This is a genomic window from Acinetobacter sp., from assembly GCF_050285345.1.
Taxonomy (GTDB): Bacteria; Pseudomonadota; Gammaproteobacteria; order Pseudomonadales; family Moraxellaceae; genus Acinetobacter.
In genome coordinates this window covers 1-46,580 of the sequence record NZ_JBLZXR010000030.1, presented here as the reverse complement: position 1 = coordinate 46,580, position 46,580 = coordinate 1, and the positions used below count along the sequence as shown (strand labels likewise).

The following is a 46,580-nucleotide window of genomic DNA, read 5'->3' as shown; positions in this document are numbered from 1 at the left end:
TACAATTTCAGTCGTTTTAAATTCTCAATTAGGTAATCCTCCTTTACAGTTGGAAAACTTAATTAAAAGTTGAGATTCGCGTTATAGTTATAAATTTTGATGTTTCAAACTTAGATCAATCATTCGTTCTGATCTTTTATCCAAGCATTGTTGTCTTTTTAAATTGTATTTTATGTTGATAGATCCACATGACTTATGTGTTTTATATATAGCTGATTACTTAACTCTTCAGTACACCAAAGACCTTAAAGAATGAAATTTTACAGCTATTTTTACGTGCTAATATTTTTAGAATTTAGCTATAGTGTATATATGCCAATCTCAACTTTTTAAGTCATTGAAATAAAAAGGACATAATACAATTTAGATTTCGACCAAGAAAACTACCTCATGTTATGTCCCTTGAAGAATTTATCATCTTTGTCTATTTAATCATAGATGAGCTATATCCAATTATTGTCAATAAGCCACGCAGGACTCGTGGCTTTCCACCCGCTCTTACCGATATTGAAATTATCACAATGTAAATTGTGGTGAATTTCTTGGAATGGATACAGATAAAAGTATCTGGAGGTATTTAAAAAAATTGCTTAGGCCGGTTTCCAAAATTGGGGTCATCTCCTAATTTTTGTAAACATTGTGCAAACTTATGGCAGATTCATCAGAAAATCACAGCTCACTTAACTACATATTATGATTACAGGCTATACTTTTGCCCCAGCGAATATTGATGAGCGTGAGATTGCACCAGAAATTACACCAAACATTCATGGATTATTGGGAGCAGACAAAGGCTATTTAAGACCAAGTTTAAACGAATACTATAAATTTCAATATGTTGATTTACAGATACCATTGAGAAAGAATATGCTTGATCTCAGATCTAAAGAATCAATGAGATTATTGATGAAGGCTAGAAGAAAAATTGAGACCGTCATTGATCAGTTAGTAGATCGCTATAAATCGAACAATACATCTACCATATAAACTGACACGTTAATTTTTTATCTTTTAAATTGGTACAAAAAGTGCCACTCGGACACTTTTCACTTTAGCAAACCTGCTTAGAACATCAATTATTGTTCTGCGATATACACCAAAGCATCCAGTGGAATCAGTTGATAGAGTTCCACCACATCAGCATTACGCATACGGATACAGCCATGTGACATTGGAATGCCCATCGGCTCAGTGTCTGGCGTGCCATGTATATAAATATAACGTTTATAGGTATCACAGCCTTCACCTGCATTAAAGCCATTTTCCAAACCACTAAGCCACAAAATGCGTGAAAGAATCCAATCACGTTCAGGGCTTGAATCTGCAAGTTGTTGATCGTAAATTTCACCTGTCCATTGGCGGGCTTTAAAAACTGCATTTTGTGGTTGATTGTCACCAAACTTTTCAGCCACTTTGTGCCAGCCGCGTGGTGTTTTCCCACTGTTCTCTTGCTCACCAATGCCATTTTTACCGCTGGAAATGGTATAGAACTTATTATGCTTTGGCAGGGTTAGAGTTTGATCTTTTAAATTAATCAGCACATCAGCCTGATCTAACTCATAGTTAAACATGTTCATTCTGTTTATGTTGATCCTGATTTTTAGGTTTAACCTGCTCAACCATAGCTGGCTTTACTTCAGGTTCTGGACGTGCCCACAACCAGATTGCAACAATTAGCATGGTTAAGTCAGTAAAGACTTTGACGGCAAGCGGAGCGCTGGTGAAGAGCATAAAGACCGCGCTTATCAACATCATGATCGTTGCGAACCATTTCGCCTTACGCGGAACCGTGCCATTCTCACGCCATGCGCGAAGTGTCGGGCCATATTTGGGATGATTCAGTAGCCAATTGTCCATCTGTGGCCAACCCTTAGAAGCTGCCCAAGTGGCTAAAATTAAGAATACCGTTGTTGGCATGCCCGGCAATAATGCCCCTATAAAGCCCAATATGACAAAGATGACTACCAAACTTCGCCAAAACAACGTTCTCATACCACAACCCTAGACCTACAATTCGGGTAGTATAAAGTGTTTTTTCATTTTATCCGTTGTTATTCTGCATAATTCACTAGGTTTTGATATGAGCTTTTCAGCTGCCACTACAACATTATTTGAGCCATGGCTTCAGTATCAACACCCTTTAGTTCGCCAATTGGCATTTTGTATTGCCAGTCCTAATATTTTGCAGCAGCTTCCACATGAACTTACTGTGGTACATAACTTTCAATTGCATCCCGATCCTGTTTGGCAGCAACATTGGAAAAACTATCATCCACGCTTAGTAGCGCTTGATCAAAATCCCGAAGAACTCCAGCTGTTTTTGCAAAAATTAAAAAGCACCCGTTTGGGTTTACGCTTTGAAATGTTTATTTGGTTTTGGTTATTAGATCAGGATTATCATTCCTACCAATTGTTGGGTCATAGTATTCAAAAAATTGAAGGCCCGCGCACGCTGGGTGAACTTGATTTTGTCTTACTCAATACCGAAACTCATGAAGTTGAGCATTGGGAAGTGGCTTTAAAATACTATCTCGCAGAACGTGATTTTAGCCTGCCCTATTGGTATGGTTTAAATCGTAGTGATACCTTAAGTCGTAAGCTCAATCACTTTAGTCAGAAACAATTCCAATTTGATGAGGCGTTGGGACAACATATCCAACGTCGTTATTGTGTACTTAAAGGTCAATTATATCTTCCCCTCAACACCTCCGAGACACTTCCGACTTGGGTCAATCCGCAACGTCGAATTGGACAATGGGGACAGCAAATTGCGCCACAGGATCAAAATTTTTATCGCTTACAACGTCATGAATGGATTTGTCCACAACATGCTCAGAGCAGTGAAATTGCGCAATGGTGGACGGATGGTTTATATAAGCACATAGATCAAGAGTCCTATTATATGTATCGTTTACCTCGTCTCATTTTGCCGCAAGATGGGACTTGATCAATTCAATTTTATGGACAATTACATATAATTACGCAAGCACCATAAAAACCGTCTACTGTTTGATCCAGCTATTTTTTAATCTAAATCTCGCATCAGAATAATTTCATTCTTTTCAAATTATTCATTAAAAAATGGAGAAATGCTCAATGAAAAAAATTTTAGCTGCTTCGCTCATGGTCGCTTTTGTGCTGACAGGTTGTAATACAGTAAAAGGTATGGGTAAAGATGTATCGAAGGCTGGAGATGCTGTGACCAATACCGCTGAAAAAACCTCTGACGAAATTCGTCGTAATTAATTTTAATGTTTAGATTCAATAAAAGAACCCTATTAAAATAGGGTTTTTTTATGTCAAAAATTCACTTTTGCCGCTTTATTCACCTATTATATTGTGACATTTTTGACTCCTGTATTTCACATGACCTCAACAGCAACTCTTGACCTCAGCCTAGAACTTCTACGCCAACCTTCTGTGACACCTGTCGACCATACTTGTCAGAACATCATGGCTGATCGTTTAGCCAAGATTGGCTTTAACATTGAAAATATGCGTTTTGACGATGTAGACAACTTGTGGGCACGTAAAGGTACTGCATCGCCGGTTTTCTGCTTTGCAGGTCATACAGATGTCGTACCGACCGGCAATTTAGATTCATGGGGTTCTGATCCATTTCAACCCGAAATTCGTGATGGCAAACTTTATGGTCGTGGCAGTGCAGATATGAAAACGGCACTTGCAGCGATGGTGGTGGCTTCTGAACGTTTTGTTGCCAAACACCCAAACCATAAAGGCTCAATTGCTTTCCTCATCACGTCAGATGAAGAAGGCCCATCAATTAACGGTACGGTAAAAGTGGTTGAGACCTTAGAAGCGCGTAATGAAAAAATGACGTGGTGTTTGGTTGGCGAACCGTCAAGTACCAATACACTGGGCGATATTGTGAAAAATGGTCGTCGTGGGTCGTTAAATGCCAACTTAACAGTTAAAGGCAAACAAGGTCATGTTGCGTATCCTCACCTTGCGGTAAACCCGATTCACACGGCATCAAAAGCCTTGGCTGAACTGTGCGACACGGTTTGGGATAATGGCAATGAATATTTCCCTGCGACCTCTTTTCAAATTTCAAATATCAATGCGGGGACGGGTGCGACCAATGTTGTTCCAGGGACGATGAATGTGTTGTTCAATTTCCGTTATTCCACTGAAGTGACTGCTGATGAGTTAAAAGCACGGACTTTAGAAATTTTAGACCGTCATGGGGTTGAATATGAAGTTGAATGGACACTCTCAGGTCTGCCCTTTTTAACTCCAGTTGGTGAATTGGTGAATGCTGCACGTGATGCGATTCGTAATATCACCGGTACTGAAACTGAACTATCCACCAGTGGTGGTACCTCCGATGGTCGTTTCATTGCCCCAACAGGCGCACAAGTGCTTGAACTCGGTGTATTAAATGCAACGATTCATCAAATTAACGAACATGTAAATGTTGCGGAACTTGAGCCACTTGCTGAAATTTATGAACAAATTTTAGAAAATCTTTTGACTTAACCGCTCAATAGTTTTCACTCAACCCAATAAAAAAGGAACTCAGTCGAGTTCCTTTTTTCTACCCACTCATCAAATCTTTTAAGCAGTTTGAATACCAATGCTATTTTGAATATTGACTAAGTTTGGAATATGAAATACCTGATCCGCCATGCGCACATATTGGAAAATGTTGGGATCTGAAACTTTTTGGTCTTCATCAACCACTTCCGAAATACGCAGACGAATGGTGCTCGGCATTTCATTACACATCAGTGCGAAACGCTGCCCAACATCATCACCTTCAATCACTAAGGCAACACCAGTACTTTTCTCGGGATCATTGACGCTAAATACAGGAAGCTTCAATTCATGCCATTCCACAAAAGGCACTTTGGTTTCACTATCCAGTGCTGAAAGTACAATATTTTGCGGCAGTAACATCGGCTCTGTCGCATGGCACTCAATGATATAGGCATCGATAAAACCTGTAGAAACCGTAATAAGATGTTGCAGTTCCTGCTGATCAATTTTATCGCTGACCACCTGAGATACAGAATTCTGACTCATGGCTTACCCCTGCTTTTCTGTAATTAATGCTTCAATGTTTGCAAGCAATTCGGCTTCTTGGAAAGGTTTACCCATATAGTGCGTCACGCCTAAGCTGAATGCACGTTCACGATGTTTTTCGCCAGTACGTGAGGTAATCATAATGATTGGCAAGTCACGGTGTATATCGTGATGGCGCACAAGGTTGGTGACCTCGAAGCCATCCATACGTGGCATTTCGATATCGAGCAACATCAAGTCTGGACGTACATTTTCCAGCTGTTCAATCGCATCCACACCATCTTTCGCCGTCACCACGTCATAACCTTGACGCTCAAGCAGACGCGAGGTCACCTTACGTACAGTCACCGAGTCATCGACAATCATCACTAAGCGGCGTGTATCGCCTTGACGGCCAAGATCGCGCTGATCGGCAGCGTGTTTAATACGCTGTGTGGTTTGAATTTGACGGGCAATATTTTGACCATCCAAAATCAAACAAACTTGACCATCACCAAGAATCGTTGCACCTGCAATTGCGCCCACACTGGTAAATTGTTGTCCAATTGGTTTCACCACAATTTGAGAACGCGAACCAACCAATTGATCAACCAATAAGGCAATCGTTTGCCCACTATTACCCTTAATCAATAAAACAGGTAATGAGTGCGCCACATTATTTAAACGTGGTATAGGTTGATTGCCAACAAATTCAGATAAATAACGCAGTTTATAATTGCTGTTATCAATTTTAAAGACATCATCTTTGCCATTGAAGTAGGTTTCAAGCGCGGAAGGTGCAATTCGTACGATCCGCTCAATCTGCGCCAGTGAAATTGCATATTGCTGATCGCCCGCTTTCACCATTAAGGCATCGCTGACTGCTACAGTTGTTGGTACACGAATGGTAAAGGTTGTGCCCTTCATGAGTTCAGACTCAACCGAGACGTGACCACCCAACGCTTTAATTTCACTCTGTACCACGTCCAAGCCCACACCACGACCCGAAATCTGGGTCACAGCTTGTGCTGTTGAGAAACCTGGATGGAAAATCAGCTGCAAAATTTCTTGTTTATCCAAGAGTTGATCGGCTTTGATTAAACCCAGTTTTAATGCTTTTTCTTTAATCTTCGCTTCATCAATCCCTTTACCATCATCGCTGAATGACACCAGAACGTCTGTACCTTGACGGCTAATATTCAGCACAATGTTACCGACTTCAGGTTTTTTCGAGGCAATACGCTCTTGTGTATCTTCAATACCATGGTCAATCGCGTTACGCAGCATATGTTCAAATGGCGTCACCAAACGCTCAAGAATGGTACGGTCCAATTCACCTTCAGTATTTTGAACGATCAATTCCGCAGGACGGTTCAAGCTCGAAGAAGTTTGACGCACAATACGTTGTAAACGCGGTAACAAACGATCAAATGGAACCAAACGGGTACGCATCAGACTTTCTTGAATCTCAGACTGAATCCGCGATTGTTGCAATAACAAACCTTCCGCATCACGAATTTTTTCAGCTAAGGTGCTCTTGAAGTCGACCAAATCCGATGCCGATTCCGCTAGGGATTTGGATAATTGGTTAATCGACGAATATTGGTCCATTTCCAATGGGTCAAAATCAGCATAACGTGAATTTTCAGAACCATGTTTCGCAATAATTTGCGATTCAAGCTCACCATCCATTCGACGCAACTGATCGGCCAGACGTTTAATCGCCAATTCCATCTCATTTAGAGTGTTACCGAGCTGACCCAAGTCCATCTCAATACGTGAACGGTTAATCGAGTTCTCACCCGACAAGTCAATCATCTTCTCAACCAGATCCGCGGAGATACGAATCATCTCGTTGCTGTTGTCTGCCGTACCTGACTCAGACCATTCACCCAACATGGATGGCGGTTCAACCCCATCACCTTGAATAAATTCAAAGCCTTTAGTAACTACACCAAGATCTGACTCAGCCACGCGGTTTGGCAACTGTGCAGTAACGTCAACGTATTGAATCGACTCTAAACTAAGTTTGATACTGTCAAAATTACTATAATCATGGTTGAAAATCGCTTGTTTTAACCATGCTAAAGTGGTTTTAAGCAAGCCGTCGTAAGCATTTGAGTTAAAATGATGTACCGCAAAGTGTTCAAATGTAGTTTCAAGTTGATAAGCAATCGATGCAACAGGCTCATTTTCAACCATACGCGCACCACCTTTAATACTGTGGGCGGCACGTTGTAATTGAAGTAATAAGTTACGGTCGCTTCGTTGATCCGTCCATTGCGCTAAGAATTGAACAGCTTGTTCAAGGATTTCTTCCGACTCTTCAAGGAAGGTTTCTTCCATCACAGAACGAAGATCATCATCAATTTTTTGACCCTGCTCAGCTCCAGCATGTTGCAAGAAATCTACACTAGACTCATGACGAGATAAATGTTGGTTTTCCTTTGGAATAATTGCTTCTTGTACAAACACTTCTTCAAGCGATTCAGTGGTCTCGACCAAATTCACAATTGGATCAGCAACATCATCCAGTGCTTCAGTGAGTTGAGCCTGCTCAAGTTCAAGCGCCACATGACCTGTCGCAATAGATTGAATATTTTTCAGAATATCAATCACGTTGCTTGCAGGATAATCCACACCTTGATCACGAATGGTTTGGATACGATCGGCGATATCATCTTGAACCAAACGAATAATTTGAATCAATGCAGGATTAATTGTGATTTGCTGACGAATAATCCGCTCATAAATCGACTCTAACTCATGCGAAATTAGCCCGACATGCGAAGCCGCGATCATGTTTGCACCACCTTTTAAGGTATGCAAATAACGCATCAAATTATTCAGTGCCGAAGTATCTGTTTGATCACGAGTCCAGGTACTTAGGTCTTGGTCAATACCAACTAACAGTTCTTCTGCTTCTTCAATGAAGATATTTAATAGATCTTCATCAAAGTCTTGATTAGCATCATCCGACTGCATCTGCTGATGATCAAGCTGAATCCGCTGACTTAATTGGGCAAAGTCTACACTTGTAGGGGTTGCCACCACTGGTGCAGCTTGTTCTAGAGACAGCTGTTCTGCTGTTTCAGCAGTAGCCTCTACGATATGTTCAATATCTTGCTGAACAAAGGCAGACAGTTCTGTCAGGAAGTGCTGAATTTCTTCACTGAGTACAACACGTTGACCCGCAGCCAGCGTATCAAATAAGTGAATAAATTCCTGATGGGCTTGAGCAAATAATTCATAGGCATAGTCAGTATTTAACAGCTCAGGCTTAGTAAGCAGCGCTTGATAGCTTGAATTTAACTGTACGGTAAAATCATGAATACCAACTGATGCACGATTATTGGTGTGTTCAATAAGCTGTGAAGCTTGATTACTTAGGCTTTGAATATAATCAGGGAATTCCGTTAATGCACGTTTATCAAACTCAAACTCTGCATCCAGCAATTGATCAATATTCAGCTCAATCAGTTTAGAAACTAAACCTTGCGGATGATCTTCTGGCGCTAACTGGTCTTGACAAGCAAAATCATAATCTGCCCATGCAGCTTTAAATGTCGCATAAATTGATTGTAGATTTGAACTATTGCCTGAACGCAATACATGTAAATAATCACGTACAAATTCAGCATATTGAATCAGTAAAGTTGCTTCTTTTGAAGAGGATACAATCTCTTCTTGAAGCAAGGTTTTAAATAAATTTTCAACTTTTGAACTTGCATCAAAAATTTCGTCAATCTGTGCCATCGATGAACTGCCACGTAAAGTGTGGAGTGCACGAATCAAGCCATTATAATCTTGTGATTTCGTTGTTTCTGTTTGTAAGAATAGATCAATGGTATGCAGATGCTCTTCGGCTTCTTCAATAAAAATATTGACCGTTTCAGCCACCAAAGTATCTTCAGCTTCAGCTATAACCAGTTCATCGGATTCAGCAATTTCAACCATTTCCTCAACTGCCAAAGCTTCTACTTCTACAGGAGTACTTTCTGCCTCTACAACATCATCCAGCTCTAAGCCGGTATGGTCATTTTCAGATTTTAATTGATCTGCAAGAACTAATAATTCTTCAAGCGCTGGCTCAAGGCTTAAATTTTGTTGTAATTGTTGTCCCATTAAAACCAACGGACGTAGATCGACATTGAGCTCTGTCACATGTTTAAAACAGGGATAAAGTTTATATTGATAAACATTCGAAACGGTTTGCGCAAATTTTTGCACCACAAGTGTTAATTGCACTGAACCGGCAATGACACGATTCAACGTATCTTCAACTGCCCAAGCAGCTTCACCTGCAGATTTTGCTCCCACCATACGGCCTGAACCTTTCAGCGTATGGAAATGACGACGAATGGTCGTCAAGGTTTCTTTATCTTGTGGATTTTCAAGCCAAGTTGTAAATAGACCTTCTAACTCTGCAAAGATTTCTTCTATTTCTTCAACAAAAATTTCAAGAATTTCCGCATCTTGATCAAGATAACTATCTTCAGGAAGCGTAGTCGTTTCAACTAAATTTTTTAATATTTCTTTCATAGCTAAGGCTTCTTATGTTTTGCCACCAAGAAGGTTGCTCAAACTTAATTGTAACCATCACGCAAGACTCAACCGTGGGTCAAGTTCATCTTGTCGATGTGTTATCTGTAATCGATGTAGCGTCCTACCCTAAAGTAGGACACCACGATATTGCGCCTGACTTATTCTGGAAGTTTAAAGTCAGATACAGATTCACGTAATGATTCGGCCATATTTGCCAATTCAGATACCGAACGTGCAGTATCAAATGTTGCAGTCGTAGTTTGCGAGGTAATTTCCTGTACAACGTTCATCGTTGTTGCAATATGACCTGCAGAAGCAGACTGAAGTTTTGCAGCATCCGAAATGTTTGCAATCAGTTTTGCAAGGTTACCCGATACAGACTGAATTTCATCAAGTGCAACGCCGGCATCCTTAGATAAGTTCGCACCACGTACAACCTCAGAAGTCGTTTGCTCCATCGAAATTACAGCTTCGTTAGTATCGGTCTGAATGGTTTTTACCAAGCCTTCAATCTGTTTGGTTGCAGACGCAGAACGTTCCGCAAGACGCTGTACTTCATCCGCTACCACGGCGAAACCACGACCAGCTTCACCAGCCATCGATGCCTGAATAGCAGCATTCAATGCCAAAATGTTTGTTTGGTCGGCAATATCGTTAATCAAGGCTACGATGTTACCAATCTCTTGAGATGACTCACCAAGACGTTTAATACGTTTTGAAGTTTCTTGAATCTGCTCACGAATCGTATCCATACCTTCAATAGAACGGTTTACGACATCCGCACCATTTGCAGCGATTTGTACTGAACGTTCTGCTACCACCGCTGACTCTTCTGCGTTTGAAGATACTTGGTCAATTGACATTGCCATTTCGTTAATCGCAGCAGAGGCACCAGCAATCTCTTGCGCCTGATGCTCAGATGCTTCAGCTAACTGGTTGGTAATACCCTGAGTATTCGCCGTATATTGTGCAACCTCTTGCGATGTTTCAGTAATACGAGATACCAGGTCACGTAATTGGTCAATCGCGAAGTTAATCGAATCGGCAATCGCGCCCGTGAAGTCTTCAGATACCGTTGCGTATGAACGTAAGTCACCGTCTGCAAGATCGGCGATCTCGTCAAGTAAACGCAAAATCGCATTTTGGTTACGGTCATATTCTTCTTGTAAACGACCCACACGGTGTTTATCTGACTGACCACGTAAAGAAAGTAATTTGAATACACAGATCAAGAATGCTGTTAATGCAAGAATTAACAATACCGCTGGTAAAATCGTTTTAAGACCAGTATTTGAAGACAATTGGTTTAAGTTTTCTAATAACTTATCTGACTCAGCAAAAATTTGAGAAGACGCTTTACGTACGTTCACAATTTGTGAAGAGTTTTTCAGAATTGTTGCAGCAGCTGATTTAAGTACATCATCGTATTCAGCTTTAATGCCTTCTAAAGACTCACGAAGTTCTGGGCTTTCAATACGTTGTACACCTAATTCAGCACTACCATTTAATTGTGCTTCTAAGTAAGAACCAAATGTTTCAGTATCGGCACTAAAGTCATCTGCAGATTCACGTGAACTGTCTGAACCAGAAAGTACAGAACTGATCGAACGTAAAATACGTTCCGCAATAAACACCTGGTTTTTCGCAATAACCACCTGGTTTGACGGCATGTCTTGACGTGCCATTTGGTCAACCATCAAGTTATATTCAGCCTGAATCCCTGGAATCGTTTCACCGATTGCAATGTTCGTGTCGTATAGCTTGTTAATGATTTTTTGTTGCGACGTAATTAAATCAATACTTTTTGATACTTCAGCCCACTGAGTATCAACTGATTTCAATGCATCAGTATTGGCGTGAATATCTTTAACAGTTTCTAAGTTTTCTTTGAAGCTGTTTTGCGATTCAATCAATTTCTTCATTGAATCTTCAGTACCTGAAGCGGTTGCTTCAGTTGCCTGACGAGAAATCGTTTGCGATAGAAGACGTAATTCACCAAGACTACGTGTTAATTCGTTCCCACGAGGTACACTGTAGAAGAGATAGAATAAGATGAGTGTTGCAAACACCAATGAACCAATCGCACCATAAATAAATGGTTTAGATTTTTCACTGTCCCCAAATACGCGTGATAATTGATCTGTTTGTGACTGCAATTTTGCCAGAAAAGCATTACCGCCTTTACGACTACCCGTGCTTTCACTCGTATTTTTCTTTTTAAGTTTAAAGCCCATTCAGCTTCTCCCCGATTACGCCTTCTTTCGTAGCTGCGCGATAATTAATTTATAAATTTTATGGATGCGTTCATATATTTTGGATTTTGCAGTAAACGACTGAAGAGAAATACATTCCACTGCTGGTTATGCTGGTGGAAATATCCCTGACAATATTCCTGTAAATTACGATCCAACTCAGTATGTTTAGAAAAATAGCTTTTCTTATTAAAGTGCTGAATACCCAAAACTTGATCGACTACTAAACCGACATAATGGTCATTATGACTAATACATAAAACTTTTTGAGTAGGTGAAAAACTACTTCTATGACCTGTTATATATTGTGCTAGGTCTGATACTGAGAGTAAGCGTCCCCGAATATTTGCCAATCCCAAAACCCAAGGTTGGGTATTTGGAACTGGTGTATATTTTGGCGGGTAGATTACCTCAGATACTTCACCCAAAGGGGCAACGTAATATTGCCCCATCATCTCAAAAGCAATGCCCGACCATCGGTTTACTTCATTTTCTGTAGAAACATAGTTTTTGTTCCCACGTTTTGCGATTCGAAGTAATTCGATAAATCCATTTGCTGCCATAGAGCTTTATCCTGCATTGAGGTGCTGATTAATCACATCAATTAATTGTTTTTCATCTACAGGTTTTGTTAGATAGTCACATGCCCCTTGGCGCTTACCCCAAACACGGTCAGTGGCCTGATCTTTGGTACTGACGATTACGATCGGAATATGCTTCGTTGTCGCACCACGTGCAATTTGACGTGTTGCTTGGAATCCGTTGACGCCCGGCATCACCACATCCATTAACACTAAATCTGGTAGTTCAGCCTGTGCCATGGTTACACCATCAGCACCATTTGAAGCTTCAATCACTTCAAAGCCATGTTTACCTAAAATTTCTTTAAAACGGAATGTTTCTGTCGGTGAGTCATCAACGATAAGGATACGTGCCATGCTTTTCCCCAAAAATAAAACTAATTAAGCTGTAACGTGATTACGGATTGCATTAAGCAATTCATCTTTACTAAAAGGTTTTGTTAAGTATTCATCCGAACCAACCACACGGCCCTTCGCCTGATCAAATAAGCCATCTTTACTTGACAACATAATGACCGGAATATTTTGATAATTTTGTGAATTTTTAATTAATGCACACGTTTGATATCCATCAAGACGCGGCATCATAATATCGACAAATACGATATCTGGATTTGCATCAGCAATTTTTGATAATGCTTCAAAACCATCCACAGCAGTGACTACTTCACACCCTTCACGTTGAAGAAGTGTTTCGGCCGTACGACGAATGGTTTTTGAATCATCAATTACCATGACTTTTAGATTTTGGAATTTATCGTCCATTTCTTGACCCTACCCATTGAGGATGTACAAACAATTAAGTTAGCAGCATTATTATTTACAAGTTGTGAACATTTTTAACATATTTTTACTTGCATTTCCAACGAGCATTTTCTGCACAAAAGCACAATTATCAATATTTATATTAACCATTTCACATTTTCTGATAGTCAACGATTTTTTTTTAACTCGAAATAGTATTTAATTGTCTAGTTTCGGAATATTATATCAATTTTATTACTTTAAAATAAGTAATTTAGTCAACTTTAAACTGGGGAGTACAATGTTGAGTCAGTTCGCGAAAAAGCTTACCTTCATTGGTCTGAAACAAGTATCTAAAAAAGTTATTTTAGTCACCTGCTTACTTGCACATGCACCACTAATCATGGCGGCAACTGCAAACTCCCAACAATCGCCAAAAGCGACCTGGTATCGATACTACGACAGTAAAGGTATTGCGAATATCAGCACCAATGTCACGCCAAATCACATCCGCTATGGCTATGAAGCACTTGACCAGAATATGCAAGTGATTAAACGCAACCGCCCTTACAACACTGAGTCAGATGTTAGACAAGCACCGCAACGTGCTGCTCAAGCGCGTCAACGCGAGTCCGATCTAAAACTGAAAAAAGCCTATACCAATAGTCGTATTGCAACGATTAAAAAACGTGATGCCCTTGTCGGTATAAAAAAACAAATCGCATTTGAACAAGAACAATTAAAGCAATTACAAAGTGACCGCATATTATTTGTACGACAGGAACGTGAATACTTCCGTAAAGGTGAAACGGTGCCAGCGAAACTAAAAACCACCTTAACCAATAATCAAAAAAATATGGTTGCGAAAAAAGAATACATTCAATCGTTACAAACTCGCTATCGTAATACGGAAGCTGAATACGACAGAATTATTGCGCGTTTAAAAGCAATGGAATAAGCCCTATTTACGCCATTGCCTTTGTAGACAGCGCGATAATAAGGACCATTATGCAATCTACACAGCATTCATCTCATTTCTTTACACTCAGTCTGCTTTGCTTAAGCTTAAGCCTGAGTGCTTGTCAAAAGACGAAAACAACGGAAAAGGTGGAAACACCGAATAAGATTGAATTGATTCAACAAGACCTAGTTGCAATACAACAAGGTACAGCGGTTTCCAAAACGCGATTTACTGGCACGATTCGCGCAGTCCATCAAAGCAGCATCCAAGCGCAAGTGACAGCTACCGCAACGAATGTCAATGCTGAAGTTGGACAACGCGTGATAAAAGGTCAAGTTCTCGTTCATCTTAACAATCAAGACAATGCTGCACGTCTTGCGCAAGCGCAAGCCAATTTAGCGTCTACCCAAGCTCAAGCCAATCAAGCGCGACTGATGATGGAACGTAAAAACCGTCTACTCGATCAAGGCTTTATTTCCAAAGTAGAATATGAGCAAAGTCGTGTCGACTACCAAGCGCAAATGGAAAATGTCCGTGCTCAACAAGCCAATGTCGATATTGCACGCAAAGCCAATCAAGACGGTACAATCTATAGTCCAATTAGCGGCATCATCACTAAACGAGAAGTTGAGCCAGGCCAGACCGTTGCAGCAGGCCAAACTTTATTTGAAATTGTAAATCCCGACCAACTGGAAATTCAGGCGAAATTGCCAAGTGATTTGCAAGCGGCCTTAAAAATAGGCCAACGCATTGAATACACTATTCAAGGTAATCCGGACCAGTTGACTGCTGCTGTCAGCCGTATCTCCCCGATTGCTGATCAAAGCAGTCGTCAAATTGAGTTTTTCGCGCAGCCGAATGAAACGATTACTTCTTTAAGTATCGGTTCATTTGTCGAAGGTCATTTATTCAGTTCACAACATATTCGTGGTCAGCAAATTCCACTCGATACCATTCAAAACCCTAAAGAAAACCCTTATGTCTGGGTGATTCGCCAAAATAAAATTGCCAAAGTCCCTGTTCAAATTTTAAATCAAAGTTACAGCAACAACACGGCGATCGTTCAGGGGCTGCAAAATACCGATTTAGTCAGTCGCATAAAATTCAATGATGACGAAATACGGCAAGACGTCAGTATTAGCCCCAATTAAAAGAATAAATCAGGACTGTTGTTATGTGGTTAACCCGAATTAGTGTGAAGTACCCTGTATTCACCATTATGATGATGTTCTGTCTGATGGTACTTGGACTCGCATCTTGGCAACGTATGGGCGTCGAGGAGTTTCCCGATGTCGATTTTCCCTTTGTCGTGGTCTATACCAACTATCCCGGCGCTTCTCCTGAATCGGTAGAATCTGAAATTACCAAAAAACTTGAAGATCAGATCAATACCATTTCTGGCTTAAAACAAGTAATTTCACAATCCAGTGAAGGGCTTTCCACCGTCATTGTTGAATTTAACCTTGATGTTTCTTCTGCGGTGGCTGCACAGGATATCCGCGATAAAATTGCCCCTGTGACAGCACAATTTCGGGATGAAATCGACGATCCTATAGTCGAGCGTTATGACCCAACCTCCAGCGCGATTATGTCGATTGTATTTGAATCGAAAGATATGTCGCTGCGTGATCTCAGCTCTTACTTAACCCAACGGATTGTGCCACAACTACGAACTGTCCCCGGTGTCGGTACGGTTAACTTGCTTGGTGATGCACAACGCCAAATCCGTATTCAGGTAAATCCACAGAAATTACAAAGCTTTGGTATTGGGATTGATCAAGTCATTAATACACTCAAATCTGAAAATATCGAAGTACCGGGCGGGACGTTAAAACAACAAAATTCAGAACTTGTGGTCGAAATTAAGTCTCGCGTGATTCATCCCGATGCTTTTGGTGAGCTCGTCGTTGCCAATAAAAGTGGTGCGCCGATTTTCTTAAAACAAATTGCTCACATTGAAGATAGCCAAGCCGAAATGCAATCCAGCGCCTATCTCAATGGCAAAACTGCTGTCGCTGTCGATATTCTGCGCAGTTCAGATTCTAATGTGATTGAAGTGGTCGACCACACGCGAAAAACACTCGCGGAAATACAGCAACAATTGCCAAAAGGCACGACGGCTGAAATTGTGGTTGACTCCTCCAAGGGCATTCGAGGCAGTATTAAAGATGTAGCGCGTACCATTATTGAAGGTGCAGTGCTTGCAGTACTTATTGTCTTACTCTTTTTAGGTTCGTTTCGTTCAACGGCTATTACCGGCTTAACCTTACCCATTTCTCTGCTCGGCACCCTAACCTTCATCTGGATTTTTGGCTTTACGCTGAACATGATGACGCTGCTGGCCCTATCACTGAGTATTGGCTTACTGATCGATGATGCGATTGTGGTGCGTGAAAATATTGTCCGTCATGCCGCTATGGGCAAAGACCACGTTAGCGCAGCACTAGATGGCACTAAGGAAATCGGTCTTGCAGTCTTGGCTACTACGCTGACGATTGTGGCGGTATTTTTACCTGTGGCCTTTATGGGCGGGATTATTGGTCGCTTCTTCTATCAATTTGGGGTGACCGTTAGTACCGCTGTATTGATTTCGATGTTTGTCAGTTTTACTCTCGATCCAATGCTTTCCGCACACTGGGCTGAACGACATGATCCAAACAAAAAACCTGGACGGATTCAACGTTTCTTTGATTGGATTTCTGGAAAATTAGATCATCTCAGTCATCATTATGAAAAGCTGCTCAAGCTGGCACTACGCTTTAGATTGATCACGATTATGATTGCAGTGGCTTCTCTGTTTGGCGCACTTGCTCTTTCTAAACTGATTGGTACTGAGTTTGTGCCTGTTCCTGACAAAGGCGAGATTCGCATTAAATTTGAAACGCCTGTCGATGCCACACTGGAATATTCACAGGCCAAACTAAAACAAGTAGATCAAATTATTCGTCAACATCCCGAAGTCAAAGCAACCTATGGGTCAATTAATAGCGCAAGTGATCGCGGTAAAAATCATGTTAACCTTCGTGTGACTGTCTCACCACGTAATGAACGCACACAAACCTTAACCGATTTGAATAATGCATTCCGTCAGCGCCTACAAAGCGTTGCGGGGATTACCATCACCTCTGTGGCTTCTGCCGATGAAACCGTTTCCGGTGGACAAAAACCAGTAATGATTTCCATCAAAGGACCAGACCTGAATGAATTACAGAAAATTTCTGACCGCTTTATGGCTGAAGTTTCAAAAGTCGATGGGATCGTCGATTTAGAAAGTTCTTTAAAAGAACCGAAGCCAACGCTTGGCATACATGTAAATCGTGTCTTAGCGAGTGATTTAGGCCTTTCTGTTAATCAAATTGCCAATGTGATGCGCCCGCTTTTGGCCGGTGACAACGTCACCACGTGGAGAGATGAAAAAGGCGAAACCTATGATGTCAATTTACGTTTAACCGAAGATCAACGTCGTTTACCCACTGACATCCAAAGTATGTCTATCACATCTCAAAAGACCGATGCAGCAGGTTTACCCGTTTTAGTGCCTTTAGCCAGTATCGCAAGCTTTGAAGAAACTTTGGGGGCATCACAAATTAACCGTCGCGATCTAGCAAGGGAAGTTTTAGTCGAAGCCAATACCGCAGGCCGTCCTGCCGGTGACATTGGTGCTGAAATTAATGAAATTGAAAAGAATTTTGATTTACCATCCGGTTATAGCTTTGTCACTCAAGGCGCAAATAAAGACATGGCTGAATCAGCGGGTTATGCCTTAAGCGCAATTACTCTGTCTATTGTGTTTATTTATATTGTATTGGGCTCACAATTTAACAGTTTCATCCATCCTGCTGCGATTATGGCCTCCCTTCCCCTTTCATTGATTGGAGTCTTCTTGGCTTTATTCCTGTTTAACTCAACCATGAATTTGTTCTCGATTATTGGGATTATCATGCTGATGGGGTTAGTCACCAAGAACGCCATTTTGCTGATCGATTTTATTAAAAAGGCCATGGATCAAGGGGTTGATCGTTATGATGCAATCATTAATGCGGGGAAAACCCGACTACGCCCAATTCTAATGACAACCAGTGCGATGGTCATGGGTATGGTGCCGTTGGCACTAGGTTTAGGCGAAGGCGGTGAGCAAAGTGCGCCAATGGCACATGCCGTCATTGGTGGAGTGATTACTTCCACCCTACTTACCTTGGTAGTCGTACCTGTCATTTTTACTTATCTAGATGACTTGCGTAATTTTCTTGCACGTCAAGCCAAGAAAATCATGTCATAATTACAAAATCTAAAATGAGGTGACTTTGGAAAATGTTCGCCTCATTTTTTATTGTATACTCTCTACTTTAACGCTTAATTTTTTAGGACAGTTTCCATGCGCGCGAGTCGCTTTTTATTTGCAACGTTAAGAGAAACCCCAAACGATGCTGAAGTTATTTCACATCAGTTAATGCTTCGTGCTGGGATGATTCGTAAATTGGCTTCAGGTTTGTACACTTGGTTGCCAATGGGCGTTCGCGTATTAAATAAAGTTGAAGCGATTATCCGTGAAGAGATGGATCGCGCAGGTTCACTTCAAGTCCTTATGCCCGTGACTCAACCTGCTTCACTTTGGGAAGAATCAGGCCGTTTTGTACAATATGGTCCAGAGCTTCTTCGTTTTAAAGACCGTCATAACAATGACTTTGTACTTGGTCCAACACACGAAGAAGTCATTACTGACCTTGCCCGTAATGAATTGAAAAGTTATAAGCAATTACCTGCAAATTTCTATCAAGTTCAAACCAAATTTCGTGATGAAATTCGTCCTCGTTTTGGTGTAATGCGTTCACGTGAATTCATCATGAAAGATGCCTATTCGTTCCATGTGGATCAAGCGTCACTGCAAGAAACCTATGACAATATGTATGCAGCTTACTGTAGAATTTTCACCCGCTTGGGTTTAAATTTCCGTCCAGTACAAGCGGATACAGGTTCAATTGGTGGTTCAGGCTCGCATGAATTCCATGTATTGGCTTCTAGCGGTGAAGATGATATCGCATTCTCGACCGAATCAGACTATGCAGCTAACGTTGAAATGGCTGAAGCGGTACTGGTTGGTGAACGTGCTGCTCCTGCTAAAGCTTTGGAAATTGTCGATACGCCAAATCAAAAAACCATTGCCGATGTTTCAGAGTTTTTAAAATCAGATCCTGCCCACTCAGTGAAAGCCTTACTTGTACAAGGTGTAGCCGAAGAGGGTAAAACTGCGCCTGTTGTGGCATTATTCCTTCGTGGTGACCACGAACTGAATGAAATTAAAGCCGAAAAACATCCTTTAATTGCTGCACCTTTAACCTTTGCAACTGAAGCTCAATTGGCTGAACTTGGCTTAACCGCTGGTTTCTGTGGCCCACAAGGTTTAGTTGAAAAAGGCATTACTGTGATCGTTGATCGTGCAGCTTCTGTACTATCTGACTTTGTTGCAGGCGCAAACCAAGTGGATAAACACGCGGTTGGCGTAAACTGGGAGCGTGATGCACAGATTACTGAGGTTTATGACTTACGTAATGTGGTTGAAGGTGATCCATCTCCAGACGGTCAAGGTACGATCTTGATTAAACGTGGTATCGAAGTCGGTCATATCTTCCAACTTGGTCAAAAATACTCTGAAGCACTGGGCTGTAAAGTCTTAGGCGAAGATGGTAAACCACTTGTCGTAACAATGGGTTGCTATGGTATTGGAGTAACTCGTGTGGTTGCCTCTGCGATTGAACAAAACTTCGATGACAAAGGCATTATTTGGCCTGCGGCGATCGCACCTTTTGAAGTTGCAATAGTACCAATGAATGCACACAAATCACCACGTACACTTGAAGCTGCGGAAGCTCTTTATGCAGAACTTACCGCTGCGGGTTACGATGTGCTGCTTGATGATCGTAATGAGCGCCCAGGTGTTAAATTCTCTGACCTAGAACTTACAGGTATTCCTCACCGTATTGTGATTGGTGAAAAAGGTTTGGATGCGGGTACATTTGAATACAAAGGCCGCCGTGATGCTGAATCTGTAAATATTTCTAAAGCAGAATTACTCGCTAAAATTGCAAAATAATTTCCTTTAGTATAAAAAATCCCGCTTAGTGTGGGATTTTTTATACTATCATGTTTAACAAAATTTTAGCCCACCAAAGCAGTTCGATCTAAACTCTTGCCCGGATAACTTTAAATTGTTAAGTGGAAAGTTAATAAGTGATGGGTTTTTAATTTCTTTCACATCTAAGTCAGAACCTGCAACACAACCAAAAATCAAATCCCCACAACTACGCACATTGGTACTCAAGTCATGGTTAATACCTGCAATGGTTTGCTTTAGTACCTCATTGGTGATAGCCACTTTATCCGTTGGCGTGATGCTACCTAAATCCACTTCATCCTCCATGGCTAGCCACCAGCCCTTATCAGCTGCTACCGAAGCGCCTGGCCATAAAATTTGTTGTGCTTGTAAAGATAATGATGCTGGGTTATTTAAATATAGTGCATGAATTAATCCCAAGTTTTGCTTTACAGTGATATCTGTTTGCAAACCCGTTAGATAACCCGTCACATTCTTATTTAAATTAATATTAACTCCTGCCAATGCAATTTGCGCCTCCAGAGGCCCACTAAAGTCCAAACGATCAACTGTTCCTGTACCTTTTAATTCAACACTCGTCTTCCTATTTCCAGTGATAACCGTAGAAGGAATAGTAAAAGGTGCAGAGGTCGATTTTAGATTAAGGGAATATTTATTTGCTTTATAATGTAATGGACTATTCACTTCTGCACCAAATAAAGTCCCTTTTACTGCACCCTCAATATATTGTCCCGTAGCAGCATAATCCATCACTCGCTCCGCAGTTGTTGCTACTCCAGAGGAGGCTTTTGTCTTCATATAACCACTAAAACTTTTAAGTCCATTGGGATCGTTGCTATTTTCCGTACCCATGGTCATTAGCCCTGCGATTTTCTCAGCACTAAGTCGAAAGCCAAGAACTTCACGCTTGGCAGCTGAATTTGGATTTTTTACAGCAAACTCTACAAAAGGATTGGTAATTAATGCTGAAGTTGCTGCACGCTGATCAGAGGTATAATTTGAATCACTAGGTAACCCACTTAAAGAAATATGATCAATATCAATATCGCACCCTTTTGATCCATTTATCCCTCCACATCCTAATTGAAGTTTTTTAATATTGGCATTGAGTTCCATTTCTGCTTCTAAACCTAATTTATAAAAGCCGACACTGGACTGATCGATAGCCTGCCCACTATCATCCACCGAGTTATAACCCTGCGTATATTCCATGGATAGTAAAGCTTGGCCATCAACTTTAGATAAGCTTTCATCATCCAAAGCAATCATGGCATGCGTAAAACCACTCATCGTAATAGTTAAAAGTGTCAAACTACTGAGTACCTTTCTTCTCATAACAAAGTCCCTATTCATTATTTTATTTGTTCTTAACGTGGTCTGATGCCCATTGTGCTACGCATAGTGCCGCCAGTCAGTGCAATATCTGCCATTTTTTGCGTATTACCATTGGTCAACATTGAAACTTCTGCTCGAAAGGCTTTAGCCATATTATTTGTGGGATTAAACTTTACTTGGTTGTCAAGCAACACAGAATCTTGTTTCATCTTAATGCGTGCATCAAAACCTAACTCTCCCTGCATCTTATTTATATTGATACTTGATGCCGTAACTGAACCACTTACATCTACATCTTCATTTATCAGACTTAAGTAACTACCCATAATTTTTTGATCATTCTTTTCTGTATCGGTTAAAGCTCTGAATTCAAAACTTCCGCGAAAAGATAAATAATTATTTTCAGCAGTATCATTTAGGCCCGGAACAATAAATAACTCACCTTTACCATCCAATTTAAATGCAATATTGGTCAGCACATCATCATGTTTTGAGAAATTATCTAAAGAAACTGTCGTACCACATTTTGCGGAGACTGCTGTTTCACAGTTATATGTAGAGCCTGGTAATTGTCCAATTGCCAGTTCTGCATTTGCAGCAATTAAAAGACTATCTGCTCGAACATAAATTCCATCACCTTCATATCCAATTACACCATTTGACTGGATCAATGCATTGATATTTCTTAAACCAGCATAATAATTGACTTCTTCTCCATTAAGACCTTTTTTGCCATCAATCAGAATAAGTGATGTAGTACTTGGAGTTCCCGTTTTCTTATCAACCCCGTAGCCTTCTGTACTTACAGCAATGTTATAGCCAATCCCTGATTTTTCTGTACTACCTTTATAACTATACTTTTGTTCAGATAATGCGACATTTGCATTCAAATTATAAATCGGGATACCTATCCCCCAAGTACTGTCTGTTGTATTAGTCAATTCAGCAATGGAATTATCTGAGATAAATCGGGCTGTACGTGCAATAGACTGAAAGTCCATGCCTCGAATTGCAATGAATGCGAAGTTATCCCCTATAGATTTGGTCGATAATGTTTGTGTTAATATATTATTGTTCAGACCGAGTGTTGCTTTGAGTTTATCATTCACCAAAAACTCTAAACTTTTGGCTTGTATACTATTAATATAAATATCACCAAAATCGATATAGGAGTCTTTATCTGCAACCAATGACCTTAAATTAGAAAACTCAATAGCATAGCTTCCAATCCCTGTATGACCAATTTCAAACGTTGTCGGTGCCTGACCTGCTACAAGATTTGGATTATTTTTTCCTGTAAAGTCTGCTCGCATACCCAAATGCAAACCACCAGGACCAACTGACTCATAGCCTGTGGCCTTGTTGGTTAAACCAAAGTCATTAATCCCTTCCTGATTTGCATTTAACAAAACTTTCGCATTGGTTACTGCACCTGAAGCCCCCATACGAATTAAATTTTGCTGTTCTGCACCTTCCACCCCATAACGTAAATCAATATTTACACCAGGATTTGTGGCATTTTTTCTTGAACTATGCACATTCGAATTATCCTTTACTCGCCCCAAATTCACGATATGATCAGTCGTTCCTGTAGATTTAGTCGTCAGTACAATTCCTTCATCTTCTGCAACGTATATATAACCTGTACCCGAAAAATTAAAATTGAAATCTTTTAAAGTCAGGCTGTGACCATTCATACCATGACTGATACTGGAATTTTGTAATTGAAAATCTATAAATGCCGTCTCTTGACGATTAAATAAACCATTACTAGTCTCTAGAATCATTTTCAATGGTGAAGTAGTAGAAATCGAGAGTGAACCGAGGTCTTGTGAAGGAGTTTGACAAGTTGTACCTTGACACAACAACATGACATGTTGAGCTATTGCAGTAAAAGGGCTTACGCTTGCAGCAATCCGAATACCTGCGCCAGCATCTGTCGCCCCTACATCAAAATCTAGTTTTGAAGTAATTGTACTTTGTGCTACCCCATCAATTTGTACATCATGCAAACCTAATTTCATTTTATTTTGATCAGTCGGGTCTACCCAATTAAGTTGATTCACTTTAACTCTTGAAACTTCATGGGTAATAGAAATACCATCCTGTCCAGTTACCGAACTTAATCGCTCATCTGTTAATTGCTCAAAAGCATAGGTAGATTGAGCCAGTACAATACTAGTTGCGAGTGCTGTAAGTGTTATTATTTTTTTCATTACAATATCCTTATTTTTAGTCTCAGCTGATTAACAGCGACCTGCACCATTCCCAGTGCAGTTAAAACTAAAGATGTTTAATTTTCCACTCATATGCATATTCCCATGCACATTTAGGCCCATAAAACCTTGTTCCGAGCCACGATCAAACTCCGGAACTTGTAATCCACTGACTGTCGTTCCATCTGCTTTTTTTTCTGTATAAGTACTATATGTACTGATATTTTCATAACCCTCTTGATTAGAGGTTCCAGTTTCAACTGCCAGTGTTGAAAAACCTAGATTACGAATTTTAAGCGGTTTATCATCATAAAAGGTCAGTTGCATCGCCGTTTGTGGATTACCTTCGTTATTAATAATGGTGATGCCATCAAGTGAAAACTGATCAATTTGTAAAGTGCCCTGAAATTGCTTAAAAACTAGCCACTTTTTATTCCCATTTGTATCAACATGATTATTTGGTGCAATAGCCAATCGGCAAAATTCATTTGAAGAACACTGGTAGCCATAATAAGCCTGTGTAGTCATACCATCTGCATTCATCGTTGAAATATTATTTTTTGACATATCATTGGCATACTGGTGGTTTAGTGATAGTGTCCAACTGAGATCAGCTCCTCCTTGGCCTGTTGTTGCTGTCAACTCACTATTATCCATTGAAATAAGGCCAGCATGAGTTTGTGCAATCGCTGCACACACCAAAAAAAATGCAAATTTATACATTATTCTTCTCCTACAGCCCTGTAGTTCTAATTTTTAAATGTTGAATAAGAACACCATCAATCGCAACTGAACCCAAATTGGTACTGTTTCCGCTTATATCTTTAAAAACGACACCTGTCGCATTTTCTGTGCTGACAGCATTCAATAAATTTGTCCCGGGCAGTCTTTCTACTGTACCAACAGCAATACTACTATGCGTCGCATTACGCCCCTGATAAATTGCGGTTTGATCCGTTGAGTTGGCTTTTATTTCCGTGCCACAGTAATAAACATTACATGTAGACCCTTTAAAATCTGCTGTAGTCAAACCTGAAGTGCCCGTTGTATTACCTTGAATATCTGAATAGTAGGTATAAATCTTACTGTAAATAGAAGGTACATTTGGAATACGCGTGACTTCCAAAATAATATTTCGACCTTCTGAACCAACAATAAAGGGTTGATACATATTACCCAGTACTAGGTTAATGTTTGGGCTATATAGATATAAACCTTCTGTTTCATGAAAAATTGGCGCAACAGAACGATCCATGGCTGGGGTTGCTGCTGTTCCGTCATCTAAATCTGAACGTGCAGCAGTACTAATACGTAGACCTCGCGCATCCAAGTCTGAATCCTGAATACTTAATGTTTCCGCATGATCATTGGTATTGATGCGGATTAAGCTTGCTAAACCTAATGTCTGATTATAATTAGTATTGGTCGATTTAAGTGTCTGGAAGATTCGAGTTTGTGAACCATTCAGATTTAAACCATTTGCCACAATTTGAGTACGGAAACGAAAGTCTTTATCCAAACCACTTGTTGGTGCTCCAGTAATTGGATCCACCACGTTGCTTGAACTTAGCTCGCGCGAAAATATATCCATCCACAAACCAAGCTTAATCGTATTAGATGAATCATCGATACTAATTTTCTTGAGGGGAGCTTCAATCGCAAGATAACCAACATTTCCAGTATTATCTTTCGCATACTGCTCTACATCTTGATTTCCGGCATGGAATAACCATGGATTATCGGCTGTTCCCCAATTGAATCCTTGATCGGTATAACGCGTTGCTAAAGAGCTTTGACCATTTTTATCTTTTGAATTTGACAATGCCAAACCATAAATAAATACATCAGCCTTGGTTCTTAATTTGGCTACCGTTGCGGTGGATGCTATTTGTGTAGCAATAATCTCTGCATTTTTCTTAACAGTAGCAAGTGCAGAATCGCTGGCTTTTTGTGCCTCAAGCTTGGCATAGTCAGATGCCAACTGATTCAGGGTCTCTACAGCTTTGGCATTCAACTGAGCGTTTTTTGTTGTATCAATGATATTTGATCGGGTTATTTTTCCTAATACATAATTCTTGTAAAACGTAGACCCAATAGGTAAGTTACCCGTACTATTATTCCCATATAATAGCTCAATCATTTCATAAGTATTAGCTAGAGCATATTCTTTCGATTTATTATCTTGCCCAACAGTTAAGGTATGCTTTGTAGTTCCGTCACTTTCCAGACCCGAAACAATTGTCCCGTCTTTATAATCTTTATAACGCTGATCATAATAAGCCCTCATCGTATCTGATTCAAGATAAGATTGTACTATTCGACCACGATATTCTGTTGAATATGTTGCAATGGTTTCATTGGTTATACGTGTAGCATTATTGGTCTCATAGGTATTTTTAAAACTTGTATACGTCGAGTCATATACACCGTTATAACCTGTTACACGCCCCTTTTGATACGCATCAACATATTCAGCCTTATAAATTTTATCGTAAGCACGTTGACCCAATTGCTCGTAGTTTTCACCGGTAGGAATAATACGGATAAAACCCGTGTCATTTTTACTGGGGTCTATTGCACCAGATGCGTAACTTGAAGCAGTAGAACGGTCATTCGCCCCTTGAAAAACCATTTTAAAGTTTTCAAGCGTAAGAGCAACTCCCTCACCTGTCGTGGCAGAAAGTGCTTCATCTGATAAATCTTGAAGCGCATAAACAGATGGTGCAGCAAAAATGCTGACTGCGGCTGCTAAGCAACTCTGGCGGAATAACTTAGCCTGGGTGAATTGAGTCATCTCGACCTTCCTTTTATCAGATGCTCTGCATCTCTCTTATATTTATTCCTGAGAACTGGCTTTGATTTTATTGTCCATTTATTCCTTAAATGGAGACTTGTGATAGACCAGTCACTTAACTTTTTATTATGCTGAAACTCTCCCTAAATGCAAAACCAACTGTCCGATAATGTTTATTTTCCGATGAATGAAACTGCATTAAAAAAGCGAGCCCTAATGGCTCGCTTTTTAACATTAGGTAAAATTTTATGCTTTAGGCAAAGTCACACCGGTCTGACCTTGGTATTTACCACCACGGTCTTTATATGAGGTTTCACACACTTCGTCTGACTCAAAGAACAACATCTGAGCAACACCTTCACCTGCATAGATACGTGCTGGCAAATTCGTGGTATTAGAGAATTCCAGCGTCACGTGACCTTCCCACTCCGGTTCTAAAGGTGTCACGTTCACAATAATACCGCAGCGTGCATAAGTCGATTTACCCAAACAAACCGTCAACACATTGCGTGGAATACGGAAATATTCAACCGTACGCGCAAGCGCAAATGAGTTTGGCGGAATGATACATACATCCGACTCAATATCAATGAAACTTTTATCGTCAAAGTTTTTAGGATCGACAATTGCGGAATGAACATTGGTGAACACTTTAAATTCACGCGCACAACGCACGTCATAACCATAGCTCGACACGCCATAAGAAATCAGCTTTTCGCCATTTTCATCATAACGGACTTGGTTTTCTGCATACGGTTCAATCATGCCGTGTTTTTCGCTCATTTCGCGAATCCAACGATCAGACTTAATAGTCATTTATTTCAATCCAAAAACTTAAATCAATTATTGCGTGGTACTTTAACTGAAATCGCCCTTAATGAAAATAAGCTCCACGATTCTGGGTGGATTTAGTCCAGAATCTCCCAACTAGATTACAGTTTTAACAGCGCCGAATAGCTTAAGGGAATAGAAAAGCTCACCAAGATCAATGAAGCTGTACGCTGCAAGTTGGCTTGGTTCAACCAGCTGATTTTATTACTCGCCAGAATTGAGCCAATAAATGCCCAGAAAAATGCAATCGGAACGATTAACAGTAAAAAGGTCAACATATGCGCGACATAGTAGTTTGGATTTTGCCATGCTACAGCTGGAAAAATCGCTGAAGCAAACAACAACGATTTCGGATTGAGTAAGGTCGCAACAAACAATTCGCGCGCACGAATTCTCTTTTGATCGAAATTTTCAACCACGGTTGCGGTACGCCATAAACGCAGTGCTAAATATAAAATGTAGCCCGCACTAAATAATTTTAAAACAGTCGGCAAAAGTGGAAGATGAACGGAAATTTTACCAATCAAAAAGCCCCACAGGGTAATTGAAATGAGGTAACCGAATGCTTCAGCAGGAATCAGTCGAAATGATTTACGCAGACCCACTTGTATGCCAGAAGACGCAAGTAAAGTATTGGTCGGGCCGGGGGTCAATAAAATAGTGACAACGAGACCAATAAAAAACCAAGTGATCATATTCACAGACCCGCATATATAGTCATATAAGCGTAATAATTCACCTGAATGAAAGCAATCACATTTTGTGAACGCTGATAACACTTTTTTAATCTTTAGGCTCTATGCATCATAAATACCACGCAGCCCTTAGCAAATCTGGCTTTCAGCCCAATACTGACATGACTGATACATTTTCGTACTGAATGATTTTTCAAATCAAATAAACAACTCTAATGAAAAAAAACTATTCAAATGATTTTTAATCAGTTACTTTTTAAACAAAGCGTATTTTTATGCATCAATTTGATCACACGCTGTCAAGGATAGAACAACCGAGTTAATCGTATTTAAGATAATAAAACGAGGAAAAAGTATATGAAAAAATGGACTCAACTCACGCTGCTTTCAATTGCACTTGCAGGCTTAGGAGCATGCTCAAGTGACAATAAAACCAATCCTTCAAGCGATACTAAAACAGAAGCCAGCGCACAAGCTGCTGATAAACTGCAAAGCAAGTTTGTCAATATTGCGACAGGCGGTGCATCTGGCCCCTACAATGTAATTGGTACCAGTTTGGCCGAAATTTACCATAAAACTTACGGGGTCAACTCTAAAACCCAAACCACTGGGGCATCTGTTGAAAACCTTAATTTACTGAAACAGAAAAAAGTAGAAATGGCTTTTGTTATGAGTGACAGCTTAACTGAAGCACTCAATGGCACAGGCAGTTTTTCCAGTGGCAAAATTGATAATGTGCAACAAATTGCAGCCTTATATCCGAACTATGTGCAAATTGTGGCATCAAAAAAATCAGGGATTAAAAACCTTGAGGACTTAAAAGGCAAACGTATTGCTGTCGGTGCTCAAAACTCTGGGGTTGAAGTCAATGCACGTACCCTCTTAAATGGCTTTGGGATTACCTATAACGATGTAAAAGTCGACTATCTAGGCTATGCAGAAGCAGCTGATGCTCTGAAAAGTGAAAAAATTGATGCGGCATTCTTAACCAGTGGCATTCCCAACTCATCGTTAATGGAATTGCAACAAGGTTTTGATTTACAAATGGTTGGTATTAACCCTGAAAAAGTCAAACAGATCGCAAAAAATCAAACTTATTTCCTCTCGCTGAATATTCCGAAAGGTACCTATGGTAATACCGAGGATATTCCAACTGCCGCGATTATGAATGCTTTAGTGGTACGCTCAGACCTTTCTGAAGATGATGTCTATAAGCTCACCAAATCCTTCTTTGATAGTTTAGGGCAGTTAGCAAACTCACATCAGGCAGCCACAGAAATTAATTTAGAAACAGCACAAAAAGGCGTGGTTGCACCACTACACCCTGGTGCTAAACGTTATTACGACGAACTCGCAGCGAAAAAATGAAACTGAAAAAAAGTGCAGTGCTTATGACTGCACTTTTTCTAATCGGCTTATGCGGTCTGCTGTTGTTTCCTATACATTATACCAACGTACTTGTGGAACAGACACACTGCCGTATTTCATCGGATCAGTTTAATTTGCAATGGAAACATTCGGTTGAAAAAACCCGTTGGGTTGAAAACTATCAACGTGAACAACAGCATTTTATTTTGCGCTATACCGATTTAATTTCTTTCGGTGCAGGCACACCGAATGACTATCCGATCATTTTCCAAAAAGATGGTCTGGTTAGAATGCAGGTTAATCGACAGATTGAGCAAATCAATTGGATCATTTCCAAGAATATGCAAGGTAGTATTGTCGTTCAGCAAAAGATTTGGCCCATCTTCCAACAACACCCAGATTACACTGTGGTGCAAATCACCTCACAACAACAGCCCTTGTGGAAAGCATGGCAGATCGGAGAATGCCTATGACTCAAAATGAAGACAAAGTTGCCCCAGAGCAATTAGATGCACAGCAACAACAGGCTATTTTAGAAAAATTTGATCGTGAGTCGGTCACTCGCTCTCCAAGCAGTAAATCTGTGGCTTGGTTCATTGCTGCGATTGCCATTTTTTATTCAGTATTTCATTTATTTATTACCTTTAATCCGCAGCCTGAGTTAATTCAGCGTTCTGCCCACGTTGCGATTGGTTTGGTTTTGGTGTTCCTGCTCTACCCTGCACGTCAGTCCAGTTCACGGCAACGTATTCCATGGCTGGATTGGTTGCTGGCTTTGGCATCATTGGCCACTTTTTTATATATTTGGAAAGAATATCAAGCCATTATGACCACGCGTGGTGGTATTCCCAACACACTGGATATTGTCTTTGCCATTTTAGCTGTAGTCCTAGTGGTTGAAGGAGCACGGCGGGTAATGGGATGGATGCTGCCTATTTTAGGCTTAATTTTTCTCTCTTATCCATTCTTTAGTCATTATGACTGGGTGCCTGATCGCTTATTGACTCGCCCTTATAGTATTAGTGATATTTTCGGGCAAATGTATTTAAAAACTGAAGGGCTGTATTCCTCTGCGATCGGGGCTTCCGTCACCTTTATTTTCCTGTTTATTCTCTTTGGTGCTTTTCTGGCAAAGTCTGGTATGGGCAAGCTATTTAATGACTTAGCCATGGCACTGGCAGGACATAAACAAGGCGGTCCTGCAAAAGTTGCGGTCATTTCCAGTGGATTTATGGGCAGTATTAATGGAACGGCTGTGGCCAATGTCGTCGGGACAGGTTCATTCACCATTCCTTTGATGAAAAAAATTGGCTATCACAAAAACTTTGCTGGTGCAGTCGAAGCCAGCGCCTCCGTTGGTGGGCAAATTTTACCACCCGTCATGGGGGCTAGTGCCTTCATTATGGCGGAAACTACTGGGGTCAGTTATGGCACCATTGCACTCGCTGCCACACTTCCCGCTTTACTCTACTATTTAGGTGTTATAGCACAGGTTCATTTCCGTGCGGGACGAGATAATTTAAAAGGTGTGCCCAAAGCAGACCTCCCACGCGTGAAAGATGTGCTAAAAGCGCGTGGTCATTTACTGATTCCAATTGTAGCTTTGGTATTTTTCCTCTTTCAGTCTATTCCAGTGAGTTATGCAGCGGTTTATACCATTGCCTTAACCGTGGTCGTGGCCAGTTTTCGCAAATCGACACGCATGGGCTTCAAAGACATTTTAGACGCGCTCGCAGATGGCGCGAAGCAATCCCTTTCAGTGATGACTGCCTGTGCCTTGGTGGGCATTATTATTGGCGTGGTCAGTCTGACCAGTTTCGGCTCTGTCATGACCTCATCGATTATGAGTATTGGTGCAGGCAGCCTATTTTTGACATTATTCTTTACCATGATTGCCTCGATGATTTTAGGTATGGGACTGCCTTCCATTCCAGCCTATATCATTACCGCAACGATGGCGGCTCCCGCTTTGGCAAACTTTGATATTCCAACGCTAGTTGCACATATGTTTGTGTTCTATTTTGGTTTGTTTGCCAATATCACCCCACCAGTCGCCTTAGCCGCCTTTGCTGGTGCAGGCATTGCTGGCGGTGACCCGATGCGTACAGGATTTCAAGCACTGAAGCTATCATTAGCAGGCTTCATTGTACCGTTCCTGTTTGTCTACAACCCTGCCATGCTGATGATTGATACTGCCAATGTTGCAGTCAATGCACGTGAGTTTGCTTTCCCTGCCTGGACCACCATTGTCAGTATTGTCTTTACTTCCGTAGTCGGTATTCTGGCCCTCGGTGCCGCAGTTGAAGGCTACTTTAAAATCGGCATGAATTGGTTTTGGCGAGTGTTCTTAGGTGTTGGTGCTTTGTGTTTAATTATTCCCGAAACTATCACAGATCTTGTTGGAATGGTGATGGTGGTGATCGCGATTAGCGTGAATATCTTACAAGCAAAAAAACAGAAACCTTCCTACTCATCCTCTTAAAATAAGTACAAAAAAAGCCCAACTCAACGTTGGGCTTTTTTATGCTGTACAGATTTAGAAAATGCGTGAATGATCTTTTCCCGCTTTCGGCAATGCTGCTGCAATCTTTTCCGCAATCAACATATAGCTGTCTGCTGCGCTATCTTCAACTAAAACCGAAGGCTTGCCTGCATCGACGTTTTCACGAATTTCAACATTTAAAGGCAAACGTCCTAAAAGTGGAATATCGTATTGTTCAGACAGTTTGTCACCGCCACCTGTGCCAAAAATAGGTTCTTCAAAACCGCAATTCGAACAAATATGGGTCGACATATTTTCAACCACACCCATAACGGGGATCTGCACACGGTTAAATAACTCAATCCCTTTGGTGGCATCCATCAATGCCACGTTTTGTGGTGTAGTCACGATCACTGCCCCTGTGATAGGAATACGCTGTGCAAGCGTCAACTGAATGTCGCCTGTGCCCGGTGGCATATCAATCATCAAAACATCAAGGTCAGGCCATAAAGTCTGATTGAACAGTTGCATCAACGCTCCAGTCGCTTTCGGTCCGCGCCAAGCCACAGGCGTATTATGGTCACCCGTTAAGTGTCCAATCGATAACACTGCCAGACCATAGGCATCCAAAGGGACAAAATTTTCCGCTTCAATCATTGGGGTACGGCCTGCATTGCCCAACATGGTTGGAATACTTGGTCCATAAATGTCTGCATCCAAAACCCCCACTTTTAGGCCCAGTTTTTGTAATGCTAATGCAAGGTTTACAGTGGTCGTCGATTTACCCACCCCGCCCTTACCCGATGACACCAAGATCACATTTTGAATACGCGGATGTTTCGGTACATCACGTTGTTGCGGTGCTGCTTTTTGAATCGGTGGATTATTCGGATCAGTCTCTTCAACTTTTTGTGCAGCGGTTGCAGATGCATCTACCACAGGTGGCAAATTACTTTTTTGCGTAGCATCAGCTTTAGGTTGACCAGAACAGCTTTCACCTTCTGCATGCTGATGCCCACAACCACCTGACTTTTCTTGATGACCAGTTTTTTGCTGAATCACATGCATATTCAGTTCTGTGATGCCACATTTTTCCAAGGCATCTGCCAAATCATCATGAATTTGTTGCAGATCATCTGCTTCAGAAGGAAAGGTATTGATGGTTATTTGTAAGACCTGACCTTGTACATTGACCTGCGTAATACGATCTTTCAGCGCATTTTCTGAATTAGGCAAAATATAATTTTGTAAAACCTGTTGGATTTCCTCCTCTTTCACCTCTTGCGCGGGTGAAAAAACAGATTTAAGGGAAGAAAGCCACGACATTGCTTTGTCTCCAAACAGGGTTTCAAAAAATGATCTTCCTAGTTTACCTGTTCAGCCTGCGAAGGGTAAGAGGCAGATGATAGGACTTATTCATATAAGCTTATAAAGTCGAGTGATTTAGTTGGAAATAGCCGCATTTGGGTAAAATGTTGGATCAAAATTTATTTAGATTAAAATATCTGACTAAAACTAATGGGAGAATTATCTCTTTTAAAAATGAATGGACACTGCTTGAGATGGACATTTACATTTCAACAATACAAAAATACAGCACTTTCATTTTAAATTTCAGTATCTTTCGCTTAAACCTATTCCTAAGCGATGTTAATAACATCATTCCATATGCAATGAATGACATAACAACAAAAGTAATTTTTGAATAAGGAAGACAGCTGATGAAAAAAATCGCAATACTGCTGATGATCCTCAGTACAACAACAGCGATTCATGCGCAAGTCTCAACGGAAGCGATTCATACTGCTGACCGACAAACCATTGCGATTGGCGATCGTTTAGAGGACATGCGTACTCGTATGCAGGCCTCTCCAATTAAAATGCAATCCTATGCATTGCAAGAAAAAGGTCAGCCTGCGACGTTGGCGGTGGATTACACATATGAAATTGCCAATATGCAATATGTGATAACCGTGGTGGATGAACATGTTCGTAATATTAAAACGACCAACTTAGACGGGCTGCGCAAATAATTAAGCAGTGAATAATTATTGATCAATTTTCATATTAAAAAAAAGAAGACTATGAGTTCAATAAATGAACGATAAAGCCCAAATGGCTAGGCTTTTATCGACTACAGTTTTTCGACGATAGCTTATTTTTTACCCACATTTAACTTTACTTACTAATTGTACTCATAAAGCTAACTGCTGAGAACAACCAGATAAACAGGACAAAACTACGTCCCTGATTAAAATGTGCCACGTCCGTACCATGCAAAATGTTATGTCGTGTCATAGCAACAGTAGAACTGCTATCCATTTTATAGGCAGCCAGTTCAGCAAAATAATGATTCAGCTCATTGGCAATTTTCGACTTATGCCAAAGACTTTTAATTTCACTGCCCTTCAGACCCGGAACAATTTTATAAACATCGATAAATTTGGTGTCGTTTTGTTTTAGGAAGCCATTTTCAATTAAAACGTCCGTCAAAATACCTTCGAGCTGAGCGTACAACACGGGGATACAGCCCGCATGAAAATTCAATTTATACAGTTTAAAGGCTTCAAGCAGCACCAAACGGCGTTGTTCTTTGTTTTCACCAATATGTAAAGCATCAAAAGCAGCCAACATTTCAGTTTGGAAAAATTCGGTATTGATGACATTGAGTAAATCAAAATCTGCATCATTTTCATGTTGATGCACGAGCTGCCAAAAATACACTAAATTCAGCGCATCATTTGCCACCTTCATTTCAACCGGCTGATCGAGTTCGTCTGCCAAAACCTGAAAATATGGTTCTTGTTGAGCCAAGCCCGTTAATGTTTGAATCAGAAAGGCGTGCTCTTGTGCCGAAATTTGCTCAACAAGATAGTGCTGTGCTTGTTTTAATATTTGATTTCCCAAAAGCTTTTTTGATTGCGCATGTTGTGGAATAAGGGTTACAGGCTGGTCATCTTCATAATCATGGTCATACATGGGCAGTTACTCGAGGGCATCACATTAATGCCCTATTATCGCTGTTATTGACCACGCAATATAGAAATATTTAGTTTTGAAAAGATTTCACCGATTCCCTTGTGCAAGTCACAGCTATCTAAGGTAAAATCGTTGACCTTATATAAAATACGAATGAGAGAGTCATATCCGTGCGTAATATTTTAGTCACTAACGCCCTTCCATACGCCAATGGTCCGATCCATATGGGCCACTTACTCGGTTATATCCAAGCAGATATTTGGGTTCGTGCCATGCGTGCAATGGGTCATGACGTGACTTATGTCTGCGCGGACGATGCTCACGGTACGGCAATTATGCTACGTGCCGAAGCCAATGGCATTTCACCAGAAGAACAGATTGCCAATGTGCAAAAAGAACATATCCGTGATTTTGACGGCTTTGGTGTGCATTTTGATCATTATGACTCAACCAACAGTGCTGAAAACAAAGCGCGTTCGGAAGAGATTTATCTTAAAAACCGCGAAGCGGGCAATATCGCTGTTCGTCCTGTTACACAATTGTTCGACCCTGAAAAAGGCATGTTCCTGTCAGATCGCTTCATTAAAGGCACCTGTCCGAAATGTAAAGCGGAAGATCAATACGGCGACTCATGTGAAGTCTGCGGTACAACTTATAACGCGACTGAATTATTAAATCCGCGTTCGACTTTGAGCGGTGCAACACCTGTTGAAAAATCATCAGATCACTACTTCTTCAAATTACCAAACTTTGGTGAATACCTGCAAAAATGGACGCGTGACGAAGGTCGCCTGCCAACATCAATCGCCAACAAGCTGGATGAATGGTTTGAAAATGGTTTAAACGATTGGGACATTTCACGTGATGCACCTTACTTCGGTTTTGAAATTCCAGATGCGCCGAACAAATACTTCTATGTTTGGGTGGATGCGCCGATTGGCTATATGTCGAGCTTTGAAAATTACGTAAAAACCAAACGTCCAGATTTAAACTTTGCAGACTATTGGAAAAAAGACTCCGACAAAGAAGTGTATCACTTCATTGGTAAAGACATTGTTTACTTCCACGCGCTGTTCTGGCCTGCAATGTTGGAAGGTGCGAACTACCGTACTCCGACAGGTTTATTCGTAAACGGTTTCTTGACTGTAAATGGTCAGAAGATGTCAAAATCTCGCGGTACGTTCATTAAAGCGGAAACTTATTTAGAGCATTTAAACCCTGAATATTTACGTTATTACTTTGCGTCTAAGTTGTCGGATAAAGTTGAAGATTCTGACTTAAATCTTGATGACTTCGTGCAAAAAGTGAATTCAGACCTTGTGGGTAAAGTGGTGAATATTGCCAGCCGCTGTGCCAAATTCATTAACACCAAGTTTGACAACAAATTAAGTGCAGCTTGCGCTGAGCCTGAATTGGTTCAAAGCTTTATTGATGCCGGTGCTTCAATTGCTGCTCAATATGAAGCGCGTGAATTCTCTGCGGCGATTCGTGAAATTATGGCGCTAGCTGACCGTGCCAACCAATATATTGATGAGAAAAAACCTTGGACACTTGCGAAGCAAGAAGGTCAAGAACAGCAAGTGCATGATGTCTGTTCTGTCGGGATTAACTTGTTCCGTCAATTGGCTGTTTACTTAAGCCCAGTGCTTCCAACCTTGGCAGCACAAGTGCAAGACTTCTTGAAACTTGAATCTTTCGATTTTGCTTCTGCAAAAACCATATTGGTGGGTCATGAAATTGCATTATTCCAACCATTGATGCAGCGTGTAGACCCGAAAGCGGTTGCTGCAATGGTCGATGCGTCTAAAGATTCTTTAGCTGCTGCTGCGGAAGCACCAAAAGCTGAGAAGAAGAAAGAAAAAGCTAAAGAAAAAAAGCCTGAGCCTAAAGTCGGTGAAGCAGAAATCATCAATATCGATGACTTTATGAAAGTTGACTTACGTGTGGCGGAAGTTTTAGACGCTGCTACGGTTGAAGGTTCCGATAAGCTGCTTCAATTGACGTTAAATGTCGGCGAAGCTGAACCACGCAATGTATTTAGTGGCATCCGTGAGTTTTACCAACCGGAAGACTTAAAAGGCAAATTGGTGGTGATGGTGGCCAACCTTGCCCCTCGTAAAATGCGTTTTGGTATTTCAAACGGTATGGTGCTTGCAGCGGGTAATGGCGAAGGTGTTTGGGTGATTTCACCTGAATCTGGCGCTAAACCGGGTGATAAGGTTTCTTAAGATTTAAAGTCTTAAATAAAAAGCCTCTACGTGTGTAGGGGCTTTTTTATGACTCAATACAAATAAAATTTGTCGCCAAAATTCTTCGAGAATAATTTCTTAATTTTTTATGATGAGCTACTCAAACATACCGTAAAGGAAATTTAAAATGAGTAACTCAAATCAATCTAAGTCTGTAGCAAATAACTCAGCAAATCAACAAAATGCAAATAAAGGAACCAATGGAACGAATACTGCCTATGATCGTAATCAAGGCAATCGCGGTCAACAGTTAAATCCGAATCGTAAAAAGTAATTTTTTTAGTTAGAGAAGTACTCTAACCAAGAGTACTTCTTATTTTTTTATTCTATAGGGGCTTTTATGTACGCTTTAGCACAATTTCCATCGCAAGGAGATTTAATCAAATTTACTTATGATGCTTTAGGAATTATTCCAAAAAAATCTGAACAAATTTTAGATTTAAAAATTGAGAATAAAAGCTTGCAAAAAAGTTTACAACGCTTTGCAAAAGAAGAAGGTTCTAATTTTTTAGAAAATTTTAATCTACATATGCAAGCCCTACATTCTGCAATCGCTGACCTCTTCCCAACATGGCATTTACAGCACTCAATTTTAGATACACTAAAAGATTTATTCCTATGCTATTTAGAGGCCGTATTAACAAACCATACTTATTTAGATAAAAAGGATTCTTTTCAATTTATTATTCAGACAACTGTTCTATCTCGACTCCCTATTTCAATCCTAAAATATAAAGAATGCTATGCAGATTTTTTCAAAAATGTTCATGCACCACAAGATTTTTTTTGGTTTTTAGGATCAGATAATCAAACACCATTAAGTTACTTCATACAGTGGATTTATACTTCGGAAAACTTAGATCAAAATAACTTTCACACATTAGAACAAGGTCTTTTAACTACATCTGAGAGCGATCAACAAGAAAAAGACTTATGGAATGTTGATAATTGGTTAAAAGATAAAACTTTGCCTTCTTTTGCAATGCTTAAAGCTACATTTGATCGAGCCTTTAAATCACATGCTATACCAGTAGATCGTCAAGAAACTTATCTATTCTTTTTGTTGATTGGTCGTTTTTGCACATATTGTATTCAACAAATTAAAGAAAATTATGGAGCAAGTTTTTTACAAATTATGTCTGAAAAACTTAGATCTTATTTGGATGCAATCTATAAAGATTTCCATATTTTTTATAATGATGAAATGAAAGCTATTATGAGTGAACAAATAAAAATAATGGCTTCAGATCCATACAATATCGAAAATAACGTTAATATTGAAGAAATGGCTAATTTTATAGTATTTAAATCATTCTCAAAAAACCGCTTACAAACAGGTGAAGAGTTAGCTTTACATGTACAACGAGTAGGACACACAAATGATCTACCTAGTTTTGACGACCATTTCCCCGCTAATTTTAACTTAATTACATTAAAAGATGGTTTTTGCTATTTGAAATCACAAGCCAATCCTAAACAGTTTTTAGCAAATATAGAAAATTACCATCAAGGTTATTTTGATGTTTTAAATAATAAAATGTCTTTTGAAACTTGGTTAGAAGCATATAAGTCTTGCAATAACCATATTGTTTATCCTTGGCTCGAACAATGGATTCAAGCTGTATTAGCCTTTAAGAAAGATCAATACCATAAGTCACTAGAGTATATGAACCAAGCATTTGAAACTATTCGCTACTCAGCAGGCAAACATCAAGAACGCTTTTTAGAAGATTACTTGCTTATCGCTTTAGCAAATGAAAAAAGTTACAAAAGCTTTAAACAAGCTTATAAATGGGGAACTTTTATGAATCATTTTGGTGGATTAAAACCCTTATTTAACCTCGAAAATGATGATGAAATTAAGCAACTGTATCAAGATAAAAAAAGTGATTTTATCACCTTTGAAAAAATGAAAAATAATATGGATATGAGAACTTTAGCAAAAATGGTTTTTCATTGGAAATATGATTCCGAATAGCATTTAGGAGGGAGAAATCCCTCTGTTTTATCACTTCATCCCAAAAATCAACTTCAGACCCAGTACCGTCATCACAGCCCCAGCCGCCCGATCAAAACCTGCTTTAAACTTTAAATACACACGGCGCGGTTTCTCTGCTGAAAGCGCAACAGCGACCAGAGAACACCAACCTGCATCAATAAAGAAACACAGCACAGGTAGAACGACATAAAAATAAGTTGGAATTTCTTTCGGAAGTAATGCGGTAAAAATACTGGCTAAGACAATCGCAATTTTAGGATTGGATAATTGCGTAATTAAACCTGTAGTAAATGCTCGACGCAGCGACATTTGTGTAGTTGCATCATCCTCTGACTGAATCGGCTCTTTGGCATGTTTAATAATTTTAAAGGCCATCCAAAGCAGATATAAACCACCACAAATTTTTAAGGCCAAATAAGCAGAAGGCACAGCCAATAAAAATGCCTGTAAACCCAGTACAGCAAGTAGGCCAAAAATTGCCGCGCCTGTCCCTGTGCCTAAAGCCGTGAATAAACCGTGTTTACGTGAAATTGCAATTGAATTTTTAGCGACATAAATCGATGTTGGGCCTGGACTCATTGCACCGAGCATCAATGCAAAAGCAATAGAGCCTAATATCCAAAATGATTCCACAACAACACCAACTTCATTAATAATCGACCTAATTCTACCGATTACATTTTTGAATTTCTTCCTATAATCCACAATATTTTTTCTAAACAACCAAATTTTTCACTATAAATTACTTGAATAACCCATTAATTCATTGCATCATCAACTAAAGTACAAATTAACTATTAAGAAGATGAAATTAGCAGAAGCGCTCCTATTACGCAGTGATCTACAAACTAAGTTAGCCTCATTACAACAACGGATTAATAACAACGTGCTGATCCAAGAAGGCGATGCACCCAGTGAAGATCCAAATACACTGATTCAAGAAGCATTTTCCGTCAATACAGAATTACATCGTATGATTGAAAAAATTCATAGCACCAATGCCCAGGCCAAAACAAGTACTGGACGTTCGATGCTTTCGCTACTAAATGAGCGTGATTTATTAACGCAGCAGCATCGAATTCTGCAACAAGCGATTGACAGTTCATGTCGTGAAAATGGTCGCTATAGCTCAAGTGAAATTCGTTGGCTGAAATCCATTTCCGTTGCTGATTTGCAAAAACAAGCCGATGAGATTAGTCAGAAACTAAGACAAAATAATTTAGAAATTCAGGCATCCAATTGGCAAATTGACCTGATTTAAGTATATGAACTTCGGTTCATTCCAGTTCGGACATACTGGGCGAGTACAGAGCCTTTTACGGGTTTGTAAGGCTTTAAATTCAACAAACCTATATGCGGAAGTAAGACGTCTACTTCAAATGTTCACTCATCTGACGTAGCACACTGCATCTGTGACCATTTACATGTCACGTCTCACTACCATGTACTGACAGTATGTCCACCCTATTTCTCAATTGAAAAGAAGTATTTAATCGTCGTTGACTGCGGCCTCATTTAGAGCAACATCTTCGTGGGGTATTTTATAGTCCAGATCATTTGTTGGCACGCCACCAATGATCATGGTTCTTTGTTCTGTTTTAGGCCGATGTAGCTCATCAGTCGTATCACAACCGACAATCCCTACACTGCATAGCAGTATGGTCGGGATGATCATTAGGGAACGTCTCATCATGTGGCCTCTCCCTGTTTATAATTCTATTTTTCAGCATAGCAGTTTTGTATAAAGTTGCAGCACTTTTTCATGCTTCACTCAACAGAATTGTCAGAAATTATGTCCCTGCTGTTGGTATAACAACACTATCTTTTCATATATTTCTCTCACGCCAATCTCAACTTTTTAAGTCATTGAAATAAAAAGGACATAACACAATTTAGATTTCGACCAAGAAAACTACCTCATGTTATGTCCATTGAAAAATTTATCATCTTTGTCTATTTAATCATAGATGAGCTCTATCCAATTGTTGTCAATAAACCACTCAGAACTCGTGGCTTTCCACCTGCTCTTACCGATATTGAAATTATCATAATGTAAATTGTAGGTGAATTTCTTGGAATGGATACAGATAAAAGTATCTAGAGGTATTTTAAAAATAATTGCTTAGCTGGTTTCCAAAATTGGGGGCATATCCTAATTTTTGTAAACATTGTGCAAACTTATGGTAGATTCATCAGAAAATCACAGCTCGCTTAACTGCATGTTATGGACAGGATAATATTCATTTCATTGATGGATTTCCTATTCCAGTCTGTCATTATCGTCGAGCAAAAAGACATAAAAACATCAAAGAACATGCAGGTTTTAGTTATTGTTCAGCCCAACAGGAAGAATACTATGCTTTTAAGGGGCGTATCGTGATTAATTTTGATGGTATGGTTACAGGCTACGCTTTTACCCCAGCGAATGTTGATAAGCGTGAGATTGCGCCATAAATTACACCAAACATTCATGGATTATTGGGAGCAGACAAAGACTATTTAAGACCAAGTTTAAATGAATACTATAAATTTCAATATGTTGATTTACGGACACCGTTGAGAAAGAATATGCTTGATCTCAGATCTAAAGAATCAATGAGATTATTGATGAAGGCTAGAAGAAAAATTGAGACCGTCATTGGTCAGTTAGTAGATCGCTTTAATATCCAAAAAAAGTAAGAGCAAAAGATTTATGGTATTTATCACATCATTTCATCAGAAAGATTCTGTCACACACCGTCTGTGTTGTTTTGAATAAGAAGCTTGGTCATTTGCCAATTCAATTTGAAAAACTTATTTTAAGTTGAGATTGGCGTGTTGTATCTAATCTGTATTTACTCACATCTATTCAACTGAAATCTTAGGATCAATAATCCGTATAATTTCACCCCTGAAAATCTCTTAAGCTTTAATTGCACGGCATTGTTTAAGCAGTTGATGACACGCTGCACGAATCATCGATGAAGTAATTTGAACTTCATTACCACGCTCATCCACGATATAACCTGAATGAATCGCTTTTGCTTCACCAACAGTTTTAAGACTACTTTTCATTACTGCTTTGCTAATACCCATCGTACACCTCTTTTTGCTAAACCATTTCCCTGTCCCATGCAGGAAAATGGCTTTGGCTATTTGATGTGTCTAGTATTCAAAATTACAGTTCAAAAGTAAAATCCCAGTTGTAACAAGTGTTTAACGATATTCTGTTACAATTTCAGCTAAGAATGATATCGTATTGCTCTTGCGTATATAGATTTTCCACTTGGAACTTAATTACTCGACTAATAAAGTGCTCTAAATCCGCCACTGCCGGTGCTTCGGCAGTTAATAATCGGTCAATGACCGACGGATGTGCCACAACAGTAAAGCCACTTTGTGACTCATACGCTCGTGCATATCTTAGAATCTCACGAAATATTTCGTAGCAAACTGTCTCAGCTGTTTTGACATAACCACGTCCCTGACAAGTCGGACAAGAATCACATAATAAATGCTCTAATGATTCACGTGTCCGCTTCCGGGTCATTTCCACCAAGCCCAACTCCGACACTTGCGTGATCTTAGTTTTGGCATGATCCCGTTCCAGCATTTTCTCAAACTGACTCATCACTTCATCACGATGATGTGCTTCTTGCATATCAATGAAGTCAATAATGATGATGCCCCCCAAATTACGCAGGCGCAGCTGACGGGCAATGACCTGTGTGGCTTCCATATTGGTTTTAAACACAGTGTCTTCAAGCGAGCGTCCACCGACATAGGATCCCGTATTGACATCAATCGTCGTCATGGCTTCAGTTTGATCAATCATCAAATAGCCGCCTGACTTCAAAGCGACACGGGTCTGTAAAGCTTTCTGAATATCTTCTTCGACATTGTATAAGTCAAAAATTGGACGCTCACCCGGATAATGCAATAAGCGATTGTGCATACTCGGGACAAATTCTTGAACGAATTCTTGCAATTTCCCATGCACTTCGCGCGAATCCACCTGAATTTTAGAGGTTTCTTCATTGGCTAAATCACGAATCACGCGCTGCGGTAAAGGTAACTCTTCAAAAATCAGCGATGGCACAATAATACTGCGTTGCTTACGCAAAATGTATTCCCACAGTTTGGCCAAATAAGCCATATCCTGCGCAATTTCATCTTCAGCAATACCTTCAGCGGCAGTACGCACAATCACAGAACCGGGTAAATCATGTTCTTTCTGAATACGTTCAATCATACTGCGCAGACGATCGCGCTCTTCTTCCGATTCAATACGCTGTGATACACCAGTATGACTACCATAAGGCATCAGTACCAAATAACGTGAAGGAATGGACAGATCCGTCGAAAGACGAGCACCCTTGGTGCCCAGCATATCTTTCATCACTTGAACCGTCAGAATTTGTCCGGGTTGCAAGAGTTCGAATACATTGGGGGTCGGCTGATTGCGCTGCCAGACCATATCATTGATATGTAAAAACGCTGTTCTCGATAAACCAATATCAACAAAGGCCGCCTGCATACCTGGGAGTACGCGGACAACTTTCCCCTTATAAATATTTCCCACCAAACCACGCTTCACAGTACGTTCAACGAACAACTCATTGACCGTGCCGTTTTGAATCAACGCCACACGACATTCCATCGGTGTGACGTTAATCAACAACTCGTCAGACATAACAAAACTCAAAACATTATAAAAATTCTTGTGTTGCAGCAGTTAATTTAATGCCTTAACTGTCTGTAATAACTGTACGGTCTCATGTAAAGGTAAGCCCACCACGTTACTGTAGCTTCCTTCTATCCCCGGAATATAGCGCGCAGCTATTCCTTGTATCGCATAGGCTCCCGCCTTGCCGATGGGTTCACATGTGGCCCAATAACTTTCCATATCATTTAGGCTAAGCGTTTGAAATTCAACCTGAGTACGCACTACTATACTGCATATTTGTTCTTTTGTACGTACACAAACACCCGAAAAAACATCATGCTTCCGTCCGGAAAGCATTTTCCACATCTCAAAAGCATGTTGTTTCGATTCAGGTTTACCAAGAATGTGATGATCTACCCCTAAGCTGGTATCTGCTGCAATTACAATGGCTTCGGGGTATTGTTGCTGCACGGCTGCGGCTTTGGCACAAGCAAGGCGTTCGACATATTCTGCAACCGACTCTCCATCCCATACCGACTCATCAATATCTGGACTGAAAATATCAAATTCCAGTCCCAATTGCTGAAGCAGTTCACGACGTCGAGGAGAACTAGAAGCGAGAATTAAATGCGCCATTTTCGAAGAAAATAATACATGATTGGCCAAAGAAGTAAGCTAGTCAGTAAAGGTTGCCAATGCCGCGCAAAGGAGAACTGAACACCGCTCATGACCTGAGCAATCCAGACAAAGAATAAATGCGCAACCAATGCCATTGCAGCAATGATCCACAGATTCGCAAAAGTCAGGATGCGTTTTTCACGGGTTAAGAATCGGGTCACAAAGGCAATCACTACAAAGCTGAGTGCATTCATACCAAAAGGTGCATCAAGCAACAAATCTGCAAATAGCCCCGTCCCAAATGCAAACCAAATTCCACACCAAGTCGGCTGACACAGTACCCAAAATAACATGACCATCATCATGAATAATGGACGCCAGCCAGAAAGACCATAGGACAATGGATAAACCATCAAGATCGAAGCAATGATGATGGAAAAAATAATCGGAAATAAAGGATCGCGCTGTTTATGCCGACTAAGCTTAGCGAGTGACATGCGGTTGCTCCATCGCTAAAGAATCTGAAAATAAGACAACCACGTGATGACCACCTGCCAATTGTGCTGCAGGAGTTAAATCAATTTGGGCAAATTCACCCGAATTATGTCGACTCACTTTAGACACCGTACCGACCAAATATCCGGCAGGAAAATGCGCGCCAAGCCCAGAGCTATACACTTTTTCCCCCACTTTGATATTGGCACTGGTTGGAACATATTCCATCTTCAAACGTCCAAGATCACCTGTACCGGTCACAATGGCACGCATACCTGTGTGTTCCATACGTACAGAAAGTGAGTGTTCCTTGTCCGAAAGCAACATGACCCGGCTACTATGTGGATAGACATTAATAATCTGCCCCATAATCCCTTTGTCATCTAACACAGTCTGACCCACTTTCAGCTGACTGCTGGCACCACGGTTAATCACAATAATATGCCGTAGCGGATCCGCATCAGTCCCAATAACTTCGGCAATCTCCATACGACCATCAATAATAAGAGGCGTATCGAGTAAACCGCGCAAACGGGTATTTTCAGCAGAAAGTTCAGAAAGTTTCTGTAAACGGACTTGAGCCTGTACTAACTCGGCTTGCATCGCGGTATTTTCACGGCGCAATTGAGCTTCAGACTTGGTTTGTTGATTCAGCCATTCTCGCGATAACACTGGATAGCTTGCAAGGGCATAAATTGGATTATATGCCGCATACAAGACGTCTCTGGCCGGTTGAATTACATGTGGCATGCGCCAATCAAAGAAAAGCACCACCAAACACGTAATCACCGCAATGATAAATGAGCGAAAAGATGGCGGTTGTCTTGAAAACAGTTGCGTTTGCACCCGCCGAATCCTTTTCTTAGCCTACAAATAACATGTCATGATTTGGATTATCGAAAAATTCGAGAACCTTACCACCACCACGTGTCACACAAGACAGCGGATCTTCTGCAACCACCACAGGAAGACCTGTTTCTTTAGCCAGAAGCTTGTCGAGGTTACGTAGCAATGCACCACCACCTGTTAACACAATACCGCGTTCCGCAATGTCTGAAGACAATTCAGGCGGTGTTTGCTCAAGTGCTGATTTCACCGCAGACACAATATTTTGTAGCGGATCAGAAATTGCTTGAGTCACTTCATCAGAAGTCACGGTAATGGCACGCGGCACACCTTCTGCAAGGTTACGACCACGAACTTCGATCTCAAGTGCTTTCGCCCCTTCTTCAGGAAGCGCCATGCCGACTTCTTTCTTAATATTTTCAGCAGTGGTTTCACCAATCACGCAACCATGTGCTTTACGCACGTAGTTAATGATTTGCTCATCAAATACATCACCACCGATACGCAGTGAGTCCGCATAGACACAGCCTTGTAGTGAAATAATCGCGATTTCAGTCGTACCACCACCAACATCAACCACCATTGAACCACACGCTTGCTCGACTGGCATACCAGCACCAATTGCAGCAGCCATCGGCTCTTCAATCAGGCGAACTTCACGAGCACCTGCGTTATACACCGCTTCACGGATTGCACGACGCTCAACCAATGTTGATTTACATGGTACGCATACCACGACACGCGGTGCAGGTGGGAACAAACGTTTTTCGTGCACTTTGCCAATGAATTGATTCAACATCGTTTCAGT

The 46,580-nt window shown here is 40.5% G+C and carries 39 protein-coding genes and 2 pseudogenes; 17 read left to right on the top strand and 24 right to left on the bottom strand.

All coding sequences use genetic code 11. From position 1 onward, the window contains the following. Positions 1-395: 395 nt before the first annotated feature. Positions 396-960, top strand: a pseudogene (locus ACN6OV_RS02900) (transposase); the annotation flags it as partial. A 116-nt stretch (positions 961-1,076) separates the two neighbouring features. On the opposite strand, the gene elsL reads toward ACN6OV_RS02900, so the two are convergent. Together elsL and ACN6OV_RS02890 are read right to left on the bottom strand one after the other, a co-directional pair. Further along, the gene (gene elsL, locus ACN6OV_RS02895) at positions 1,077-1,571 is read right to left on the bottom strand and encodes a cell wall-recycling L,D-carboxypeptidase ElsL (RefSeq protein ID WP_427949498.1); all 495 of its coding nucleotides are present in this window, start codon (positions 1,569-1,571) and stop codon (positions 1,077-1,079) included. Continuing rightward, a complete protein-coding gene (locus ACN6OV_RS02890) occupies positions 1,564-1,992 on the bottom strand; it encodes a YbaN family protein (protein ID WP_427949496.1) in 429 nt (142 codons plus the stop codon). The genes elsL and ACN6OV_RS02890 overlap by 8 nt, the downstream gene beginning before the upstream one ends. 88 nt (positions 1,993-2,080) lie before the next feature. Here ACN6OV_RS02890 and ACN6OV_RS02885 point away from each other — a divergent pair, with 88 nt between their 5' ends. From ACN6OV_RS02885 to dapE, 3 genes are all read left to right on the top strand, one after another. After that, a complete protein-coding gene (locus ACN6OV_RS02885; RefSeq protein ID WP_427949494.1) occupies positions 2,081-2,947 on the top strand; it encodes a DUF1853 family protein in 867 nt (288 codons plus the stop codon). A gap of 149 nt (positions 2,948-3,096) precedes the next feature. Further along, positions 3,097-3,246 (top strand): entericidin A/B family lipoprotein, encoded by a 150-nt coding sequence (locus ACN6OV_RS02880; RefSeq protein WP_427949493.1) that lies wholly within the window; start codon positions 3,097-3,099, stop codon positions 3,244-3,246. A gap of 120 nt (positions 3,247-3,366) precedes the next feature. Continuing rightward, entirely contained in the window at positions 3,367-4,500 is a 1,134-nt protein-coding gene (gene dapE / locus ACN6OV_RS02875) for a succinyl-diaminopimelate desuccinylase (protein WP_427949492.1), read from the top strand. A gap of 78 nt (positions 4,501-4,578) precedes the next feature. On the opposite strand, the gene ACN6OV_RS02870 is transcribed toward dapE, so the two are convergent. The 6 genes from ACN6OV_RS02870 to pilG all read right to left on the bottom strand — a co-directional run bounded on the left by ACN6OV_RS02870 (position 4,579) and on the right by pilG (position 13,168). Next, entirely contained in the window at positions 4,579-5,046 is a 468-nt protein-coding gene (locus tag ACN6OV_RS02870; RefSeq protein WP_427949491.1) for a hypothetical protein, read from the bottom strand. A 3-nt stretch (positions 5,047-5,049) separates the two neighbouring features. Further along, positions 5,050-9,567, bottom strand: coding sequence for an Hpt domain-containing protein (locus ACN6OV_RS02865; protein WP_427949489.1), 4,518 nt, complete (start codon positions 9,565-9,567; stop codon positions 5,050-5,052). 161 nt (positions 9,568-9,728) lie between these two features. Beyond that, positions 9,729-11,804 (bottom strand): methyl-accepting chemotaxis protein, encoded by a 2,076-nt coding sequence (locus tag ACN6OV_RS02860; protein ID WP_067764556.1) that lies wholly within the window; start codon positions 11,802-11,804, stop codon positions 9,729-9,731. 44 nt (positions 11,805-11,848) lie between these two features. Then, a complete protein-coding gene (locus tag ACN6OV_RS02855) occupies positions 11,849-12,385 on the bottom strand; it encodes a chemotaxis protein CheW (protein ID WP_427949487.1) in 537 nt (178 codons plus the stop codon). Positions 12,386-12,391: 6 nt separating this feature from the next. Then, positions 12,392-12,760, bottom strand: coding sequence for a response regulator (locus tag ACN6OV_RS02850; RefSeq protein ID WP_427949485.1), 369 nt, complete (start codon positions 12,758-12,760; stop codon positions 12,392-12,394). Positions 12,761-12,784: 24 nt separating this feature from the next. Continuing rightward, a complete protein-coding gene (gene pilG, locus ACN6OV_RS02845; protein ID WP_078191060.1) occupies positions 12,785-13,168 on the bottom strand; it encodes a twitching motility response regulator PilG in 384 nt (127 codons plus the stop codon). A 382-nt stretch (positions 13,169-13,550) separates the two neighbouring features. Here pilG and ACN6OV_RS02840 point away from each other — a divergent pair, with 382 nt between their 5' ends. From ACN6OV_RS02840 to ACN6OV_RS02825, 4 genes are all read left to right on the top strand, one after another. Then, positions 13,551-14,105, top strand: a complete 555-nt coding sequence (locus ACN6OV_RS02840) for a hypothetical protein (RefSeq protein ID WP_427949499.1) — start codon at positions 13,551-13,553, stop codon at positions 14,103-14,105. 50 nt (positions 14,106-14,155) lie between these two features. After that, complete coding sequence (locus ACN6OV_RS02835; protein WP_427949483.1) at positions 14,156-15,259, top strand: efflux RND transporter periplasmic adaptor subunit; 1,104 nt, start codon at positions 14,156-14,158, stop codon at positions 15,257-15,259. 23 nt (positions 15,260-15,282) lie between these two features. Next, positions 15,283-18,387 (top strand): efflux RND transporter permease subunit, encoded by a 3,105-nt coding sequence (locus ACN6OV_RS02830; RefSeq protein WP_427949481.1) that lies wholly within the window; start codon positions 15,283-15,285, stop codon positions 18,385-18,387. A gap of 96 nt (positions 18,388-18,483) precedes the next feature. Beyond that, positions 18,484-20,199, top strand: a complete 1,716-nt coding sequence (locus ACN6OV_RS02825; RefSeq protein WP_427949479.1) for a proline--tRNA ligase — start codon at positions 18,484-18,486, stop codon at positions 20,197-20,199. 54 nt (positions 20,200-20,253) lie between these two features. Here ACN6OV_RS02825 and ACN6OV_RS02820 read toward each other — a convergent pair whose 3' ends face one another. From ACN6OV_RS02820 to ACN6OV_RS02795, 6 genes are all read right to left on the bottom strand, one after another. Continuing rightward, positions 20,254-21,555, bottom strand: coding sequence for a hypothetical protein (locus ACN6OV_RS02820; protein WP_427949477.1), 1,302 nt, complete (start codon positions 21,553-21,555; stop codon positions 20,254-20,256). A 32-nt stretch (positions 21,556-21,587) separates the two neighbouring features. Next, on the bottom strand, positions 21,588-23,771 hold the full coding sequence (locus tag ACN6OV_RS02815) for a DUF6160 family protein (protein WP_427949476.1): 2,184 nt from the start codon (positions 23,769-23,771) through the stop codon (positions 21,588-21,590). 30 nt (positions 23,772-23,801) lie between these two features. Next, a complete protein-coding gene (locus tag ACN6OV_RS02810) occupies positions 23,802-24,494 on the bottom strand; it encodes a hypothetical protein (protein WP_427949474.1) in 693 nt (230 codons plus the stop codon). A 10-nt stretch (positions 24,495-24,504) separates the two neighbouring features. Continuing rightward, complete coding sequence (locus tag ACN6OV_RS02805) at positions 24,505-26,565, bottom strand: hypothetical protein (RefSeq protein WP_427949473.1); 2,061 nt, start codon at positions 26,563-26,565, stop codon at positions 24,505-24,507. Positions 26,566-26,811: 246 nt separating this feature from the next. Further along, positions 26,812-27,381, bottom strand: coding sequence for a dCTP deaminase (gene dcd / locus ACN6OV_RS02800; protein ID WP_427949471.1), 570 nt, complete (start codon positions 27,379-27,381; stop codon positions 26,812-26,814). 116 nt (positions 27,382-27,497) lie between these two features. Beyond that, positions 27,498-28,091, bottom strand: a complete 594-nt coding sequence (locus tag ACN6OV_RS02795) for a LysE family translocator (protein ID WP_427949469.1) — start codon at positions 28,089-28,091, stop codon at positions 27,498-27,500. 357 nt (positions 28,092-28,448) lie between these two features. Between ACN6OV_RS02795 and ACN6OV_RS02790 the strand changes: the two genes are divergently transcribed. From ACN6OV_RS02790 to ACN6OV_RS02780, 3 genes are read left to right on the top strand one after another with little or no spacing between them, the layout of a single operon-like run. Further along, positions 28,449-29,459, top strand: coding sequence for a TAXI family TRAP transporter solute-binding subunit (locus ACN6OV_RS02790; protein ID WP_427949467.1), 1,011 nt, complete (start codon positions 28,449-28,451; stop codon positions 29,457-29,459). Next, on the top strand, positions 29,456-29,932 hold the full coding sequence (locus ACN6OV_RS02785; RefSeq protein ID WP_427949466.1) for a DUF1850 domain-containing protein: 477 nt from the start codon (positions 29,456-29,458) through the stop codon (positions 29,930-29,932). The genes ACN6OV_RS02790 and ACN6OV_RS02785 overlap by 4 nt, the downstream gene beginning before the upstream one ends. Further along, on the top strand, positions 29,929-31,941 hold the full coding sequence (locus ACN6OV_RS02780; protein WP_427949465.1) for a TRAP transporter permease: 2,013 nt from the start codon (positions 29,929-29,931) through the stop codon (positions 31,939-31,941). Before ACN6OV_RS02785 ends, ACN6OV_RS02780 begins: the two co-directional genes overlap by 4 nt. 54 nt (positions 31,942-31,995) lie before the next feature. Here the strand turns inward: ACN6OV_RS02780 and apbC are convergent, their stop codons facing one another. After that, a complete protein-coding gene (gene apbC / locus ACN6OV_RS02775) occupies positions 31,996-33,267 on the bottom strand; it encodes an iron-sulfur cluster carrier protein ApbC (RefSeq protein WP_427949463.1) in 1,272 nt (423 codons plus the stop codon). Between the two features lie 395 nt (positions 33,268-33,662). Between apbC and ACN6OV_RS02770 the strand changes: the two genes are divergently transcribed. After that, positions 33,663-33,974, top strand: a complete 312-nt coding sequence (locus ACN6OV_RS02770) for a hypothetical protein (protein WP_427949461.1) — start codon at positions 33,663-33,665, stop codon at positions 33,972-33,974. Positions 33,975-34,119: 145 nt separating this feature from the next. On the opposite strand, the gene ACN6OV_RS02765 is transcribed toward ACN6OV_RS02770, so the two are convergent. After that, entirely contained in the window at positions 34,120-34,920 is an 801-nt protein-coding gene (locus ACN6OV_RS02765; protein WP_427949459.1) for a hypothetical protein, read from the bottom strand. A gap of 170 nt (positions 34,921-35,090) precedes the next feature. Here ACN6OV_RS02765 and metG point away from each other — a divergent pair, with 170 nt between their 5' ends. From metG to ACN6OV_RS02750, 3 genes are all read left to right on the top strand, one after another. Continuing rightward, a complete protein-coding gene (gene metG, locus ACN6OV_RS02760; protein ID WP_427949457.1) occupies positions 35,091-37,148 on the top strand; it encodes a methionine--tRNA ligase in 2,058 nt (685 codons plus the stop codon). 148 nt (positions 37,149-37,296) lie between these two features. Further along, positions 37,297-37,443: a hypothetical protein gene (locus ACN6OV_RS02755; RefSeq protein ID WP_427949455.1), complete on the top strand. Its 147-nt coding sequence runs from the start codon at positions 37,297-37,299 to the stop codon at positions 37,441-37,443. A gap of 66 nt (positions 37,444-37,509) precedes the next feature. Further along, a complete protein-coding gene (locus ACN6OV_RS02750; protein WP_427949454.1) occupies positions 37,510-39,147 on the top strand; it encodes a hypothetical protein in 1,638 nt (545 codons plus the stop codon). Positions 39,148-39,177: 30 nt separating this feature from the next. Here the strand turns inward: ACN6OV_RS02750 and ACN6OV_RS02745 are convergent, their stop codons facing one another. Further along, on the bottom strand, positions 39,178-39,801 hold the full coding sequence (locus ACN6OV_RS02745) for a LysE family translocator (RefSeq protein ID WP_427949452.1): 624 nt from the start codon (positions 39,799-39,801) through the stop codon (positions 39,178-39,180). A 172-nt stretch (positions 39,802-39,973) separates the two neighbouring features. Between ACN6OV_RS02745 and ACN6OV_RS02740 the strand changes: the two genes are divergently transcribed. Further along, positions 39,974-40,429, top strand: a complete 456-nt coding sequence (locus tag ACN6OV_RS02740; protein WP_427949450.1) for a DIP1984 family protein — start codon at positions 39,974-39,976, stop codon at positions 40,427-40,429. 228 nt (positions 40,430-40,657) lie between these two features. Here ACN6OV_RS02740 and ACN6OV_RS02735 read toward each other — a convergent pair whose 3' ends face one another. After that, complete coding sequence (locus tag ACN6OV_RS02735) at positions 40,658-40,858, bottom strand: NF038215 family lipoprotein (protein ID WP_427949449.1); 201 nt, start codon at positions 40,856-40,858, stop codon at positions 40,658-40,660. Between the two features lie 234 nt (positions 40,859-41,092). Here ACN6OV_RS02735 and ACN6OV_RS02730 point away from each other — a divergent pair. Beyond that, positions 41,093-41,975 (top strand): annotated as a pseudogene (locus ACN6OV_RS02730) (IS982 family transposase). Between the two features lie 94 nt (positions 41,976-42,069). On the opposite strand, the gene ACN6OV_RS02725 reads toward ACN6OV_RS02730, so the two are convergent. From ACN6OV_RS02725 to ACN6OV_RS02700, 6 genes are all read right to left on the bottom strand, one after another. After that, the gene (locus ACN6OV_RS02725; RefSeq protein ID WP_427949447.1) at positions 42,070-42,243 is read right to left on the bottom strand and encodes a PA1571 family protein; all 174 of its coding nucleotides are present in this window, start codon (positions 42,241-42,243) and stop codon (positions 42,070-42,072) included. Positions 42,244-42,385: 142 nt separating this feature from the next. Next, entirely contained in the window at positions 42,386-43,840 is a 1,455-nt protein-coding gene (gene rng, locus ACN6OV_RS02720; protein ID WP_427949445.1) for a ribonuclease G, read from the bottom strand. Positions 43,841-43,882: 42 nt separating this feature from the next. Beyond that, entirely contained in the window at positions 43,883-44,449 is a 567-nt protein-coding gene (locus tag ACN6OV_RS02715) for a Maf family nucleotide pyrophosphatase (protein ID WP_427949443.1), read from the bottom strand. Next, the gene (gene mreD, locus ACN6OV_RS02710) at positions 44,437-44,928 is read right to left on the bottom strand and encodes a rod shape-determining protein MreD (RefSeq protein WP_427949441.1); all 492 of its coding nucleotides are present in this window, start codon (positions 44,926-44,928) and stop codon (positions 44,437-44,439) included. The genes ACN6OV_RS02715 and mreD overlap by 13 nt, the downstream gene beginning before the upstream one ends. Beyond that, positions 44,915-45,772: a rod shape-determining protein MreC gene (gene mreC, locus ACN6OV_RS02705; protein WP_427949439.1), complete on the bottom strand. Its 858-nt coding sequence runs from the start codon at positions 45,770-45,772 to the stop codon at positions 44,915-44,917. Before mreC ends, mreD begins: the two co-directional genes overlap by 14 nt. 16 nt (positions 45,773-45,788) lie before the next feature. Continuing rightward, positions 45,789-46,580: rod shape-determining protein (locus ACN6OV_RS02700; RefSeq protein ID WP_427949437.1), on the bottom strand; the 792-nt coding region annotated here is incomplete at its 5' end.

Coding starts and splice junctions, on each gene's coding strand:
- elsL (WP_427949498.1), bottom strand. CDS start 1,571: ATGTTTAACTATGAGTTAGATCAGGCTGATGTGCTGATTAATTTAAAA.
- ACN6OV_RS02890 (WP_427949496.1), bottom strand. CDS start 1,992: ATGAGAACGTTGTTTTGGCGAAGTTTGGTAGTCATCTTTGTCATATTG.
- ACN6OV_RS02885 (WP_427949494.1), top strand. CDS start 2,081: ATGAGCTTTTCAGCTGCCACTACAACATTATTTGAGCCATGGCTTCAG.
- ACN6OV_RS02880 (WP_427949493.1), top strand. CDS start 3,097: ATGAAAAAAATTTTAGCTGCTTCGCTCATGGTCGCTTTTGTGCTGACA.
- dapE (WP_427949492.1), top strand. CDS start 3,367: ATGACCTCAACAGCAACTCTTGACCTCAGCCTAGAACTTCTACGCCAA.
- ACN6OV_RS02870 (WP_427949491.1), bottom strand. CDS start 5,046: ATGAGTCAGAATTCTGTATCTCAGGTGGTCAGCGATAAAATTGATCAG.
- ACN6OV_RS02865 (WP_427949489.1), bottom strand. CDS start 9,567: ATGAAAGAAATATTAAAAAATTTAGTTGAAACGACTACGCTTCCTGAA.
- ACN6OV_RS02860 (WP_067764556.1), bottom strand. CDS start 11,804: ATGGGCTTTAAACTTAAAAAGAAAAATACGAGTGAAAGCACGGGTAGT.
- ACN6OV_RS02855 (WP_427949487.1), bottom strand. CDS start 12,385: ATGGCAGCAAATGGATTTATCGAATTACTTCGAATCGCAAAACGTGGG.
- ACN6OV_RS02850 (WP_427949485.1), bottom strand. CDS start 12,760: ATGGCACGTATCCTTATCGTTGATGACTCACCGACAGAAACATTCCGT.
- pilG (WP_078191060.1), bottom strand. CDS start 13,168: ATGGACGATAAATTCCAAAATCTAAAAGTCATGGTAATTGATGATTCA.
- ACN6OV_RS02840 (WP_427949499.1), top strand. CDS start 13,551: ATGGCGGCAACTGCAAACTCCCAACAATCGCCAAAAGCGACCTGGTAT.
- ACN6OV_RS02835 (WP_427949483.1), top strand. CDS start 14,156: ATGCAATCTACACAGCATTCATCTCATTTCTTTACACTCAGTCTGCTT.
- ACN6OV_RS02830 (WP_427949481.1), top strand. CDS start 15,283: ATGTGGTTAACCCGAATTAGTGTGAAGTACCCTGTATTCACCATTATG.
- ACN6OV_RS02825 (WP_427949479.1), top strand. CDS start 18,484: ATGCGCGCGAGTCGCTTTTTATTTGCAACGTTAAGAGAAACCCCAAAC.
- ACN6OV_RS02820 (WP_427949477.1), bottom strand. CDS start 21,555: ATGAGAAGAAAGGTACTCAGTAGTTTGACACTTTTAACTATTACGATG.
- ACN6OV_RS02815 (WP_427949476.1), bottom strand. CDS start 23,771: ATGAAAAAAATAATAACACTTACAGCACTCGCAACTAGTATTGTACTG.
- ACN6OV_RS02810 (WP_427949474.1), bottom strand. CDS start 24,494: ATGTATAAATTTGCATTTTTTTTGGTGTGTGCAGCGATTGCACAAACT.
- ACN6OV_RS02805 (WP_427949473.1), bottom strand. CDS start 26,565: ATGACTCAATTCACCCAGGCTAAGTTATTCCGCCAGAGTTGCTTAGCA.
- dcd (WP_427949471.1), bottom strand. CDS start 27,381: ATGACTATTAAGTCTGATCGTTGGATTCGCGAAATGAGCGAAAAACAC.
- ACN6OV_RS02795 (WP_427949469.1), bottom strand. CDS start 28,091: ATGATCACTTGGTTTTTTATTGGTCTCGTTGTCACTATTTTATTGACC.
- ACN6OV_RS02790 (WP_427949467.1), top strand. CDS start 28,449: ATGAAAAAATGGACTCAACTCACGCTGCTTTCAATTGCACTTGCAGGC.
- ACN6OV_RS02785 (WP_427949466.1), top strand. CDS start 29,456: ATGAAACTGAAAAAAAGTGCAGTGCTTATGACTGCACTTTTTCTAATC.
- ACN6OV_RS02780 (WP_427949465.1), top strand. CDS start 29,929: ATGACTCAAAATGAAGACAAAGTTGCCCCAGAGCAATTAGATGCACAG.
- apbC (WP_427949463.1), bottom strand. CDS start 33,267: ATGTCGTGGCTTTCTTCCCTTAAATCTGTTTTTTCACCCGCGCAAGAG.
- ACN6OV_RS02770 (WP_427949461.1), top strand. CDS start 33,663: ATGAAAAAAATCGCAATACTGCTGATGATCCTCAGTACAACAACAGCG.
- ACN6OV_RS02765 (WP_427949459.1), bottom strand. CDS start 34,920: ATGTATGACCATGATTATGAAGATGACCAGCCTGTAACCCTTATTCCA.
- ACN6OV_RS02755 (WP_427949455.1), top strand. CDS start 37,297: ATGAGTAACTCAAATCAATCTAAGTCTGTAGCAAATAACTCAGCAAAT.
- ACN6OV_RS02750 (WP_427949454.1), top strand. CDS start 37,510: ATGTACGCTTTAGCACAATTTCCATCGCAAGGAGATTTAATCAAATTT.
- ACN6OV_RS02740 (WP_427949450.1), top strand. CDS start 39,974: ATGAAATTAGCAGAAGCGCTCCTATTACGCAGTGATCTACAAACTAAG.
- ACN6OV_RS02735 (WP_427949449.1), bottom strand. CDS start 40,858: ATGAGACGTTCCCTAATGATCATCCCGACCATACTGCTATGCAGTGTA.
- ACN6OV_RS02725 (WP_427949447.1), bottom strand. CDS start 42,243: ATGGGTATTAGCAAAGCAGTAATGAAAAGTAGTCTTAAAACTGTTGGT.
- rng (WP_427949445.1), bottom strand. CDS start 43,840: ATGTCTGACGAGTTGTTGATTAACGTCACACCGATGGAATGTCGTGTG.
- ACN6OV_RS02715 (WP_427949443.1), bottom strand. CDS start 44,449: ATGGCGCATTTAATTCTCGCTTCTAGTTCTCCTCGACGTCGTGAACTG.
- mreD (WP_427949441.1), bottom strand. CDS start 44,928: ATGTCACTCGCTAAGCTTAGTCGGCATAAACAGCGCGATCCTTTATTT.